Genomic DNA, 52,321 nt, shown 5'->3' with positions numbered 1-52,321 from the left:
TTCGCTGAAGCCCTTCGGGTCATCGAGGTCCTCGGCGGTGGGCAGCAGGTCCGGGTGCTGCCAGATGGCGTCCCGGCCCTCCACGCCGCGTTCCTCCTTCAACTGGGCCCACAGCGTCGCGGCCTCGCGCAGCCGGCGCGGCCGCAACTCCAGGCCCACCAGGGACGAGAAGGCGTGTTCGGCCGGTCCGCCGGTGGCACGGCGGCGGCGGACCGTCTCGCGCAGGGCCGCCGCAGAAGGCAGCAGCTTCTCGGTGGCGGCGGCGGTCAGCTCGTCCACCCACCCCTCCACCAGAGCGAGCGCGGTCTCGAGCTTCTCCAGTGCCTGGTCCTGGGCGGGGGTGCGCTGCGGCATGAAGACACCCTGGGAGAGGGCCTCCTGGATGCCTTCGGGGTTGCTGGGGTCCAGCTCCCGGGCGAGGTCCTCAATCTTGGAGGTGTCGATGTGGATGCCCCGGGCGTAGGCCTCGATGGCGCCCAGCAGGTGCCCGCGCAGCCAAGGGACCTGGACGAACAGCCGGGCGTGGGCGGCCTCGCGGACGGCCAGGAAGAGCCGGATGTCGTTCTCGGGAAGGCTGAGGCCCTCACCGAACTTGGCCACGTTGGCGGGGAGGAGCGCCATCTCCAGGTCGGCCAGCGGGACGCCGATGTCGGTGGAGCTGACCACCTCTGCGGAGAGTGCACCGATCGCCTGGCCCAGCTGCATGCCGAAGATCGCGCCGCCCATGTTCTGCAGCATCGAGGAGGCGCCGCCCATCATGGACTTCATTTCCTCGGGCATCTGTTCGGTCATCGCGGTGGAGAGTGCGTTGGCGATGCTGTTGGCCACCGGCTCGGTCAGCCGCTTCCAGGTGCCCAGGGTTTCCTCGACCCACTCGGCCCGGGACCAGGCACGGCCGATCAGCCCCGTGGAGGGAAGCTCGGTGACCTGGTCCAGCCACAGCTCAGCCAGCCGGAGCGCCTCGTCCACCTCGCGGGACTGGGCGGCGGTGACGGAGGGGTCGGAACCGCTGGCCGCGACCCGCCGGGCGTTCTCGTGCGCCAGCTGCCAGTTGACGGGCCCGTCGGAGGAGGCGCTCATCATGGCCTGGACCTGCGAAAACATCTGCGCCAGCAGGTTGGGGTCATCGGGCAGGCCCGCGGCTTTGGCCAGTTCGGCCGGATCGATGTTCCCCATGCCCTTGCCGCCCATCAGGTTCTGCAGCATTTCCGCCAGCGGATCCTTGGGCTCGTCGTCCCCGTTGGACGGTTGGTGTGGGTTAGAGGTCATGATCCCGCCGATCGTCGGTGTGACTGGTACTCAACTTCACGCTACCCCTCCCGCTCAGCGGCTGTCTTGCAGAAACCGGCGCCGTTCGCTGTCGGCAAAGCACTCCGGCACCCCGCGAGCGCGTAGTGTGGGGCTCTGGAATATTTGCATGGCTGACGCGCCGTTTCCGGGCGCCGGCCCAGCGTCCGGACCACCCCCGGCAGGGGTGCCGGACGCCGGCACGAGAGGTCCTTCAGTGACGTTTACGCAGGACGGGCAGCCCGGTAACGGCCCCGTGGCCGACAGTACCGCCAACGGCACGGTCGAAAGCCCCGCTACCGACGGCGACGGCGCCGACCACGCGGGCCTCTGGCCGCGCCGCGGAGCTCGCGCCGGCCGGCAGGGCGGCGCCGGGGGAGGAGGGCGCCGACCCTCGGCCATGGTGGTCTCCGGCCTGCTCTCGATCGGACTCGGCGTCGCAGCCCTCAGCCTGCCCGTTCCCTATGTGATCGAATCCCCGGGCCCCACCTTCAACACCCTGGGCACGGACAACGGCAAGCCGGTCATCACCGTCACCGGGCACGAGTCCTACCCGGCCAAGGGCAACCTGGACCTCACCACGGTGTACGTCGACGGCGGCCCCAACGGACCCGTGAGCGTCTTCGAGGCCCTCACCGCCTGGCTGAACCCCGCCAAGGCCGTCTACCCGCAGGAACTGATCTTCCCCAGCGGCGTCACCAAGGAACAGTCGCAGCAGGAAAGTGCCGTGGCCATGACCACCTCCCAGGAGAACGCCGTCGCGGCCGCCCTGAAGGAACTCGGCATCCCGTTCGGGCAGAAGCTCCAGGTGGCCAGCATCCCCGACGACTCCGCGTCCAAGGGCAAGATCCAGGAGGGCGACCTGCTGGTCTCCATCGGCGGCAAGCCGATCTCCGCGCTGAGCGTCATCCAGTCCGAGCTCGCCGCCGGCAACGGCAAACCGGTCCCCGTGGTGGTGGACCGCGGCGGCAGCCAGCAGACGCTGACCATCACGCCGGCCAAGTCCGAGAACGGCCGCTACCTCCTCGGCGTGGTGCTGCAGTACAAGTTCACCTTCCCCTTCGACGTAAAAATCTCCCTGGACAAGGTGGGTGGCCCGAGCGCCGGCATGATGTTCGCCCTCGGGATCGTGGACACGGTGACCCCGGGCGACCTTACCGGCGGCAAGCACATCGCGGGCACCGGAACCATCACCCCCGACGGCGCCGTCGGGCCCATCGGCGGCATCGACCAGAAGATGGTCGGCGCCCGCTCCGGCGGGGCCACCCTGTTCCTCGCGCCGGCGGCCAACTGCGACGAAGTCGTCGGCCACATCCCGGCCGGCCTGCAGGTGGTGAAGGTCGAGACCCTGGCCGACGCACGGCACGCCGTCGAGCTCTCAGCGTCAGGCGGCGACACGGCCGAGCTGCCCGCTTGCACCAGGAACTAGACTGACCCCGGAACTAAGCCTCCGTGCCGCTCGTGGCACAAGAGACAACTGAAAAAACAGCAGCACCGACGACCAGCTATGAGGTATCGAGTTTGTCCCGTCCCAGCACCGTCCCACCCGGAAGGCAACAGCAGCGGCGAGGCGCCCTAACGCCCACGCTGATTGTCGTGGCCCTGCTCGTCGTGGGCTTCATCTTCTTCGCCAATGTGTGGACGGACGTCCTCTGGTACCAGCAACTGGGCTACTTCGAAGTCTTCGTGACCGAGAACGTGTCCCGGATCCTGATCTTCCTGGCGGGCTTCGCGGTGATGTTCGCGGCCATGTTCTTCGCCATCCGCATCGCCTACACCGCCCGGCCCGTCTACGCCCCGGACTCCGAGATCCGGGACAACCTCAACCGCTACCAGGCCCAGCTCGAGCCGATCCGCCGCGTGGTCATGATCGGCCTGCCCGTCCTGTTCGGCCTCTTCGCCGGCAGCGCGGCCGCCAGCCAGTGGCAGAAGGTGCTGCTGTTCCTGCACCAGAAGCCGTTCGGCCAGAATGATCCGCAGTTCAACCTGGACATCAGCTTCTACATGATGACCCTGCCGTTCCTGGGCTTCGTCACCGGCTTCCTGATCAGCGTCGCCGTCGTCGCCGGCATCGCGGGGATCCTCACCCACTACCTCTACGGCAGCATCCGCCTGATGGAACGTGGCGTCTTCACCAGCCGCGCCGCCCAGATCCACCTGGCCGTCACCGGCGCGGCCTTCCTGCTGCTGCTGGGCGTCAACTTCTGGCTGGACCGCTACTCGGCCGTGCTGAACAACAGCGGCCGCTGGGCCGGCGCCCTCTACACGGACGTCAACGCCGTGATCCCCACCAAGGCGATCCTCGCCGTCGCCGCCGCGCTGGTGGCCGTGCTCTTCATTGTCGCGGCCGTGATCGGCAAGTGGCGCCTCCCCGTCATCGGCACCGCCATGCTGGTCATCACCTCCATCCTGGCCGGCGGCGTTTACCCGTGGGTCATCCAGCAGTTCCAGGTCCGCCCCTCCGAGCAGACCCTGGAAAAGACCTACATCGAGCGCAACATCGCCATGACCCGGGCTGCCTACGGCCTGGATAAGATCCAGGAAAAGCGCTATGAGGCCACGACCAACGCCACCACCGGCGCGCTGGCCCCGGACGCCCAGACGACGGCGAACATCCGCTTGCTGGACCCGAATCTGATCTCCGACGCGTTCTCGCAGCTTGAGCAATACCGGCCGTACTACCAGTTCCCCAGCACCCTGAACGTGGACCGGTATGAGGTCAACGGCAAGATCCAGGACACCGTGATCGCGGTCCGCGAGCTGAACCCCAGCGGCCTGGCCAGCAACCAGCAGTCCTGGCTGAACAAGCACGTCGTCTACACCCACGGCTACGGTGTCGTCGCTGCCAAGGGCAACAAGTTCACCGCCGACGGCAAGCCCGACTTCCTGCAGTCCGGCATCCCGTCGACCGGCGTCCTCGGCACCGACACCACGTACCAGCCGCGGATCTACTTCGGCGAAAACTCTCCGGACTACTCGATCGTCGGCGCCCCGGACGGCGCGCCGCACCGTGAGCAGGACCGCCCCGCCGCCAAGGAGGGCGACGCCGGCACGCAGTACACCTTCACCGGCAACGGCGGCCCGAACGTGGGCAGCTTCTTCAACAAGATCCTGTACGCGGTGAAGTTCCAGTCCTCCGACCTCCTGCTTTCCGACGGCGTCAACGCCGATTCGCAGATCCTCTACGACCGCAGCCCCAAGGACCGCGTGGAGAAGGTGGCCCCGTACCTGACGGTCGACGGCAATGCCTATCCCGCCGTCGTGGACGGCCGCGTGAAGTGGATCGTGGACGGCTACACCACCAGCCCGTACTTCCCGTACTCCCAGCAGGAGCAGCTCTCGGACGCCACCCGGGACTCGCAGACCTCCGCGGGCCGGACCGCCGCGCTGCCCAGCAGCTCGGTGAACTACATCCGGAACTCGGTCAAGGCCACCGTGGACGCCTACGACGGCTCCGTCACCCTCTACGCCTGGGATGACCAGGATCCGGTCCTGAAGGCCTGGCAGAGCATCTTCCCCTCCACGCTGAAGCCGTACTCGGAGATGTCGGGTGCGCTGATGAGCCACGTACGGTACCCGGAGGACCTCTTCAAGGTCCAGCGTGAGCTGCTGGGCCGGTACCACGTGACCAACCCGGACAACTTCTTCACCAACAACGACGCGTGGAGCGTCCCGAACGACCCCACGGTGAAGGACGACGGCGTCAAGCAGCCTCCGTTCTACATGTCGCTGCAGATGCCGGACCAGGACAAGCCGGCCTTCCAGCTCACCTCCTCGTTCATCCCGCAGGTGGTCAACGGCAACGCCCGAAACGTCCTCTACGGCTTCCTCGCCGCGGACTCCGACGCCGGTAACCAGAAGGGCGTGAAGGCGGACAGCTACGGCCAGCTACGGCTGCTGCAGATCCCGCCGGAGGCCAACGTCCCCGGCCCGGGCCAGGCGCAGAACAAGTTCAACTCGGACCCCACGGTGTCCCAGGCGTTGAACCTGCTCCGGCAGGGCGCGTCCGCGGTGCTCAACGGCAACCTGCTGACGCTGCCGGTGGGTGGCGGCCTGCTCTACGTCCAGCCGGTCTACCTGAAGTCGACGGGGGAGACCTCCTACCCGACGCTGCAGCGAGTGCTGGTGGCCTTCGGCGACAAGATCGGCTTCGCCCCGACCCTGGACGAGGCGCTGAACCAGCTCTTCGGCGGCAGCTCCGGCGCCACGGCGGGCGACGCGGCGAACAACGGCCAGACACCGGCGACGCCGGGCCCGGGCACCGGGACAACCCCGCCCACCGGCGGCTCGAACGCCAACGCGGACCTCAAGGCGGCACTCGATGACGCGAACAGCGCCATCAAGGCCGGCCAGGAGGCCCTGGCCAAGGGCGACTTCGCAGCCTACGGCGACCAGCAGAAGAAGCTCTCCGCCGCCCTGCAGCGGGCGATCGACGCCGAGGGGAAGCTGACGCCGCCGGCCAGCGGCGGCAGCCCCTCGCCCACGGCGTCGCCGACGGCGACAGCCTCGCCCTCGCCCACCAAGTAGCCGCGGGCCTCGTGGCCGGCCTCCCGTGACGGGGCGCCGGCCACCCCCGGGATCGGGGCGGTGCGATGCAGATCACGCCGCCCCGATTTGGCCCCGCGTTCACCGGCAGGTAATGTTGATGGTGCGACGCGGGGTGGAGCAGTTCGGTAGCTCGCTGGGCTCATAACCCAGAGGTCACAGGTTCAAATCCTGTCCCCGCAACAAAGGAAAGGCCCGGATCCATTGAGGATCCGGGCCTTTCGCGTTCCCGCGGCCCCGCGGCCAGGTGCGCTGTTCCGGGCCGGGGCCGGGCCAAACCCGCCCGGCCCGCGGGTTCGTTCAGCCGTCCTTGAGCTTCTGGTACGTCTCCAGCGCCCGGGCGCGGGACTCGGGCAGCCCCACCACCGGCTCCGGATAGTCCCCGGCGCCGTCCGCGGCCTTCCAGGGCTCGTGGATGGCCTTGTCGTCCAGGTCGGCCAGCTCGGGGAGGTAGGCGCGCAGGTAGCGTCCCGCGGCGTCGAATTTCTTGCTCTGCGTCACCGGATTGAAGATCCGGAAGTAGGGGGAGGCGTCCGCGCCGGAGCCGGCAACCCACTGCCAGTTGGCGGGGTTGGAGGCGGAATCGGCGTCCACCAGGGTGTCCCAGAACCATTCCTCGCCGGTGCGCCAGTCCGCCAGCAGGTTCTTAACCAGGAACGAGGCCGCCGCCATCCGGACGCGGTTGTGCATCCAGCCGGTCTGCCAGAGCTGCCGCATGCCGGCGTCCACCAACGGATACCCGGTCCGGCCCTGCTGCCAGGCCCGGAGGTCCGCCGCGGTGGGCTTTTCCCAGGCGAAGTCGTCGAACTCGGGCCGGAAGTTGCGGGTGGCCAGCTGGGGATTCTCGTACAGCAGCTGCCAGCAAAATTCCCGCCAGCCGATCTCGGAGCGGAACACGCCGACGTCGGCGGGGGCGTGGTGCGGGAAGCGGGAACGCAGGGCGTGCCAGATCCGGAACGGGCTGATCTCGCCGAAGCGCAGGTGCGGGGAGAGCCTGCTGGTGCCCTCGACGCCGGGCCGGTCGCGCCCGGTCCCGTACTCGGTCACGGGGCCGTCCAGGAAGGTCTCCAGCCGCTCGTGGGCGCCCGCCTCGCCGGGGGTCCATTCCTTGGCCAGACCCTGGCTCCAGTCCGGCCGCTGGGGGAGGAGCTCCCAGTCGGACAGGGTGTCGGTGGCCGGCAGCCGGCGCTCTCCGGTCTTGGCGGGGGCGGGGAGCTGCTGCGGGGCGTCCAGCGGCTGCCGGGGGTCCTGGGAGTCCAGGCAGGCCTTCCAGAACGGGGTGAAGACCTTGTAGGGGCCGCCGGAGCCGTTCCGGACGGTCCACGGCTCGAACAGGAGGTTGGCCTGGAAGCTCTCGGCCTCGAGGCCCTCCTTGGCGGCCCAGTCCTTGAGGCCCGCGTCGACGGCCCGCTCCGGGCCGCCGTAGCGGCGGTTCCACAGCACGCGGTCCGCGCCGGTTTCCTTGACCAGGTCGCGGATGATCCGGTCCGCCCGGCCGCGGCGCAGCACCAGCCGGTTGCCGGCCTCCTTGAGGTCCGCGGCCAGGGACTCCAGCGAGTGGTGCAGCCACCACTTCGTGGCGCCGCCCAGAGGCCTGATGCCGGGGGACTCTTCGTCCAGGACGTAGACCACCGTCATTGGCCCGTCGGCGGCGGCGCCCTCCGCCAGGGCCGGGTTGTCATCCAGGCGAAGATCGTCGCGAAGCCAAACCAAAGTCGAAGACATGGCTCAACGCTACTGGATGCCGCCCCGCAGAAAGCGCAGGGCCGGAAGCGCAAGTCAGGAAGCGCAGGGCAGAAAGCGCAGGGCCGGAAGTGCAGGGCAGGGGAACAGGACACAAGGTTCAGGAGGGGCAGGGCAGGAAACGCCCCGGGGACGGCGAGGGCCGGGTTCCGCAGCGGAACCCGGCCCTCGCCGTCGTCGTCCGGCGGCGCGTCACGCGCCGGCGTGGACCTTGATCAGAGCTTGTCGAAGTCGGCCTCGTCCACGGTGGAGCCGGTGTGGGAACCGTTGCCGGCGCCGAGGGCCTGCTGGCTGCCGCCGGACTTCAGCGCGGCCAGCCGGGCCTCGATCTCGGTCTGCTCGCCGAGGTCTTCGAGGGCGTTGAACTGGGCGTCCAGGCTGGAGGCGGCGAGTTCCTGCTGGCCGCGGACCTTGGCCTCCTCGCGGCGGATCTTCTCTTCGAAGCGGCCCACCTCGGAGGTCGGGTCCATGATGTCAATGCTCTTGAGCGCGTCGTGGACCTGGCTCTGCGCGGCGGCGGTCTTGGACCGGGCCACCAGTTCGTTGCGCTTGCTGGTCAGCTCGTTGAGCTTGTTCTTCATCTGGTCCAGGCCCTGCTTGAGCTTGTCCACCACCTCGGTCTGGGAGGCGATGCTCGGCTCGGCGGACTTGGCCTCGTTCTCCGCGGTGATCTGGCGCTGCAGCGCCACCTTGGCCAGGTTGTCGAACTTCTCGGCGTCCACGGAGTCGCCCTTGGCCCGGTATTCGTCGGCCTTGCGGGAGGCGGCGAGGGCCTTGTTGCCCCAGTCCTGGGCGTTCTTGAGGTCCTCGTTGTAGTCATCCTGCAGCATCCGCAGGTTGCCGATGGTCTGGGCGACGGCGGACTCCGCCTCGGCGATGTTGTTGGTGTAGTCGCGGACCATCTGGTCCAGCATCTTCTGCGGATCCTCGGCCTGGTCCAGCAGCGAGTTGATGTTCGCCTTCGCCAGCTGTGCCATGCGGCCGAAAATGGACTGCTTAACCATGGTGCTACCTCTCGTCCTCTCCAGTGGGGTCACTGGAATCGGTGATCTGTGGATGTACTGCCTCTACCCGCCGGCCGGACCGGGTCCGCCGGCGCTAGTCTCTGTGAGCGTGCTCCCGTCCGCTCAGAAGCTGCCGGAGTCGCCGCCGCCGAAATCGCCGCCGCCACCGAAGTCGCCGCCTCCGCCGCCACCCCAGCCTCCGCCGGAGTCACCGCCGCCCCAGCCGCCGCCTCCGCCACCCCAGCCGCCTCCGCCGCCGCCGTGCAGGATGGAGTTGATCAGGATGCCGCCGAGGATGGCGCCGCCCAGGCCGCCGCCTCCACCGCCGCCGCCAAACATGCCGCCCCGGCCGTAGCCCTGGTTGGCGTAGCCGCCGAACTGGTCGACGTCGGCCTGGGCCTGCTGGGCGGCCTGCGCCGCGAGGGCGTGGGCCTGCTGGGCGTACTGCAGGGCCGTGACCGCGTCCGTCCGGGAGATGGACAGGGCGTAGTCGAGGTTGCGCTGGGCCTCCGCCAGCCGGGTCCGCGCCTCGGTGCCGACGCCGCCGCGGCGGGCCGTGATGTAGTCCGACGTGGCGCTGATCTGGGCCTGGGCGGACATGATGCTCTGCTGCAGCGAGGCCTGGGCCCGGCGGGTCTGCTCCTGCTGGTCGCGGATGCCGGTCAGCGCACTGTCCAGGCTCTGGTGGGCGGCCTCGACCCGTTCCAGGGTGGCGATCGGATCGATCCTGCCGGCCTGGATCTCGGACTTGACCTGGGCCAGGGCCGCCTCGACCCCGGCCACGGGGCCGGCGAGTTCCGGGTGTGCGCCGGACTGGATCATGGCGCGGGCCTGGGCGAGGTCCTGGGAGGTGTCCACGACGGCGGTTTCCAGCCCGTTGCGGGCCTCGTCGAGGTTGGCGGCCACCTTGGTGATGGCGCCGAGCAGGACGTTGGTCTGGTGCAGGCTTTCCTCGGCGGCCCGGACCGCCACGGCGGCCATGCTGGTGTCGCCGGCGTCGAGCTTGTCCTGCGCCGTGGAGGAGGCGTTCTGGACGAAGGCCAGCCGCTCCTTCGCCTGGGTGATGTTGTCCGCCACGGCGGTGAGGGCGCTGTCCGCGTACCGGGCGCGCAGGTCCGTGAGGGACTGGTCGGCCGCGGCGATTTTCGTCTCGGCCTCGCGGGCCCCGGTTCCGACGGCGGCAAGGGCCTGGGGCGCGTTCTTCTCCAGCTCGCGCAGGGAGTCGAAGTCGGCTTTCTGCTCCTGCAGGGATGCCAGGGCCGCCTCCGAGCGGCGGATGATCTCGCCGTACCAGGAGCGTTGCTGTGCCTCGGTGTCGGGGATGTGGTCATCGAGCTGCTGCTGGAGCTTGAAGGACTCGGTCATGTGCGCCTTGGCGTCCTGCAGCGCCTTGGTGAAGTTGCCGACGGCGGCGTCGCCGTACTGGGCCTGGGCGAAGCCGAGTTCCTGTTCGCTGGACTTGATCGCGTCGTCGGCCTCGATCAGCAGCGAGCCGCTCTTGCGGCGCAGCTCGTCCACGCTGAGGCCGGCCAGGGGGTCGAGTTCGGCCTGCTGGCCCTCCCCGGCGCTACCTGCCGTGACGGCCTTCTTCCGGCGGTTGCGCAGGTAAAGGTAGGTTCCCGCGCCGCCGAGCGCGACGACGCCGACGCCCACGAGCACGCCGGAGCCGGCTCCCGCGCCGGAGGGCACGGTGCCGCTGCCGCCGCCGGCCGCGTCGCCCACGGCCGCCGCGGTGTCGATGGCCGCCTGGGCGAAGTCGCGCTTGCCGGCGCCGAGGTTGGCGGCGATGGCGTTCTGGGTGATCGTGCTCTTCTTGGAGTAGATGGCGCTGGCCGAGTTCGGCGAGAAGTAGTACTTGCCGTCGTCGGACATGGTGAGGATGACGTCCGCCCGGCCCATGCCCTTCTTCGTGGCAACCGCCTGCGCCCAACCCTCAGGGGAGGTGGGGTTTTCGAAGGTTTTCACGGTCACGACGTACAGGTTGTACTTGTGGTCCTTGAGCAGTTTCTGGACCGCGTCCTGGACTTCACCCTTGCGGCTGCCCAGCACGTTGGCGTTGTCCACGACGTTCTGGCCGGAGGGAATGGTCACCGGGTCCTCGGCCAGGGCCGGGGCGGCGGGAAGGACCAGCAGGCCGGCGACCCCAACCCCCGCGAGGAAACGTTTCATCATTGACCGCATCTGCAAACCCTTCAGCGCCTCGGTGGCCGGCACGGTCCGTGCCGGTCGTCCCAGAACTGCGGCAACGCCCCCACGCAGGTGTGAAGCCGCAGGTCGCTGTGGCAATTCCATTTGATTCTATGGTGCCCCCCGGGGGCAGTCCATCGCCGGGAATATGCCACCAGCGAAAAGCCGGGGCGTTCAGGAACCTCCCAGCGAATGTCCGCAGTTGTACCAGTCTGAGCGACCATAGTTAATGGCAGACACGGATGAAAGGAAGTTCCATGACTGAGAACCCACTGCAGGGCGGCTCGACGGATCCAGCACAGCCGGAGCGGGAGCCGGGCGAGGCCACGGACCGGCACGGCGCACCGGCGCAGGGTTCCGGCCAGGAGAACCCCACGATGCGGATTGACCAGCCGGGGCAGGACGCCCCGCGCCCGGTCTACCCGCAGCACCAGCCGGCCTACGGCCAGAACCCGTCAGCCCAGAACCCGTCCCCGCAGACGCAGCAGTTCGGCGCCCCGGGACAGCCGTCGGGCGCCTACGGAGAGCACCAGCAGGGCCAGCACCAGCACGGCCAGTACCCGAACCAGCAGGGCCACTTTGCCGGCTGGAACGGCCAGCAGGCCCACCAGGGCCAGGCCCAGCACGCTCCCGGTTCCTCGTTCAACCACCCCAACAACGCCCCGCGGCGCAAGGCCGCCTTCGGCGTCCCGGTCCTGATCGCCAGCATGCTGGCGGCCGGCCTGGTGGGTGGCGGCGTCGTGGCCGGCAGTAACGCCCTGATCGGCGGCCGGCAGGTCTCCTCCACGGGCAGCAGCACCCAGCCCGGCACGGTGATCGTCAATAACAAGGACGACGTCAACGCCATCACCGCCGCGGCGCAGAAGGCCTCGCCGAGCGTGGTGACCATCAAGGCCACCAGCGGCTCCGAGGGCGGCACCGGCTCCGGCATCATCCTCGACGGCGAGGGCCACATCCTCACCAACACCCACGTCGTCACCCTGGACGGCAAGACCGCCAAGGCCGCCGTCGAGGTCCGCCTCAACGACGGCAAGGTCTACAGCGCGAAGATCGTCGGCACGGATCCACTCTCGGACCTCGCCGTGATCAAGGTGGACAACGCCAGCGGCCTGGTACCGGCCAGCCTGGGTGACTCCAGCAAGCTGAACGTCGGCGACACGGCCGTCGCGATCGGCTCCCCGCTGGGCCTGACCGGAACCGTGACGGACGGCATCGTCTCCACCCTGAACCGCACCATCAGCGTCGCGTCTTCCGCCGCCCCCAAGGATGGCGCGGACAACTCCCAGGGCGGTGACCAGGGCTTCCAATTCGCCCCTCCGGGCGGCGGCCAGGCGCCCAGCACCAGCAACCAGGGCAGCATCTCGATCAACGTGATCCAGACGGACGCGGCCATCAACCCTGGCAACTCCGGCGGCGCCCTGGTCAACAGCAAGGGTGAGATCATCGGCGTCAATGTGGCCATCGCCTCGGCCGGCGGTGACTCCAGCAGCGGCAGCAGCAGCGGCAACATCGGCGTCGGCTTCAGCATCCCGATCAACAACGCCAAGCGCGTGGCCCAGGAGATCATCAGCAACGGCAAAGCCAGCCACGGCCAGCTGGGCGTCAGCGTCAAGGCCAAGCCCTCCGGCTCCTCCGCCTCCGGCTTCTCGGTGGGAGCGGACGTCGCGACGGTGGAGCCCGGTTCCGCCGCGGACAAGGCCGGCATCAAGGTCGGCGACGTCGTGACCAAGTTCCAGGACCTGGTCATCAGCGACCCCAACCAGCTCACCGCAGCCGTCCGCGAACAGGCCGCCGGCGCCACCGTTAAGGTCACCGTCCTCCGCGGCGGCCAGGAGAAGCAGGTGGACGTCACCCTGGGCGCAGCAGCAGACCAGTAACACTGGCAGACCAGTAACACTGGCAACAGCCCGGCCGCAGCGACGGCCGGGACCCGCACCAGGAAGGGGCCGTCCGGACCGCAAGGTACCGGGCGGCCCCTTCTGACATCCGGCTTAACCCCGGCCGGAATTGGCCGCCGCTATATGGTTAGCTAGGAAGACCCGGCGGCGCCGGGAACCGCTCCCAGGCCACCACCCACCCGGCTGGCTGCCCCCGCACGGAAGGCTGCTGTAGACACAGTGGAAGAACCCTTGAAGATCATTGTGCTGGTCAAGCACGTACCGGACGCCCAGTTCGACCGACACCTCGGCGGCCCGGACAACACCCTGGACCGGTCCGAAAGCATCCTTTCGGAGCTGGACGAGTACGCCCTCGAGGCGGCCCTGCAGCTGATCGAGGCCCGCGGCGGCGAGGCCGCCGGGAACAGAGTCATCGCGCTCAGCATGGGACCCGCGGGGGCCGTCAATGCCATCAAGAAATCCCTCCAGATCGGCGCCTCCGAGGGCGTGCACCTCTCCGACGACGCCCTCGCCGGCTCCGACGCGGCCGCCACCTCCCTGGCCCTCGCCGCTGCCGTCCGACACCTCGGCGCCGACGCGCCCGCGGACCTCGTCATCACCGGCATGGCCTCCACCGACGGGGAGACCTCGCTGGTCCCCGCGCAGCTGGCCGAACGGCTGGGACTGCCGCAGGTCACCTTCGCGGCCAGCCTGGAGATCGACGGCGGCACCCTCACCGCCCGCCGCGAGGGGGACACCTCCGCGCTCACTGTCGAGGCGGACCTTCCCGCCGTCGTCTCGGTCACGGACCAGATCAACGACCCCCGCTACCCCAACTTCAAGGGCATCATGGCGGCGAAGAAGAAGACCATCACCACCCTGTCCCTCGCGGACATCGGCGTCGACCCGGCACAGGTGGGACGCTCCGGCTCGTGGACCGCCGTCGAGACCGCCGAGGCCCGCCCGCCGCGCACCGCCGGGACCATCATCACCGACGAGGGCGACGCCGGCATCCGGCTGGTCGACTTCCTCGCCGCCCAGAAGCTGCTCTAAGGGGATCATCCATGGCACACGTACTGGTTTTCATTGACAACCCGGGCGAGGCGCTGAAGAAGTCCAGCCTGGAACTGCTCACCCTCGCCCGGAGCCTGGGCGAGGCCTCCGCCGCCGTCACCGGCGAGCTGCACGACGGCGCCGCCGCCACGCTCGGCGACTACGGCGTCCACGCCCTTTACCGGCCCTCCGCCGCGGACCTGGAGGACTACCTCGTCGCCCCGAAGGCCGCCTTCCTAGCCGCAGCGGTCCGGGAGAGCGGGGCCACCACCGTGGTGCTGGACAACACCGCCGAAAGCCGCGAGATCGCGGCCCGCGCCGGGATCAAGCTTGAGGCCGGGGTCATCACCGACGTCGTCGCCGTCGATCCGGACGGCACCGCCCACAAGCCGGTCCTCGCCGGGTCCTACACCACTACTGCCCGCGCCACCACCGCCGTGGCGCTGCTGACCGTCAAGGCCAACAGCATCACCGCCGAACCCGCCGCCGAGGCCACGGCGCCGCAGACCGCCACCGTCGAGGTACCGGCCGACGCCGGCGCTGCGGCCCGCGTGGTCGCCCGCAGCGCCAAGGCCGCCAGCGGCCGTCCCGACCTGACCGAGGCCCGGGTGGTCGTGGCCGGCGGCCGCGGCGTCGAGGGGAACTTCGGCCCGCTCGAGGACCTCGCGGACGCCCTGGGCGGCGCCGTCGGTGCCTCCCGCGCCGCCACGGACGCGGGCTGGATCGGCCACGACGCCCAGATCGGGCAGACCGGCAAGACCGTCTCCCCGCAGCTCTACATCTCCGCCGGGATCTCCGGCGCCATCCAGCAGAAGGCCGGCATGCAGACCGCCCAGGTGATCGTGGCGGTGAACAAGGACGCCGAATCGCCGGTGTTCGAGATCGCCGACTTCGGCATCATCGGAGACCTGTTCCAGGTCCTGCCACAGGCCACCGAAGAGATCAACAAACGCAAGGGCTAGGCATTTGAACACCACCGCCACATCGGCACAAAGCCCGTTCGACCCGGCGCAGCACCGGATCGGGCGGGTGCTTTGTTTCACCGCGCACCCGGACGACATCGACTTCGGCGCCGCCGGGACCATCGCGGCCTGGACCGCGGCCGGGGTCGAGGTCACCTACTGCATCATGACCGACGGCGACGCCGGCGGCTTCGACCCGGACACGCGCGAGGAGATCGTGCGGCAGCGGATCGAGGAGCAGCGGCACGCCGCCGGCCTCGTCGGGGTCACCGACATCCACTACCTGCACCAGCGCGACGGCTACCTCGAACCCACCCACGAGGTGATCCGGGACGTGGTCCGGCTGATCCGCACGATCCGGCCTGACGTCGTGCTCGCCATGCACCCGGAACGGAACTGGACCCGGATCCAGAAGAGCCACCCGGACCACCTGGCCGTGGGGGAGGCCGTCACCCGGGCGGTCTATCCGGCCGTGGAGAACCCGTTCGCCTACCCGGAGCTGGCCGCCGCCGGCCTGGAGGCCTACAAGCTGCCCTGGCTGTGGCTCTTCGCCGGTCCGGAGGAGCGGGAGAACCACTTCGTAGACGTCACCGGCCAGGTGGAGCAAAAGCTCGCCGCCATCCACGTCCACGTCAGCCAGCACCCCGACGTCGACGCCATGGACCGCACCGTCCGGGGGCTCCTGCGGTCCACCGCGCAGCGCGGCGGACTGCCGGCCGGCCGTAGCGCCGAGGCGTTCCACGTCGTGGCGGTCAACGGGCCGGAGACCATCGCCGGGTTCTAGTGTTTGTTTGCCCGCCCCCACTGCCATATGCTGACCATGTTTAAATCATATTTATGGAAGGCAGACTTTAATGGCGAAGACTGCGCAGCACCCCGTCCTTGTCATCATGGGCGTCTCCGGATCCGGTAAATCCACCGTCGCGGGCCTGCTGGCCGGGCGCCTCGGCTGGGATCTGGCCGAGGGCGATGACCTGCACCCGGAGTCCAACGTCGCCAAGATGCACTCGGGCCAGCCACTGACCGATGAGGACCGGTGGCCCTGGCTCGAACGCATCGCGGAATGGATCCGGGACCACACCGACTCCGGCCGGCCCGGCGTCGTGACCTGCTCGGCCCTGAAGAAGCGGTACCGCGACGTGCTCCGCGGGGAGGGCGTCACCTTCGTCTTCCTCGAGGGCAGCAAGGACCGCATCTCGGACCGGCTCGCCTCCCGGCACGGACACTTCATGCCGCCGGCGCTGCTGGACTCCCAGTTCGACGCGCTGGAAAAGCCCGCCGCGGACGAGAACGCCATCACCCTCTCGGTCGGCGCGACGCCCGCCGAAGAGGCGCAGGAAATCATCGACCGGCTCCACCTCGAGGCCGCCGGCACCGCCGCGCTCTGACCTTTCCGGCCACCCCCTCCCTTTAGGAATACCCTGTGAAATCACTTGCCCTGCAGGTTCCCGCTGCCGTCGAGGCCTGGTCCGGCCACGACACCCAACTCCTGGTGGTCGCCGCCGTGGGCATCGCGCTCATCGTCGTCCTGATCGCCAAATTCAAGCTCCACCCGTTCCTGGCCCTGGTCCTCGGCTCCGCGTTCGTGGGCCTGGCCTCCGGCGTCGAACTGGCCAAGATCATCAGCAACTTCGAGGACGGCGTTGGGGGCGTCCTCAAGGAAGTCGGCCTGCTGATCGCCCTCGGCGCCATGCTCGGCAAGCTGCTGGCCGACTCCGGCGGCGCCAACCGCGTGGTGGACACGCTGCTGGCCAAGGCCACCGGCAACCGCGTGGTCTGGTCCATCACCCTGGTGGCCGTCATCATCGGCCTGCCGATGTTCTTCGAAATCGGCCTGGTGCTGCTGCTGCCGGTGATCGTCCTGGTCACCCAGCGGTCCAAGATGCCGCTGATGCGCATCGCCATCCCCGCCCTGGCGGGCCTGTCCGTGCTGCACGGCCTCGTGCCGCCGCACCCCGGACCCCTGATCGCGATCAGCGCCGTCAAGGCCGAGCTGGGCACCACCCTGGCCCTGGGCCTGCTGGTGGCCGTCCCCACCGTCATCATCTGCGGCCCGCTGTTCGCCCGACTCGCCGCCCGCTGGGTGCCGGTGGGTGCCCCCGAGGTTGCCGGCGGCATCGACACCCGGCACGGGGCCGACCTGGAGGGCGTCAAGCGCCAGCCCAGCTTCCTGGTGACCCTGCTGACCATCATCTTCCCGGTGGTCCTGATGCTGCTCAAGGCCGTCGTGGACATCGTCTGGCCGGACCCCAAGACCGCCCCCGCGGTGCGGGTGTTCTTCGACTTCGTCGGCCAGCCGCTGGTCGCCATGACCCTGGCGGTGCTGCTCGCTATCGTGACCTTCGGCTACGCCGTCGGCTTCACCGGCAACAAGATCACCACCAAGATCGGCGCGAGCCTGGGCCCGATTGCCGCGATCCTGCTGATCGTCGGCGCCGGCGGCGGCTTCAAGCAGACCCTGATCGGCGCCGGCGTCGGCGACGCGGTCAAGAAGTGGGCCGAGGGCGCCAACATGTCCGTCCTGGTCCTGGGCTTCATCGTGGCCGTGGCGCTGCGCCTGGCCACCGGCTCCGCGACCGTGGCCACGGTGACCGCAGCCGGCATCGTGGGTCCGCTGGCCAGCTCGCTGACCCCCACCCACGCAGCCCTGCTGGCCCTGGCGATCGGTGCCGGCTCGCTGTTCCTCTCGCACGTCAACGACGCCGGCTTCTGGCTGGTCAAGGAACTGTTCGGCCTGAGCGTGGGGCAGACCTTCAAGACCTGGTCCGTGATGGAGACGCTGATCTCCGTGGTGGGCTTCGGCTTCGTGATGCTGCTCTCGCTGGTGATTTAGCGCCGTTCAACTGATACGAGAAAGCCGCGCCGGTCCCGGAATTCCGGGGTCGGCGCGGCTTTTGTCGTGGTAGAGATTGTTCGCGCGGCCGCTCAGGCGCCCAGCGAGGCCGCCGCCACCGTGGGCATGGTGGGTGTCTTGGACCCTCCCACCGGTTCCACCGTGATGCCCAGCGCCGCAGCGGAGCCGATGCCGGTGACCACGGCGGGCTTGGACAGCGCCTCGGCGTCCATCAGCCCCTTGGAGACCGGGGCCGACCCGTCCTTGGGGATCAGCCACATTTGGTAGACCTTGCCGGACGGGGGAGCGGGCACGCCGTTCATCTTGACCACGACGGCGTCCTTGGACGACGACAGCGTCAGCGACGCCGTGCCGCCGCCGATCACGTCGATGGTTTCCTTCTTCACGTCACCGGCCTGCAGCACCTGGGCCATCGGGTCGTTCTGGTTGGCGATGTAGGCACCCACGCCCACGCCGCCGACGGCGACGGCGGCCGCCGCTGCGACGCCGATCAGCCAGGTACGCATGCCCTGCGGCCGGCGGCGCTGCTCCCGGCGCTCCCGGGCCGCGGCGAGGTCGTCGGTGCCGGTTGCCTGGGCCGCGTCCCGGACGGGCCGGGCGACCACCGGGGCGGAGGCGCCCGGGAGGGCTACGACGGGTGCCCCGGACTCCGGGGTCCCCGATTCCGGGGTCGCAGGGGTCGACGCCGAAGCGGCCGTGGGCAGCGCGGCGGAGATCTTGTCGAACAGCCCGGCGGGTGGTTCCTCCTCGGCGGTGAAGCTCATGGCCAGGGTCTCCCGGGCCTGGCGCACGCGTTCCTCGAACTCGGCCCGCTCGGCGGCGGGGGCGGAGGATACATAGCGGTCGACGGCGTCGCGTTCGCCGTCGTCGAGGGCGTGCAGCGCGTACACTTCGGCCAAGTCGACGGCGCGGCCGGAGGCGAGATCGGTGGCGATGTCGGCGGAGAAACCGCCGGCGGGTCGCCCGCCGTTCAGCGGATTAATGTCGTTCATCTCAACTCACCCCCAGGCAGTTCTTCAGTCGGATCAGTCCGTCGCGGATGCGGGACTTGATGGTGGGTACGGCGGCGTTCAGTTTCTCCGCCACCTCACGATAGGTAAGCCCGCCGTAGTAGGCGAGCCTGACGGATTCCTGCTGCGTATCCGTCAGCGTTTCCAGACACCGGACCACCGCCTCAGCCTCGAGTCGGCCGCCGACCTCGTCGGACACGGAGTCGTGGTCGATGTCCTGGCTGCTGGCACCGTAGCGGGCCTCCCGGTCGCTGGCGGACTGGGTCGAGCGGACCTTGTCCACGGCGCGCCGGTGCGAGATGGTCATCAGCCAGGCCAGCGGGCTGCCGGCGGCGGCGTCGAACTTGGCCGCGTTCTGCCAGACCTGGAGGAAGACCTCCTGCGTGGTGTCCTCGCTGAGTTCGGGATCGATCAGGACACGGCGTGCCATGCCGAAGACACGGCGGGACGTGAGCTCGTAGAACTCGGCAAAGGCGGACTGACTGCCGCCGGCGATCTGGTCGAGCAGCACGCCGAGCCGGTGGTTCACATCGGTGGTGCTCGTCGGGGGAGCGGCCTCGCGGTTCGGGGCGTTCGGAGTTTCCATCACCTTCAAGCATAGGCCGCCGCCGCCCGTGCGGAGATCAGGCCGGGCGTGCGGGGAGTGCCCCGCCCGGTGCGGTCCGCCGGACCTGTGTACCTGGAGTGTGCTCACCGGCCGCTCCTCGCTCCTTTCCTTGGTTGGCATTTGTGGTGTCCATGAAGGATTCGGCGCCGCGCCGGAGTTGGATGGGAGGGACTTAAACGGGGCCGTTCAGAGCTTGGCGCCGGCGAAACCGTTCTGCCGCCACGCCTCGTAGACGGCGATCGAGGCGGCATTGGCCAGGTTCAGCGAACGAAGTGCCGGCAGCATGGGCAGCCGGACCCGTGCGGTGACGTGTGGGTCGTGTTTGGCCTCCTCGGAGAGGCCAACGGATTCCCTGCCGAACATCAGCACGTCCCCGGGGCGGTAGGCGATGTCCGTGTAGGAAGTGTCGCCGTCGGAGGTGAAGGCGAAGACCCGTTCGGGTTGCAGGGCCTCCCACGCCGTGTCCAGGTCCGGGTGCACCGTGACGACGGCGAGGTCGTGGTAGTCCAGGCCGGCGCGCCGGAGCTTGGCGTCGGAGAAATCGAAGCCCAGCGGCTCCACCAGGTGCAGCTGCGCCCCGGTGATGGCCGCGAGGCGGATTGCGTTGCCGGTATTACCGGGAATTTCTGGGCTGTCGAAGAGGATGCGGAACACGTTCCCATCCTAGCCAGCGGCCCCGGCCGCTAGTGCATCCCCCGCAGCAGCCGGGCCAGGACCGGCACCAGGACCGTGTTGGGGGCCGGACCCGAGCCGAGGAACTGTTTCAGTCCCCGGGCCAGGCCGGCGGCGTTGACCACCTGGACGGTCTCCAGGGCGTCCTCCCCGCCCCGCCGGCGTCCGGGCCGGTCGATCACCGGCTCGTGGAGGTTGCCGTCGGTGCTGTGCACCACGGTCCAGCCGGTGACGTTGAGTTCGGGGAAGATGTCCTGCATCCGCCGGACCACGTGGGCCAGTTGCGGCGGGGCGACCGAGCGGCCGCCGTGGTTCAGGGTGCGACCGTCCCAGGCGTACGCGCCCGGGGGCAGCAGCATGGACCCGATGATGGCCATCCGGTAGCCGGAGAGCAGCACGTGGTCGATGTGGCTGTTGTCCGCCGGGGACTGCAGCCCGTTGATCAGCCGGGCGGCCGGGATGCCGGGGAGGACCTGCCGGGAGAGCAGCTGCACCGTCCGCAGTTCGCGCTGGATCCGGGCCTCGGCACCGAAGATGCCCCGGCGGCGGGGCATCCCGTGGACCTGCTGGCCCGCCGTCGACGGCGGGATCAGCGGCACCTCGCCGGCCGCCGCCAGCTCCTCGAAGGAGGGGACGTACACCGGGGCGTCCGCGGCGGTGCTGCGCGGTGTGTTGGGCCGGCGCACGTGGGCCGAGGCGCGGCTGCCGGCGGCCGGGGCGTCGAAGTGCGCGCCCTCGTCCTCCGGGGGAATCCGGCTCGCGGCCGAGGTCCCGCTGCCGTAGGAACGGTCGTAGTCGGCCCTGCGGCGGGCGTCGATGAGGGTCTCGTAGGCAAGGGTGACGCGACGGAACGTGGCCGGGTCCCCGCCGTGGTCAGGGTGGGCGGTGCGTGCGGCCTTCCGGTACGCCACCTTGATGTCCTTCTCCGTCGCCGTGACCGGAATCCGAAGGACCTGGTAATGCGAACTGCTGCCCTGCGTCACGCACCGTTCCTTTGCCTCGAGGGGACTTCCCGCCGGCGGCTCCGGCGTCGCCAGTTTAACCGGCTTGAGGGGAACAACGAGCGCGGAGTCGTGGAAGGTTCCCCGGCGGCTGGCATAATTCAGGCCATGAAGATCGCCCTCGCCGTAAACCCCCGCGCCTCGTTCGGCCGCGGCCGGCACGCCGGCGGGGCAGCGGCGGAGTGTTTCCGGGCTGCCGGCGCGGAGGTGGAGCTGCTCTGCGAGGACAGCTATGCCGCCCTCGCCGCGCGGGTGGCGGAGGCCGTCGCTGGCGGAGTGGACGCCCTGGTGGTGGTCGGCGGCGACGGCATGGTCCACCTGGGCGTCAATGCGCTCGCCGCCGTGCCCGCCGTCGCCGGGGCCGACGGCGGCGCCCCCTCGGCCGGCGCCGGGACCGCCGCCGGGACCCCGCTGGGCATCATCCCCACCGGCACGGGCAACGACCTGGCCCGGATGCTGGAGTTGCCGCGGCATGACATTCCGGCCGCGGTGGGGCGCGTCCTCGCGGCCCTCGGCTCCGGCGGACGGCGGATCGACGCCGGCCGCGCGGTGTCTGCCGGCCGGACGCACTGGTTCGCCGGCGTCCTCTCCGCGGGCTTCGACGCCGCAGTCAACGAACGCGCCAACGCCTGGCGCTGGCCGCGGGGCCAGTCCCGCTACAACCTGGCCATGCTCCGCGAACTGGCCGGATTCACCGCCATCGACTACACCCTGACCATCGACGGCGAGCGCCGCCGGCAGGGCGCCATGCTGGTCTCGGTCGCCAACGGCCGCTCCATGGGCGGCGGCATGGCGATCGCTCCGGAGGCGAGCCTGGAGGACGGTCTCCTGGACCTGTTCGTGGTGCACCCGCTCTCCCGTGCCGCGCTCCTGGCGGTCTTTCCGAAGGTCTTCACCGGCCGGCACGTGGGCCATCCCGCCGTGGAACTGCGCCGGGTGCGCCGGGTGGTGCTGGAGGCCGACGGCGTCGTCGCCTATGCGGACGGCGAGCGGCTGGGACCGCTGCCCCTGACCATCGACGTGGTGCCCGGGGCCCTCCGGGTGCTGGCCTAGGAGCCCAATGCCCGTTTCCTCGTTCCGCCGCGCCCCGGCTGCGGCCCTGCCCTTACTGGGCGTCCTGCTGCTGGCCGTGTCCGGGTGCAGCGTCGGCGTCCCCGACCCGGCCGCCCCGGCGCCCGCCACCTCCACCTGGGTGCCGGCCCCCGCCACCCCGACTGTCACCCCGGGCCACGACGCGGACGCCGTCGCCGCCCGCGACCTGCCCTTCAGCGCGGGGGAGAGCCTCGCCGCCGGGGTCCCCGTCCAACTCTCCGACGGGCTCAAGGACGCCCCGGGCTGGTCCGCCGCGGGGCAGGGCACGGCCGGGGCCAGCATCTACAAGAAGGCCGACGGCTGCCAGGCGGCGGCCCGGGTCAGCACCAACCAGGGGCCGCTGGCGGTTCCCGGAAACGACAAGGCCTCCACCGAGGCGCTGTTCCACTACCTGGACCCGAGCATCCTGCCCGGCTACCTCGCCACCGACACCCTTCGCTGGGGCGGCGACGCGGACAAGACCGGCCCCCGCGTGGAGGTACTGGTGTACGACGGCGCCGCGGCCGGCACGCGGGCAGCGGTCAGCTACGCCCGGATGTTCGCGAAGGCAGGTTCGTCGGTCTACGTGTCCGTGGCGTGCCCGGACCGGGGCTCGCTGGCCGCGGCCCGCGCCGACGTCGCCGCGCGCCTGGCCGTGCTGCCGCCGTCGTCCTGACGGGCGGGGGACGCCGAAGAGGCCGTAGCCGGGGCTGCTGTGAGCGGCAGGGCCCGGGGCTGGCCCCTTAGCCCGGTCAGCAGCACCCCGGCGATGACTAGGACCCCGCCGAGGATCTGCACCACCGTCAGCGGCGTGCCCAGCGCCACGGTGATCGCGGCGGTGAACACCACCATCAGGTTCAGGTAGTTCCCGGCCGTCCCGGGCGGGGTGGTCCGGAGGGCCAGGTTCCAGAACAGGTAGGCGCCGAGCGAGGGGAACACGGCGATGTAGGCCAGCGACCAGGCCTCGGCAGGGGTGTCCGGCAGCCGGGCGTGGAAGGCTAGCGCCAGCGGGGCCAGGGTCACGGAGGCCATGGCCACCTGCACCGCCGTGGCTGCGATCGGCGGCAACGCCAGCCGGCGGGCGATGATCGTGTAGCAGCCCCAGACCGCGATCGCGCCGATCATCAGCAGCTCACCGGTGTTGATGGACAGGCTCAGGATCCGCTCCAGCTGGCCCTGGGTCAGGACCAGCAGCACCCCCAGCAGCCCCAGGCCGATGCCCAGCCAGCCCAGCCGGGTGGTGCGCTCGCCCAGGAACAGCACCGCCAGTACCACGATCAGGGCCGGGTTCGCCGCGGTGATGAGGGAGGCGTTCACCGCGGAGGTGAAGCCCAGTGCCCCGTACAGCAGGAGGGTGTAGCCGCTCATCCCCAACGCGCTGAGCAGGAGCAGCACCGGCCAGCGGCGCAGCACCGCGCGCCAGTCCGGCTTCTCCACGACGTGGGCCAGGGCCAGCAGCGGCAGCGCGGCCAGGGTCCAGCGCCAGAAGGTCAGATCCAGCGGCGACATGGACGCCACGGCGGCCTGCCCGACGACGAAGTTTCCGGACCAGAACAGGGTGGCCAGGACCAGGTACAGGGGCGCTTTCACCGCTCGAATGTACACCAGCGCGCCGGGACCGGACCGGCAACCGTTTCGACGTCGTTCCGCAGTGGATTCAGTAGCGGCCCCGCGGGCGGCCACCGACGGCGGGACAGGCCGCCGGTAGAATTGGAGGGTGCCTGCCTACCTCGACCATGCCGCCACCACCCCGCTCGCCGCGGAAGCGCTCGCCGCCCTGACCCGGGAGCTTGCCCGCACCGGCAACCCATCCTCGTTGCACGGCTCCGGCCGCCGGGCCCGCCGCGCCGTCGAGGACGCCCGCGAGGCGCTCGCCGCGGCCGCCGGGGCGCACCCCTCCGAGATCATCTTCACCTCGGGCGGCACGGAAGCGGACAACCTGGCCGTCAAGGGTCTCTACTGGGCCCGCCGAGCCCAGGATTCCCGCCGTACCCGGATCCTGTGCTCCACGATTGAACACCACGCCGTGCTGGACACCGTCGAGTGGCTGGAACGGCACGAGGGCGCCGAGGTGGCCTGGCTGCCCGTGGACTCCGACGGCGTGCTGGACCTGGCCGCGCTCGCGGCCGAACTTGAGCATGACCCGGAGTCGATCGCCCTGCTCACGCTCATGTGGGCCAACAACGAGGTCGGCAGCATCCAGCCCGTAGCCGAGGCCGTGCGGCTGGCCCACGCCGCCGGCGTGCCCGTCCACTCGGACGCCGTGCAGGCCTTCGGATCCCTGCTGGTGGACTTCCGCGCCAGCGGCCTGGACGCCATGTCCATCTCCGGCCACAAGATCGGCGGCCCGGTGGGGGTCGGGGCCCTGGTCCTGGGCCGCGCCGTCACCCTCACCCCGGTCCAGCACGGCGGCGGGCAGGAGCGTGACGTGCGCTCCGGCACGCTGGACACGGCCTCGATCGCGGCCTTCGCCGCCGCCGCGGAGGCGGCCACGGCCCGGCTGCGGGAGGAGACCGCCCGGATCACGGCGCTCCGGGACCGGCTGATCGACGGCGTCCGCGCCGCCGTGCCGGAGGCGGTGCTGCGCGGCGCCCCGGGGGAGGGCCGGTTGCCCGGCAACGCCCACTTCACCTTCCCCGGCTGCGAGGGCGACTCGCTGCTGTTCCTCCTGGACCTCGCCGGGGTGGAGTCCTCCACCGGCTCCGCCTGCACCGCCGGGGTCCCGCGTCCCTCCCACGTGCTGCTGGCCATGGGGCTGGACGAGGACACCGCCCGCGGCGCGCAGCGGTTCAGCCTGGGCCACGCCTCCACCGACGCCGACGTCGACGCGCTGCTGGCCGCGCTGCCCGGCGCGTACGCCCGGGCCCGGCAGGCCGGCATGGCCGGGCACGAATCCAGCATCCAGACCGCGGGCACCGTGGCCCGCCGCAACGCCCTGGGCTAGGCCTCCCGACGGCGCCGCCGGCCGGGCCGCCGCCGACGGCGCTCCGGGGCGGTTTTTGGGGCAGCCTCCGGCGCGGCGGTAGAATCGGGGCTGGGCGGTGTGTTATTCCGGCGCCCTTCTCCCACTCCCCAGAGAAAGCCAGTATGCGAGTTCTTGCAGCCATGAGCGGCGGCGTCGATTCGGCCGTCGCAGCAGCCCGCGCCGTCGAAGCCGGGCACGACGTCGTCGGGGTCCACCTGGCGCTCTCCCGCATGCCGGGAACGCTGCGCACCGGCAGCCGCGGCTGCTGCACCATCGAGGACTCCCGGGACGCGTGGCGGGCCTGCGACGTGCTGGGCATCCCGTACTACGTCTGGGACTTCTCCGAGCGGTTCAAGGAGGACGTGGTCCAGGACTTCATCGACGAATACGCCGCCGGCCGCACGCCCAACCCGTGCATGCGCTGCAACGAGCGGATCAAGTTCGCGGCGCTGCTGGAGAAGGCGATCGCCCTCGGCTTCGACGCCGTCTGCACCGGCCACTACGCCAAGGTCATCACCGACGCCGATGGCAACCCCGAGCTGCACCGTGCCGCTGACTGGGCCAAGGACCAGAGCTACGTCCTGGGCGTGCTCACCCACGAACAGCTCAAGCACTCGATGTTCCCGCTCGCGGACACCCCCTCCAAGGCCGAGGTCCGCGCCGAGGCCGAACGCCGCGGCCTGTCCGTGGCGAACAAGCCCGACAGCCACGACATCTGCTTCATCCCCGACGGCGACACCGCCGGCTGGCTCGCCGAGAAAATCGAGATGACCGGCGGCGACATCGTGGACGAGACCGGCGCCAAGGTAGGCGAACACCCCGGTGCGAACGCATTCACAGTCGGCCAGCGGCGGGGCCTCAAGCTCGGCACGCCCGCCGCCGACGGCAAGCCCCGCTTCGTCCTGGAGATCCGCCCGAAGGAGAACAAGGTGGTGGTGGGCCCCGAGGCGCTCCTGGCCATCGATGAGATCCGCGGCATCAAGGTTTCCTGGGCCGGCCTGCCGATCGCCGAGATCGCCACCGGCGCCGACTTCGACTGCTACGCCCAGGTCCGCGCCCACGGCGACCCCGTGCCCGCGTCGGCCCGGATGGAGCACGACGCCGGTTCCGGCGAGCTGGTGGTCACCCTCGCCGAGCCGCTGCGCGGAGTTGCCCCGGGCCAGACCGTGGTGCTCTACCAGGGCAGCCGGGTCCTCGGGCAGGCGACAATCGACGCCGCCCGCTCCCTGCAGAGGGCGGCCCTCTAACCGCTGCTGCCTTCCTTCCGGAGGGCCGGAAACCGGCCCGAAACCTGAAGGAAACGATGAGAAGCCCCGCGTGGTGTAAATTTTGTGTCTCAACTCACAAGATTTAGCGGTACACCCTGCGGTGTTCTGGTTGAATCAGAAAATCAGGACCGTGCGCCGCCCCGAGTCGAGCTTTTCGGCGGCCCACGAGCACTCATCGAACAGAAAGTTCACAGATGGCAATGAACAAAAAGGCCCTGCAGAGCGCCATCGCGCTGGCCGGGGTTTCCGCCTTTGCATTGACGGCCTGCACCGGCCCCTCCGGCGGCGGAACGTCCTCCGGTGGCTCGGCCTCCGGTGGCGCCATTACGTACGGCACCACCGACAAGGTGGTCACGCTCGACCCGGCAGGCTCCTATGACGCCGGTTCGTTCATGGTGATGAACCAGATCTACCCGTTCCTGCTCAACTCCAAGCCGGGCACGGCCGACTCCAGCCCGGACATTGCCGAGTCTGCCTCCTTCACCACCCCCACCGAGTACACTGTCAAGCTCAAGTCCGGGCTCAAGTTCGCCAACGGCCACGCCCTGACCTCCTCGGACGTGAAGTTCTCGATCGACCGCGTCGTGAAGATCAACGATGACAACGGCCCCGCATCGCTGCTGGGCAACCTGGACTCGGTCACCGCCAAGGACGACACCACCGTCGTCTTCAAGCTCAAGGAAGGCAACGACCAGGTCTTCCCGGGCGTGCTCGCCGCCAACGCCGGCCCGATCGTGGACGAAGAAGTCTTCCCGGCCGACAAACTGATGAGCGACGACGACATCGTCAAGGCCAAGCCCTTCGCCGGCCAGTACACGATCGAGAGCTACAAGAAGAACGAACTGATCAGCCTCAAGGCCAACCCCGACTACAAGGGCCTCCTGGGCAAGCCGGCGAACGACAGCGCCACCATCAAGTACTACGCCGACTCCAACAACCTCAAGCTCGATGTCCAGCAGGGCAACATCGACGTCGCCGGCCGCAGCCTGACCGCGACCGACGCCGCCGACCTCGAGAAGGACTCCAAGGTCAAGGTCCACAAGGGCCCGGGCGGCGAGCTGCGCTACATCGTCTTCAACTTCGACACCATGCCCTTCGGCGCCAAGACCCCCGAGGCCGACCCGAAGAAGGCCCTGGCCGTCCGTCAGGCCATGGCCGACATTGTCGACCGCGACGCGATCGCCACCCAGGTCTACAAGGGCACCTACCTGCCCGCATACTCCGTCGTTCCGGACGGCTTCGTCGGCGCCATCAAGCCGATGAAAGACATGTACGGCGACGGCAGTGGCAAGCCCAGCCTGGACAAGGCCAAGCAGGCCTTCAGCGACGCCGGCGTCACCGGCCCGGTCACGCTGAAGCTGCAGTACAACCCGGACCACTACGGCAAGTCCTCCGGCGACGAGTACGCCATGATCAAGGAGCAGCTGGAGAAGTCCGGCCTCTTCAAGGTCGACCTGCAGTCCACCGAGTGGGTCACCTACTCCAAGGACCGCACCAAGGACGTCTACCCCGTCTACCAGCTCGGCTGGTTCCCGGACTACTCCGACGCCGACAACTACCTGACCCCGTTCTTCATCCCGGGCAACTTCCTCAAGAACCACTACGAGAACCCGGCCGTGACGGACCTGATCAAGAAGCAGCTCACCACCGTTGACAAGGGTGAGCGCGAAAAGGTCCTCGGTGACGCCCAGACGGCCGTCGCCAAGGACCTGCCCTCCCTGCCGCTGCTCCAGGGCGCCCAGCTCATGGTTGCCGGCAAGGACGTCCAGGGCGTCGACAAGACCCTCGACGCATCCTTCAAGACCCGGCTTGGCGTAATTTCCAAGTAGGTCCCATCCCCATCCGGTCCTGACCAGCCACAGAGGCGGGGCGCCCGCGCGGCGTCCCGCCTCCGTGCTGAGGGCAGGACAACCGATTCCCAAGGCCCACGAAGCCGACGGAAACACACATTTAGGTACCAATGACAACACTTATCGAGGCACCGCCCAGCGATGCCGACGGCCTGATGCCGACCAAGAAGAAGTCGTCCGGCGGGGGACTGGGCCAATACATCCTGATCAGGTTCCTGCTGATCTTTCCGACCATCCTGATCCTCGTGACGCTCGTGTTCTTCCTGATGCGGATTACGGGCGATCCGATCACTGCGGCCCTCGGCGGCCGGCTCCCTCCCGAGCAGCTCGCCGAGCGGATCCACTCCGCCGGCTATGACCGGCCCATCTTCGTCCAGTACTTCGAGTACCTGGGCCAGCTGATCACCGGCAACTTCGGCACCACGCTCTCGGACAACCGCCAGGTCTCCGAGATGCTCACCACCTACGGCGCCGCGACCCTCGAGTTGTCCATCAACGCCCTTCTCGTGGCCCTGGTGGTAGGCATCCCGCTGGGCATGGTGGCCGCGCACCGCCGCGACAAGGCCCCCGACGCCGTGCTGCGCATCTTCGCGATCCTCTGCTACGCCACCCCGGTGTTCTTCGCCGGCATGCTGCTGAAGCTGACCTTCTCCGTGTGGCTGGGCTGGCTGCCGGTCGCCGGACGGGCGAAGACCTCCACCGAACTGGCCCTCACCGCGCTGTCCGCGCCGACCGGGATCTACTGGCTGGACTCGCTGCGCAGCGGCAACATGGCCGCGCTCGGCGACGTCACCGCGCACGCGGTGCTGCCCGCCGTCGCCCTCGGCCTGCTCACCGCCGGCATCTTCCTGCGCCTGGTGCGCACCAACGTCATCGGCACCCTCGGCAAGGACTACGTCGAGGCCGGGCGTTCCCGCGGCGTCAGCGAATACCGCCTGGTGACCAAGCACGCCTACAAGCCCGCGCTGATCCCGATCATCACGGTCATGGGCCTGCAGATCGCCGTCATGCTCGGCGGTGCCGTGCTGACCGAGACCACCTTCGAATGGAAAGGCCTGGGCTTCCAGCTCGCTACCTACCTGACGGCCCGCGACTTTGTGGCCGTCCAGGGCATCGTGGTGCTGCTGGCCGTAATCGTGGCCGTAACCAACTTCATCGTGGACATCGTCGCCGCGCTGATCGACCCCCGCGTGAGGTACTGACATGAGCACTGAATCCACTATCGCCGCGGAAAACCGCAGGGAACCGTGGTTCCGGCGCCTGCCGGTCGTGTCCCACTTCAACAAGAGCGTCGGCCTGCAGCGCGGCATGCTGGTCACGGGCCTCATCCTGACCGCCATCTTCCTCCTCACCGCCGTTTTCGCCCCGCTGATCGCGCCCTACGGCTTCGCCCAGATCTCCGACGCCGACGGCGGGTTCCCCGCCCAGCAGGCGCCGGGCGGCAAGCACCTGCTCGGCACCACAGTGGGCGGCTACGACGTGTTCTCCCGCGTCGTCTGGGGCGCCCAGACCGCCGCCATGGTGATCGTCGTCGCCGTCATCATGTCGATCTTCATCGGCGTGATCCTCGGCCTGGTCAGCGGCTACATCGGCGGCTGGCTGGACCGGATCCTGGTGGTCATCGCCGACGCCGTCTACGCCTTCCCGTCCCTGCTGGTGGCCATCGTCATGGCGATCGTGATCAGCGGCGGCCGGTCCAGCCTCTGGGGCGGCATCCTCGCCGCGGCGATCTCCATCACCGTGGTCTTCATCCCGCAGTACTTCCGGGTCATCCGCGCCGAGACCATCCGGCTCAAGGCCGAACCGTTCGTCGAGTCGGCCAAGGTGGTGGGCGCCTCCAACGTGCGCATCATGACCCGGCACATCTACCGCAACGCCACCCGGACCCTGCCGCTGATCTTCACGCTGAACGCCTCGGAGGCCATCCTGACCCTCGCGGGCCTGGGCTTCCTGGGCTTCGGCATCGAACCGACGTCGGCCGCCGAGTGGGGCTTCGACCTGAACAAGGCCCTCTCCGACACCACCTCCGGGATCTGGTGGACCGGCGTCTTCCCCGGCCTGGCCATCGTCCTGACCGTCGTCGGCCTGACCCTGGTGGGCGAGAGCATCAACGACCTCAACGACCCCCGGCTGCGCGGCCGCAAGAAGGCTTCCGGCAAGGCCGGAACCAACATTGCCGGATCCAATGCCGCCGGCCCCGGCCCGGCCACGGCAGCACCAACAGCAGAAGTGAGCACGTCATGACCACCAATATCGGCCACGCAGCCGACCAGCACGGCCGCGGCGCCGGCCCCGTGCTGGACATCGACCACCTCAAGGTCACCTTCGCCACGGACGCCGGGGACGTCTACGCCGTGAAGGACGTCAGCCTGGAGGTCAACCCGGGGGAGGTCGTCGCGATCGTCGGCGAATCCGGCTCCGGCAAGACCGTCACCGCCAAGACCATCCTGGGCCTGCTGCCGGAGACGGCCATCAGCTCCGGGGCGGTGCTGATCAACGGCAACAACGTCATCAGCGTCAGCGCCTCCAAGCTGCGGGAAATCCGCGGCCGGGACGTCGCCATGGTTTTCCAGGAACCCTCCACCGCACTGAACCCGGTGTTCACCGTGGGCTGGCAGATCGCCGAAGGCATCCGCGCCCACGCCGGCCGCAACGGCGGCAAGGTCAGCGCCAAGGACGCCAAGGCCCGCGCCGTCGAAGCCCTCCGCAAGGTGGGCATCCCGGACCCGGAGACGCGGGTCAACTACTACCCGCACCAGTTCTCCGGCGGCCAGAAGCAGCGCGTCGTCATCGCCGCCGCGCTGGCCCTGAACCCGGGACTGATCGTCGCGGACGAGCCGACCACCGCCCTGGACGTGACCGTGCAGGCGGAGATCCTCGAACTGCTCCGCGACCTCCGGGACCAGTACGGCACCTCGATCGTGCTGATAACCCACAACATGGGCGTCGTCGCCGACCTCGCCGACCGCGTCGTCGTGATGTACCAGGGCGACGTCGTCGAGGAGGCCACCTCCCGGGTGCTCTTCGCGGAGCCGAAGCAGGACTACACGAAGAAGCTCCTCGCCGCCGTCCCGCACCTGGGCCGCAACTCCGCGTCGGCGGGGATGACCGAACGCGCCCACCAGGGCGGGAAGGTGCTGGTCGAGGCCAGGGACCTCACCATCGAATACCCGGGCCGCCTCGGCAGCCCGGCGTTCAAGGCCGTCGACCGGGTGAATTTCACCCTCTCGGAGGGCGAGGTCTTTGGCCTGGTGGGCGAGTCCGGCTCCGGCAAGACCACCATCGGCCGGGCCATCGCGGGCCTGAACAAGACCACCGGCGGCAGCCTCAAGGTTCTCGACTACGAGATGCTCAACCTCAAGGAGCGCAGCTTCAAGCCGCTGCGCAAGCAGATCGGCTTCGTGTTCCAGGACCCGGCGGCGTCGTTCAACCCGCAGCTGACCATCGGGGAGTGCATCGCCGAACCCCTGGTCATCCACGGCAAGCCGACACCGGCGCAGGCCCGGCAGCGGACCCGCGAGCTGTTGGAGTCCGTGCAGCTGCCCGCGGCCTACGCGGACCGGTACCCGCACGAACTCTCCGGCGGCCAGCGGCAGCGCGCCTCCCTGGCCCGGGCCCTGATCCTGAACCCGAAGCTGCTGATCGCCGACGAACCGACGTCGGCGCTGGACGTGTCGGTGCAGGCCAAGGTCCTGGAGCTGTTCAAGGACATCCAGGCCGAGTTCGGCTTCGCCTGCCTGTTCATCAGCCACGACCTCGCCGTGGTGGACATCCTCTCGCACTGGGTGGGCGTCCTCTACAAGGGCCGGATGGTCGAGCAGGGGCTGGGCAGCCAGGTCATGGGCAACCCGCAGCACGACTACACGAAGAAGCTCATCGCCTCCCTCCCGGTCCCCGACCCGGAGGAGCAGGCCCGGCGCCGGGAGCAGTTCCGCGCCGTCCTGGGCAGCTGACGCCCAACGCCGGCACCCGCCACCGCAGCGCTGCCCGCCGTCCGCACCGGACGGCGGGCAGGTCCGCTTAACACCCGCTTCATCGGGCGCCCAGCCCCTAGACTGGAGCAATGAGCCACAGCCTCCACCACGACGCCGATGACGACTACGACCCCGCCGCCAGTTCCCTGGTCGGCCAGGTCGATCCCGCGGTGATGGCGGAGCTGCTCTCCATCCGTTCCAGCATCGACAACATCGACGCGACCCTGGTCTACCTCCTGGCCGAACGGTTCAAGGCCACGCAGAAGGTGGGCCACCTCAAGGCCAAGCACCAGTTGCCGGCGGGGGATCCGGGCCGCGAAACCGCCCAGATCGCCCGGCTCCGCCGGCTCGCCGCCGAGGCGCACCTTGATCCGGCCTTCGCGGAAAAGTTCCTGAACTTCATCATCGGCGAGGTCATCCGCCACCACGAGGCCATCGCCGAGGACCACCAGGCCGCGGGCCGGGCGGACGCCGCCGGGACCGCCGTCTCCGCCCAGGCGTGAGCGGCGCCGACACCGGGGCCGCCCAGGTCACCGCCACCGCCCACGGGCCCTGGCCGGGGACGGACCCGCTGGAAGCCGCCCGTATCATCCGCGGTGAACTCGGCGCCCCGCACCTGCCCTTCCTGGCCGAACTGCCCGTCCGCGGCGTCGGCTCGGACGCCTTGGGCCGGACCGCCGCTCTCCTGGAGGGCCTCGCCGTCGATGTGCAGCCGCACGGCTGGCGCCTGGTGGACCGCCCCGGCCGGGACGCCCGCCGCGCCCGGTCCGCACTGGCCACCGACATCAACGTCCTCGCGGACGTCGCCGGCACCGAGTCGGTGTCCGCCGACGCCCTGAAAATCCAGCTCCAAGGGCCGCTCAGCCTCGCCGCCGGCCTGCACCTGCACAGCGGGGAACGGGCACTGCTGGACCACGGCGCGCGGCGGGACCTCGCCGAGTCCCTCGCCGCCGGCGTCGGCGCCCACCTGCGGGCCGTGGCCGCCGCCGTGCCGGGCGCCCGGCTGGTTGTCCAGCTGGAGGAACCCGACGCCGCCGCCGTCCTGGCCGGGACGATTCCCACCGCCAGCGGCTACCGGACCCTGCGGGCCGTGGCCGGCTCCGAGGTCACCGAATCCTGGCGCCTGGTGGTGGACGCCCTGCACGCCGCCGGCGCGGAGGAGGTCGTCATCGCGGTCCCCGAGGTGGAAGCACCCATCGAGAGGATCCTCGGCGCCGGCGCCGATGGCATCGCCGTGCCGCTGCGTGCCCTGACCTCCCGCCAGTGGGAACACCTCGCCGGCGCGGTGGAGTCCGGGCGAAAGATCTGGGCCGGGGTGCTGCCGGTGGAGGACCCCGCGGCGGAACCGCCGTCCGCCCGGACCCTGGCCGAGGCGCTGTGGCGGCCCTGGCGCCAGCTCGGGTTGCCGGGCTCCTCGCTCGGCGCGGTCCGGCTCACCCCCGCCGGGGGACTGGCCGGCCACTCGCCGTCGTCGGCCACCAGGGTGCTGGCACGGCTGACCCACGCGGCCGATGCGCTGAACCAGATCGCCCTGGGCTAGCGCCCCGGAGCCGTCGCTTCAGACCCGGGATTCCCAGCGGTCGGGCCGGGCGTACGCGGGCAGGTAGCCGGCGGCCCCGGTGCCGTCCGGGTACGGCTCCAGCCGGTAGTCGAAGCGGCCGGCATAGACAAGCACCAGGCCGACCTGCGGCTGGATGGCCTTGACCTGGATCCGGTGCTTGCCCTCCGCGACGTCCCACCACTGTTCGGCGTAGGCCTTGGCGTCCAGTGGGCCCGGCAGCGGCAGCCGCAGCGGACCCAGCAGCAACCGGGATGCCTCCGAGACGCCGCGGAGCCGGCCCTCCGGGGTGACACTGAGGTTCAGGTCCGTGGCCAGCCGGCGGTACCGGCCCACGTAGTCCACCAGCCGGTGCCGGCCGCCGGTCGTGTCCCAGCTGGTGGTGTCGGAGAAGACCCGGGTGACGCCGGGGAAGAAGATCTCGCGCCGTGCCGTCAGGCTGGGCCGGCCGAAGGGGTCCAGGTGGGCGTGGTTTTCGATCCGGAACCGGATGCCCTCGCCGTACTCGGGGAAGAACGCCTGCTCCCCGGTGACGGCCCGCATGAAGGGGCGCAGCCAGCGCTGCCGGCAGCCCACGACGTCGAACACGCCCTCGCCCACCCCGTAGTGGCCGGAGCCCTGGACGAGGGAGAAGTAGTCCTGGAGTTCGGGCTGCAGCCGGGCGAAGTCCCCGCCCAGGCCCAGCCGGTAGATGGGGTCCACACGGTTCACGGCATCCTCCTCGGACTGCGGGCCGCCCGCCGGCCCTGGGACGAATCTACCTGCCCCGGCCGGCGGTCCGCGCCATGCCGGGAGCCGCACGAATACGACAAAGCCATTTCAATAAGGGAATATATAACGTATGAAGGCACGGATTTTGGTAGTGGACGACGACGAGGCCCTGGCCGAGATGATCGGCATTGTGCTGCGCAACGACGGCTTCGACCCCGTCTTCTGCGCGGACGGCGGGCAGGCCCTCGAGGTCTTCCGCTCCGCCAAGCCGGATCTGGTCCTGCTGGACCTGATGCTGCCGGGGATCGACGGGATCGAGGTCTGCCGCCAGATCCGCGCCGAATCCGACGTGCCGATCGTGATGCTCACCGCGAAGGCGGACACCTCGGACGTGGTCCGGGGCCTGGAATCCGGCGCCGACGACTACGTCCCCAAGCCGTTCAAGCCCGCCGAGCTCGTGGCCCGCGTCCGCGCCCGCCTCCGCCCGGGCGACCAGAAGGCACCCGAGACCCTCCGCATCGCCGACGTCACGATCGACGTCGCCGGCCACGTGGTCAGCCGCAACAGCGAGCGGATCTCGCTGACTCCGCTGGAATTCGACCTGCTGGTGGCCCTGGCCCGCAAGCCGTGGCAGGTCTTCACCCGGGAACTGCTGCTGGAGCAGGTCTGGGGTTACCGCCACGCGGCGGACACCCGCCTGGTGAACGTCCACGTCCAGCGGCTGCGCTCGAAGATCGAACGCGACCCCGAAGCCCCCGAAGTTGTCTTGACGGTCCGTGGTGTCGGCTACAAAGCAGGGTCCTGAGCCCGGCAGCGGCACCCCCGCACCGGCCGATCCCGCACCGGCCACTCCCGGGCCGGAGAGTACCGGGCCAGAGTCTTCCGGACGGGAGGCTCCCTCGCCGGTGACCACGGCGCCGGTGACCCCGTCGCCGGTGACCTCCGGGTCCACCCCGGAGCGGCCGGAGGATGAAGCCCTGACCACCCGCCGCGGCCGGACCGTGCTGTTCCGCGCCGGGATCTGGGCCCGCCGCGCCCGGATCGTCGCCGTCCGCGTGCTCCGCCTGGTGCTCATCGGCGCCTCCCGCACCCTGCCCGCCACCCGCTACCTGCTGCGCGCCCTGCAGCGCCGCTGGCGCCGGTCGCTGCAGTTCCGGACCGTGCTGACCACCCTGCTGCTGGCCATCGGGTCCTTCGCCGTCGTAGGCGCCTACCTCTCCAACCAGATCGCCAACAACCTTTTCCAGGAGCGGCTGGCGCAGGCCGAATCGGAGACCCGCTACAACGTCAAGCAGGTCCAGGACACCTTCGACGGCGCCCAGGTCACGGACCAGTCCAGCGTCATCACCCTGGTCTATGACACCCTGAACGCCGTCGAGGGCCGCGGCTCGGTCATCCAGCGCCGGTACGTTTTCGAGGCGATGCCGGAACAGACCAAGCCCCGCAACCGCTGGGTGGAATCCCGCGCCTCGGACCAGCTCACCATCGCCGTGATCCCGCCGGACCTGCGCAAGGCCGTGCAGCAGTCGGGCAAGGACCAGTTCTGGGCCTCCACCGAGTTCCCGGTGGGCACCGAGGACAGGCCCGGCATCGCCGTCGGCAACAAGGTGACCTTCAACGGCACCGTGTACGAGCTCTACCTCATCTACGACCTGAACACGGCGCAGAAGACCCTGGACGAGATCCAGAACGTCCTGCTGGTCGGCGCGGCCGTGCTGGTGCTGCTCATCGGCGCCGTCGCCTGGTACGTCACGCGCAACGTCGTCAGCCCGGTCAGCCACGCCGCCGTCGTCTCCGAAAAGCTCGCCGCCGGCCAGCTGCAGGAGCGCATGGTGGTCAAGGGCGAGGACGAGGTGGCCCGCCTGGGCGCCTCCTTCAACCACATGGCCGCCAGCCTCCAGGAACAGATCACCCAGCTGGCTACCCTGTCCCAGATGCAGCAGCGCTTCGTTTCGGACGTCTCGCACGAGCTTCGGACCCCGCTGACCACCGTCCGGATGGCCGCCGAGGTCCTCTACGACGCCCGCGAGGACTTCGACCCGATCAACAAGCGGTCCGCCGAGCTGCTCTACCACCAGGTGGAACGCTTCCAGTCGCTGTTGGCGGACCTGCTGGAGATCTCCCGCTTCGACGCCGGCGTGGCCATGCTCGACGCCGAACCCACGGACATCCTGCAGCTGGTGGACCACGTCCTCGAGGGCGTTGCCCCGGTGGCCGCCGAATACGGCTCCGAGGTGACCCTGCACGCGCCCGAAGGCAGCATCATCGTCGAGATGGACGACCGGCGGATCGACCGGATCCTGCGCAACCTCATCCTCAACGCGCTCGAACACGGCGAAGGCCGGCCCGTCAACGTCTCCGTCGCCGCGAACGACACCGCCGTCGCCGTCGCCGTCCGGGACCACGGCATCGGCATGACCCAGGCAGAGGCAGCCCGCGTCTTCGACCGGTTCTGGCGTGCCGACCCCGCTCGGGCCCGCACCACCGGCGGCAGCGGCCTGGGCCTGTCGATCGCCACCGAGGACACCAAGCTGCACAACGGCTGGCTGCAGGCCTGGGGCAAGAAGGGCAGCGGCTCCAACTTCCGGCTCACTCTCCCGCTGCGCCAGGGCGAGAGCATCGGGCGGTCGCCGCTGCAGCTCGAGCCGGCCGACGTCGGACTCGACGGCGGCGCCGGCAACCAGATGGTGCTGCTGAACCACTCCGCCCCGGGCGCCGTCCCCGGCACGGTACCCGGCTCGGTCCCTGTCCCGGGCACGGGCAGTGGTGCGGGCCCCGGCACGGGCGCGGACGCGTCATCAGGCGGCCCGGCGAACAGCCCCGCCGCAGGGGAGGACCAAGCATGAGGACCACTACGGGACGCACGGCCGGAAAGCGCGGCGGGAGGCTGGTCCGCTTCGCCGCGGCCCTGCTGGCAATGGTGCTGCTGCTGGGCGCCTGCGCGCAGATTCCGCGCTCCGGGCCGGTGGGCAAGAGCAGCGACGAGAGCGCCGGCAAGCCGAACAACGCCCCGGTGTTCTTCCCGGTTGCGCCTCGCCCCGGCGCCGGACCCGAATCCGTCATCGAGGACTTCTACCTGGCCGGCAGCGGCTACGAGGACGACTACGCGGTGGCGCGGCAGTACCTCACCCAGGCGTCCTCGGTGAAGTGGAAACCGGACCAGCGGGTCCTCGTCTACCGCTCGGCGCAGGTGGTGCCCACCGCCGTCGAGAACGTCTACAACTACCGGCTGGACCTGGCGTACACGGTCGACGCCGACGGGATCGCGACCCAGTTGCCGGAGGGCACCACCGAGAACGTCCCCGCGACGCTGACCAAGGTCGACGGCGAGTGGCGGATCGCGGACATCCCCGACGGCACCGCCATCCCGGAGGAGACCTTCAAGGTCATCTACGGCGCGTACCCGATCTACTTCTACGACCCGACATTCACGTACGCGGTCCCGGACGTGCGCTGGTTCATCAAGAAGAAGACCGTCAAGGCCATGACGAGCGCCCTGCTGGGCGGCCCCGCCCCATACCTGAAGGGCGCGGCGGTCAGCGCCTTCCCGGCCGGCATCAAACTGGCCCGCGAGTCCGTGCCCGTGGTCTCCGGCGCCGCCCAGGTGGACCTGACGGCCAAGGACCTCACCGACGCCTCCAACGAGGACCGGCTCAGGATGCAGACCCAGCTGGCCCTGACCTTCCGCAGTCAGCCCGACGTGATCAACGTCGAGCTGCGCGCCAACCAGGACCTGGTCCGGGTGGACGACAACGGCTCCGTCCTGCCCCCGATTCGCGACAAGGACGTGCCGGCGCGGCAGATCGCCGTCAGCAACAACGATCTGGTCCGGGTGGAGAACAACAAGATCGGACCGCTACCGGACATCGCGTCGGTCAGCGCCCTGGGCCCGCGGTTCCCCGCCGAGTCGCCGGCCAGCCAGGCCGCCGCGTTCCTGAACGCGGGCCGCACCACGCTGTACTCGATCATTCCAGGGCAGCCCGCCCGGGCCCTGGCGACCCGGGGCACGCTGTCCCGGCCCTCGTTCGACCGTTTCGACTGGGTCTGGAGCGCCGGTCCCGGGGCGAACGGTGCCACCGAGGTCGCCGCCTACCGCCCCACCGGGGTGGCCGGGGGCGCCACCGTGCCGACGGTGACGCTCACCGGCGCCTGGCTCGCCGGAGCCATTGTGAAGGAGTTCCGGGTGGCCCGGGACGGGACGCGGGCGATGGTGATTTCGTCGCTGAACGGCAAGACCCGCGTGCAGCTCACCGGCATCATCCGCAACGCGGACGGCACGCCCAAGGACCTCACCGCCCCGGTGACGCTGCTGACCGCTCATGACCCGGACCAGGGGGTGTGGGTCAACGACCTGACGGTGGCCGTGATGAAGGGGGCCGCGACGGAAAACGTCACCCCGGAGCTGCTGTCGATGACCGGCAGCGCCCCGCAGGAGCTGGCCCCGTGGGCCGGCCTCACCGGGCTGAGCGCCGGCAACGGCACGGCGGAGATCTACGGCCAGTCGGCGGACGGCATCTTCCAGCGGCTCGGCAACGGCTGGTCCCTGCAGCTCAAGGGCGCCATCGACCCGGCCTTCCCGGGGTAGGGCCCGTGGGCAGTCCCGGCCGGTTGTCCACATAGCCGTATCCTGACCCGGGCGCGGCCACGGAGACGGTGCAGGCTGGAGCCATGACCCAGCCTCCCACCGCGCACCCGCAGCCGCCGCGCCGCCGCCCGGCGCGGGGCACGGACCCGGACCTCCTCCCTGCTCCCGAGGCTGCCCGGCACCGCGGCGGCTACCGATCGTGGGCGGCCCGCCTGGCCGACTCCGTGGCGGGCGCCGTAGCCGAACTGCTTACGCTGGTCCTACCGGCGGAGTGTGCCTGTTGCGGGGCGGAGGACCGGGTCCTGTGCGCGGCCTGCGGCCGGAGGCTCCGGCAGCTGACCCGCAGGCCGTTCCGGGCCGAGTCGCGCGCCCCCGCCCTGATGGACATGGACGGTTCGGTCCTGCTGCCGGTGGTCGCGGCCGGGGTCTACCGCGCCGAGCTCGCCCAGGCCCTGCTGTCGTTCAAGAAACACGGCCAGCGGGCGGTGGCCGAGGACCTCGCCCGGTGTCTGGGCGCCGCGCTCGTGGCCGCCGGACCGCCCCCGGGAACCCTGCTCGTCCCGGTGCCCACGACGTCCGCTGCCTTCCGACGTCGGGGATTCAGCCCGGTGCACCTGGTTCTCTCCCGTGCCCGGGCCCGCGGGCGCCTGCCGCCCGGGACGGAAACCGCCGTCATCCTGCGCAAGACCCGAAGCCTGGCGGTTGCATGGAACGGGGCCAACCGGCAGAGCGGGACTGCTCAGAAAGGCGGGACGTCTCGGAAGTGCGGGACTTCTCAGAAGGGTTTGGACCGCGCCGGGCGCACCCGGAGGCTGCGCGGGTCGATGCGGATCCGCCGCGGGATGACCAGGCCGGTGCTGGCCGGACGCCCCTGCATCCTCATCGATGACGTCCTCACCACCGGCGCCACCCTGGCGGAAGCGGCCCGGGTTCTCCGCTTCGCGGGAGCCGACGTCAGGGGAGCGGTCGTGCTCGCCGCGACACGCCCGCCCGCCTCCCGTGTGTCGGAACCCGAGACCCGCGGCAGGACGCCGGACGGGTCGCAATGGAAAAAAATAAACCACAAAAGGGTGAAGAACAGGTGGCGATGAACTAACGTCGAACATGGGTACCAAGAACAGATGTACCTGTCGATAGCGGCTCGGAAAGGGGCTCGACTGTCCGTCAGATGAGCCCCCGAAGTGCCGCCGTCGTGTCACCGAAGTCATTTGGAGGGCACCATGGAGTTCATGATCAGCGGTCGCAATTTGACGGTCTCCGACCGGTTCCGCGAGTACGCCGAGGAGAAGATCTCGAAGATCAATTCCCTCGGCGACAAGGTCCAGAGGGTGGATGCAAAGGTCACCAAGGAAACCAAAGTACGGCAGATTGCAGAGCTGCTCACGGTTGAGCTGACAGTCCTGGGCCGCGGCCCAGTGATCCGTGCCGAAGCCAGCGCGGCGGACAAATTCGCCGCCTTCGATCTGGCCTACAACAAGCTTCTGGAGCGGCTGCGCCGGGCCAAGGACCGCAAGAAGGTCCATCACGGGCGGCACACCCCCAAATCCGTGACCGAGGCGACGGCCTCCCTGGAACCGGCGAGCACCCGCGAACCGATCTACGAGGAGGCGGCCCACTGGTCCGAGGCGAAGCCGGAGGAGAAATCACCCTACGAGGTGGAGAACGATCTCCCCGCCGGGGACTCGCCGGTCCTCATCCGCCGCAAGGTCTTCCCCGCGGCCTCCCTCACGCTCGACGAAGCCGTCGACAACATGGAACTGGTCGGCCACGATTTCTACCTGTTCGTTGACAAGGAAACGAAGGCTCCCTCCGTCGTGTACCGCCGCGAAGGCTGGACCTACGGCGTGATCAGCCTCGACCAGACCTGCGCCCCGGGCGAGGCTCCCCTGGAGGAAAAGATCATCGCCTATCGTTCTGAAGGAGAGCCCGCCACCGCATAGGCGGGGACAACCGACGAAGGGAAAGATGTGCCCGCGACGCTGAGCCTGAAGCAGGCACGGCGGATCGCACTGGCAGCCCAGGGATTGGACAAGGTCCGGCCCGCCGCCCCGGTAAGTTCACGGGCGGTGGGCCGGACCTTTGCCCGCCTGCAGCTGGTCCAGATCGATTCGGTCAACGTGCTGGCACGCAGCCACTACCTGCCGTTCTTCTCCCGGCTCGGGAACTACGACCGGAGCATCCTGGAACGCCTCTCCGGGGTGCACCCGCGCCGGATGATGGAGTACTGGGCGCACGAGGCCAGCTTCATCCGCCCAGAGCACTTCGAGGACCTGAGGCTGTGGCAGAACCGGAAGTGGGTCGGCGCCCATGCCATGGACCCGGAGGAACGCGGCGACGTTGCCGGCCGGATCCTGTCCGAGCTGGCTGCGGGGCCGCCGCTGACCGCCGCCGAACTCACCGCCCGGCTGGGTCACGTGGAAACCCGAAGCACGGACAACTGGGGCTGGAACTGGAACACCGTCAAACGGGTCCTCGAGCACCTCTTTGAGGAGGGGACGGTGACGGCGGCCTCGCGGACGGGCAGCTTCGAACGCCGCTACACCCTCACCTCCAGGGTCCTGCCGTCCACCGCAGTGGCCGCGGCCGCATCCGGGAGACCGGAAAGCACCGGACCGGAAAGCGGGGAGCCGGTCAGCACGCAACCGGAAAGCAAGGGACCGGAAAGCGGGGAGCAGGGCGGCGGCCGACCCGACGCCGGTGCGGCCATGCTCCGGCTGATCGACGCCGCGGCGCAGGCCCACGGGATCGGCACCCTGCGCTGCTTCGCCGACTACTTCCGCACCCCGCAGCGGGCCGCCGCGGAGGCGCTCGCCGAACTCGTCGACGCCGGACGGCTGGAACCGGTGACCGTCGCCGGCTGGGACCGGCCCGTATACCGGCACATGGAGGCGCGGCTGCCCCGCACCGCGGCCGGCCGGGCCCTGCTGAGCCCGTTCGACTCCCTGGTTTTCGAACGGCGGCGGCTTGAGGAACTCTTCGGCTTCCACTACCGGCTGGAGATTTATACGCCGGAGGCCAAGCGCCGCTTCGGCTACTACGTCCTGCCCTTCCTGCTCCGCGACGGCATCGTCGCCCGCGTCGACCTCAAAGCGGACCGTGCCGCCGGCAGCCTGCTGGTCCGCGGCAGTTTCGCGGAACCGGACGCGCCGGGGGACACCGCCGTCGAACTCGCGGCAGAACTGCAGCTCATGGCAGAGTGGTTGGAGCTGGACCGGATTATCGTGGCCCCCGTGGGCGATCTGGCGCCGGCGCTCGCACAGGCGGTGGCTGGCCTGCATCCGCTTTGAGGGAACAGGCGCGGTCCGCGCTGTGTCCCTCCCGTAGACTAAACACGCCGGAATTCGGCAGCTTGAGACTGGGAGCAATTTCACGTGGCATCACTGATCGAAAAACTTCTCCGCACGGGTGACAAAAAGACCCTGCGGCAACTTCGGAACTACGCCGACTCCATCAATGCCCTGGAAAGCTCCTTCCAGACCTTCACCGACGCCGAGCTGCGCGAAGAGACCGACCGGCTCCGTGCCCGGCACGCCAACGGCGAGAAGCTCGACGACCTGCTGCCCGAGGCCTTCGCCGCCGTCCGCGAGGCCTCCTCACGCACCCTCGGCATGCGCCACTTCGACGTCCAGCTGATGGGCGGCGCCGCCCTGCACCTGGGCAACATCGCCGAAATGAAGACCGGTGAAGGCAAGACCCTGGTGGCCACCGCTCCGGCCTACCTGAACGCCCTCGCCGGCAAGGGCGTCCACGTGGTCACGGTCAACGACTACCTCGCCGAGTACCAGTCCGACCTGATGGGCCGCGTGTACCGCTTCCTCGGCCTGACCAGCGGCTGCATCCTGGCCAACCAGGACCCCGCCCACCGGCGGGAGCAGTACGCCGCGGACATCACCTACGGCACGAACAACGAATTCGGCTTCGACTACCTGCGCGACAACATGGCCTGGGACAAATCCGAGCTGGTCCAGCGCGGCCACAACTTCGCGATCGTCGATGAGGTGGACTCCATCCTCATCGACGAGGCCCGTACCCCGCTGATCATCTCCGGCCCCGCCCAGGGCGACACGAACCGCTGGTACAGCGAGTTCGCCAAGGTTGTCCTGCGCCTCCAGCCCGACACCGACTACGAGGTCGACGAGAAGAAGCGCACCGTCGGTGTCCTTGAGGCCGGCATCGAAAAGGTTGAGGATTACCTCGGCATCCACAACCTCTACGAGTCCGCCAACACCCCGCTGATCGGCTTCCTGAACAACGCCATCAAGGCCAAGGAACTCTTCAAGCGTGACAAGGACTACGTCATCCTCGACGGCGAGGTGCTCATCGTCGACGAGCACACCGGCCGCATCCTCGCCGGCCGCCGCTACAACGAGGGCATGCACCAGGCGATCGAGGCCAAGGAAGGCGTCGAGATCAAGGCCGAGAACCAGACTCTCGCCACGGTCACGCTGCAGAACTACTTCCGCATGTACGACAAGCTCGCGGGCATGACCGGCACCGCCGAGACCGAAGCCGCCGAGTTCATGAGCACCTACAAGCTCGGCGTCGTCGCCATCCCCACCAACCGGGACATGCAGCGCATCGACCAGCCGGACCTCGTCTACAAGAACGAGACCGTGAAGTTCGACGCCGTCGTCAAGGACATCGCCGAGCGGCACGAGAAGGGCCAGCCGGTCCTGGTCGGCACCACCAGCGTCGAGAAGAGCGAGTACCTCTCCCGCCTCCTGGCCAAGGAGGGTGTCCGGCACGAGGTCCTCAACGCCAAGAACCACGCCCGTGAGGCGTCGATCGTCGCGCAGGCCGGCCGCAAGGGCGCCGTCACCGTGGCCACCAACATGGCCGGCCGCGGCACCGACATCATGCTCGGCGGCAACGCCGAATTCACCGCCGTCGCCGAGCTGGCCAAGCTCGGACTGGACCCGCAGGAGAACTCGGAGGAGTACGAGGCCGCCTGGCCCGCCGCCCTCGAGGCCGCCAAGCAGTCCGTCAAGGACGAGCACGAGGAGGTCCTGAACCTGGGCGGCCTCTACGTGCTCGGCACCGAGCGGCACGAATCCCGCCGCATCGACAACCAGCTCCGCGGCCGCTCCGGCCGCCAGGGCGACCCGGGCGAGTCCCGCTTCTACCTGTCGCTGACCGATGACCTGATGCGGCTCTTCAACTCCGGCGCCGCCGAGCGCCTGATGAGCAGCTCCGTCCCTGACGACGTCGCCCTCGAATCGAAGCTCGTCTCCCGCGCCATCGCCTCGGCCCAGGGCCAGGTGGAAGGCCGCAACGCCGAGCAGCGCAAGAACGTCCTCAAGTACGACGATGTCCTGAACCGCCAGCGCGAGGCCATCTACGGCGACCGCCGCCGCATCCTTGAGGGCGATGACCTGCACGAGAAGGTCCAGTACTTCATCGAGGACACGATCAACGCGTTCATCGACGCCGCCACGGCAGAGGGCACCGGCGACGACTGGGACTTCAACCTGCTCTGGTCCAACCTCAAGACCCTGTACCCGGTCAGCTTCACGCCCCGCGACGTCATCGACGAGGCCGGCGGGAAGTCCCGGATCACGGTCGAATTCCTCAAGGAGGAGATACTCTCCGACGCGCGCCTGGTCTACCAGGCCCGCGAGGAGCAGATCGGTTCCGAGAGCATGCGCGAACTCGAGCGCCGCGTGGTCCTCTCGGTGATCGGCCGCAAGTGGCAGGAACACCTCTACGAGATGGACTACCTCAAGGAGGGCATCGGCCTGCGGGCCATGGCCCAGCGCGACCCGCTCGTGGAGTACCAGCGCGAGGGCTTCACCATGTTCCAGGCCATGATGGAGGCCATCCGCGAGGAGAGCGTCGGCTTCCTCTACAACCTTGAGGTCGAGGTCACCCCGGCCCAGGACGTGGTGGTCGCCGACGAGTCGGGCCAGCACACCGAACACCAGGAACCGCACATCCACGCCGCCGGTCTGGAGGCTCCGGAGAAGCCGGCGCAGCTGCAGTACACGGCTCCGAGCGAGGACGGCACGGCTCAGACCCGCGTCGAGGCCAAGTCCTCCGGGCGCTCCGGCAACCCGGCGAAGGCCGCGGCCCAGGAGTCCCCGCGCCGCGCCAGCAAGAAGAAGCGCCGCTAGGCAAAGGGTCCAGCCACCTGCACCGCGGGTCCGGAACGCAATGTTCCGGACCCGCGGTGTTTTTTGTGCCGTCAGCCTGGGCTCCGGGTTCAGCCGATTTCGAGTACGGTGACCCGCCAGACGAGCCGGCTCCGCTCCAGCCGCAGGGCCACGGCCCGGACCCGGAGTTCGTCGGACACCACGGCGCTGGCCTCGTACACATCCTCGGAGATCCGGCAGGCGTGGACCGACCGCACGCACGGGTTGCGGTGCAGGCGACCCGCCGTCGGCGACGTGCCGGAGGAGACCCGGCGGGTCAGGGCGGCGCGGTGCTGGAGGGCGGTCAGGCACCGTTCGTCCAGCCGCCGGGCGAGCTGCTGCGCCGGCCGGGTGCCGGCCAGGACTTCGATGGCCGCCTGCACCGTGGAGCGGCAGAGCGCTTCGATGTCGCGGTCCGGGTCGACCGGGCGGAGTGCGGCGGGGGACTGCGGGGCGGCGTAGCCGGGACGGGGTTCAGCGAGCGGGCTCATGGGGTTCCTTCGTCGGACGGGGGGCTGGATGAAAGGGCGGGCGGGATGACCAGGACCTGGCCCGGCCGAAGCAGCCCTGGGTCGGGGCCGATGACGGATCGGTTGGTCCGGTAAAGCTCCGGCCATGCGGTCGCGATGTCGACGTCGGAGGCTAGGGGCCCGAGCTGCGCGGCGCAGAGACTCCAGAGCGAGTCCCCGGCTCTGACCGTCACCTGCCGTCCGCCGGCGTCCGGGTGCTCCGGTCTGAGTTGGGGCTGGAACAGGGCGCCCGGCGGGGCCGGGACGGGGGAGGGCAGCCACCGTGGGTCCGGCCGGGGTGGCGACGGGGCACGTGGGCCCACCGTTGCGGGGTTTCCTTGCGGCGCCCAGGCGGCCGCCACGGCCGCCGGCAGGGACGTGCCGGAGCCCCCGACGTCGGGGACGGTGGCCGCCCGGGCCAGGGGAGCGGTGACCAGCTGAAGACCGATGGCGGCCAGGGCCAGCCGGCGCATGAACGCCGGACTGAACTTCCCGGTGGCGGCGGCAGCCCGGGCACGGCCGCCGCGCTCCAGCAACGCCGAGCAAAAGGCGAGGAGGAACGAGAGCGCCCACCAGACGACCACGATCAGCCCGGCGGTGGTGGCCGTGACGCCCAGGCTGGTGTCGAAACCCACGGCCTGCCTGCGCACGGCGGCGGTCCGCAGGTGGGCGGCCAGGATCATTCCCAACCCCGTGAGCAGTCCGCCTGAGAGCAGGATGAGCGCCGCCACCACCGCATCGCCGGAGCGGCTGGTGGAGGTGCCGGCTGTTGGATGCTGCCGAATCGTCATCCCGGCCTCCTAGGGTTCTAAGTGAATGACCTATCATTTGATGCACTTTGATAGTGTTTGATGCACTTTTCATAGTGTGAACCCGTGTGCGATCGGGTGTCTAGAGCAAGCGACGGGTTGTGCATAACCTGCCGATGCCGCCCGGAGGCGGGCGAAAGCCTGCAAGGACACCCCATTGACCGAGTCCGGCGGACGCGCCTACGCTGGCCCGCATGCGGTGGGACTCCCTCTTCTCGGACCTCGAAGCGCAACTCGCCGCCGAACGACGGCTCGATTTAGATGCCGAGGTGGACGAACGCGCCCGGGTCGACGCCACCGGCGTGGAACTGGCCGACCGGCTTCGCGGCACGGTGGGTCAGGATATCGTGGTCCACCTCACAACGGGTGACATCTGCGAAGGGCGGCTCGAGCATGTGGGCCTGGGCTGGCTGGTGCTGGCGTCGGGCCGGCAGCAGGTGCTGATTCCGCACGCTGCCGCCATCAGCTACACCGGGTTGGCGCTCCAGGCGGTTCCGGCGGGGCCGCCGTCGGGCCGCCTTGGGCTGGCGAGTGCACTGCGGGAACTGGCCAGGGATCGATCGCGGCTGACTCTTCAGCTGATCGGAGCGGCGGGCTGCCCGGCCTTGCATGGGGTTATCGACCGGGTGGGAAGGGATTTTTTGGACCTGGCGGAGACGGAACCCGGTGAAGAGCGCCGCGCCGCCAACGTTCGGTCCGTGTCAACGGTGCCGTTCGGCGCCCTCGGCTCCATCCGGTCGGGGCGCGGAGGGACCTAAGTCGACGGGATCAGGAGCCTTTGGCCTTGGCTTCCTCGATCATGCGGCTGGCCTCGGCGTACCGCTCCTGGATGTATTGCTCCAGCATGGCTTCCTCCACCCGCCACTGCCCGCGGCCGCCGACCTGGATGGCCTTGAGCTGACCGCTCCGCACCAGCGCATAGGCGGCGGGGGAGTTGATCTGCAGCTGTTCGGCGACATCCGCGAGGGTGAGGAATCGGGGCATGCTCCCATTTTGCCACCGGGCGTCGACATTGATGCGGTTATCCACACTTTGCAGTTCCCGGGTTCCCGGTCTTCCCGCAGGGCCCACAATTCGTGACAATGGGGAAACCGGCGCCGGCGGCGCGGACGCACAGATGGGGGAACTGCGCATGGCGGTGACAGAGGGCGGCGGGGCCAGGCTGAAGAAGCCGTCGTGGAAAGACCCGAGGCTGCTGGTCGGCGTCCTGCTCGTGCTGGCGTCAACGGCCGGGGTCGTGTCGTTGGTCGCTGCCGCGGATCGGACCACCGAGGCCTTCGCGGCCAGTGAGCCGATCGCCGTCGGGGAGAAGCTGACGCCGGAGAAGCTGCGCCGGGTCAACGTCCGCCTCGGAGACGTCGAGGGGAACTACCTGACCCCCGAGGCGGGACTCGCCGAGGGCCTGGTCGCCATCCAGCGGATCGGCAAGGACCAGCTGTTGCCGCGGGAGAGCTTCGGCCAGCCCGATGCGCTGGCCCGCAAACCCGTGGCCGTCACCGTGGACGAGGCCCTGCCGCCGCAGGCCGTGGCCGGCTCCCGCGTCGACGTGTGGGTCGCCCTGCCGGACAACCGCAACGGCTTCAGCGAGCCCGCCCTGCTGCTGCGTGGGGCCGAGATCGCGCAACTGACCCCGGGCAGCAACGCCCTCGGCGCGCAGCGCTCCACCGTCGTGATGGTGCTGGTCCCTGACGGCCAGATGCCCAAGCTGCTGGGCGCCCAGGCCAACAAGGCCAGGATCTCGGTGGTGTGGAATCCGGGCGGAACCGGCCAATGAGCATTCCCGTCGTCACGGTCGGGCACGGCACCGAGCCCCTGGTCGGCAGCCTGGAGCGACTCCATGGCCCCGTCTCGGTGGTCCGGCGCTGCGAGGAACTGGCCGAACTCCTCGCCGCCTGCCAGAGCGGCCTCGCCCGGGCCGCCGTCGTCGCCGGGGAGGCGGGGGAGCTCACAGCCTCGCTGGTGGACCGGCTCTCCGCCGTCGGGGTGGCCGTCGTCGCCCTGACCGACAGCCCGGACGAGGCGGCGCGGCTGCGCGGCATCGGAGTGACGGCGCGCCCCATCGATGTGGCGGCCGAAGAACTCGCGGCGGTCATTGCCGCCGCGGTGGCCGGACTCTCCGCGGCCGCGCCGGAGGCCGGCAGTGACGCCTTTACCGTCGCCGCCGCGCCGCGTACTCCGGGGCACGTGGCAGGTTCCGACGGCGGGGAGCCCTCCTGGACGCAGCCGGGCACCGGAGAGATCATCGCAGTCTGGGGGCCGGCGGGGGCACCCGGGAGGACCACGCTCGCGGTCAACATGGCGGGCGAACTGGCGGCGGCCGGCCGGTCGGTCCTGCTGGTCGACGCAGACAGCTACGGGGCCAGCGTCGCCGCGGCGCTGGGCCTGCTCGACGAGGCGGCCGGCCTCGCCCAGGCGTGCCGTCTCGCGGACCAGGGTTCCCTCGATGCGGATGCCCTCCACCGTCTGGCCCTGCCGGTGGCCACGAAGGCGGGAAACTTCCGGGTCCTCACCGGGATCACCCGCGCGGACCGCTGGACCGAACTCCGCGCCGCGGCCCTGGCCCTGGTGTACAGCCGCGTGCGCGAGATCGCCGATGTCACCGTCATCGACACCGGGTTCTGCCTCGAGGCCGACGAGGAGCTGAGCTTCGACTCGATGGCACCGCGCCGCAACGCCGCCACCCTGCGCAGCCTGCAGCTGGCCGACACCGTCTACGCCGTCGGCTCCGCAGACCCCGTCGGTGTTCCGAGGCTGGTCCGCGGCCTGGCGGAGCTCTCGGCCGCCGTACCCGAGGCGCTGCCGCGGGTCATCCTCAACAAGGTCCGCCCCGCCGCCGTCGGGCGGGCGCCGGAGCGGCAACTGAAGGAGGCGTGGGCCCGCTACGGGCCGGCGGCGCCGATCAGCGCCTTCCTGCCATCCGACGCCGCGGCCTGTGACTCAGCGCTGCTGGCCGGCTCGCTGCTGCATGAGACGGCCCCCGACTCGCCTCTCCGCAGGGCCATCGCGCACTTGGTTTGTGCACCTGCCCAGCGAAAATCGAAAAGCTCTGTCTTTTCTTCCACAGCAAGCCGGTGGGCTAAAGACTAGGCTCCTGATGAGGGCTGCAACGGTGCGGCCGCGAACTTTCTTAATGGAGGCGTTTGTCGATGTCGTCAGGGTCCAGCGTGGAGGATCAACCCGTTTCGATCGGAGCCGATGAGAGGTTCTTCGCGGACTACTACGAGCACCTCGCCGAGGAGGATGCCAAGGGCTACGGCCAGGAAACGCTCTCGGCCCGCGCGCAGGCCCACCTGCGGACCGCCGGCGCCCGGCAGCCCGGCCACGCCAACATCGAGATCATCGATGAGGCGGATGCCAGCGTCGTCTACATCGTCACCGACGACATGCCCTTCCTCGTCGACTCGGTCAACGCCGAACTGGTCCGGCAGAAGTCCCCGATCCACCTGGTGATGCACCCGCTCTTCGTCGTCACCCGCAACCGGGAAACCGGCCGGCTGGTCAAGGTGGCACGGGTCCCCTCCCACCTCGGCATCTCCAGCGGCGACACGGCTGCGATGCCCAACCTCTCGCACCTCATCGCCCAGGGCGACAACGCCTCCCACATGGAATCCTGGATCGCCGTCGAAATCGACCGCGTCGACGACGCCCGCCGGGCGGAACTGATTGAGGGCCTGAACCGGGTGCTCGGCGACGTGCGCGCCGCCGTCGAGGACTGGCCGAAGATGCGCAACAAGGCCCACGAGGTCTCCGACGGCCTCGAAAAGGTCACCAACGCCGCCGACGTGGCCGGCTTGCGGCAGGCGCAGGAACTCCTGCGCTGGCTCGACGACGGCAACTTCACCTTCCTGGGCTACCGCGAATACGACCTGCGGAACGAATCCGGCGAGGACGTCCTCGAACTGCGCGAGGAGAGCGGCCTCGGGCTGCTGCGCGACAGCAGCGACACCCGCCACCAGATCCAGCACCTGACCGAAACCGGCCGCAAAAAGGCCCGCGAGAAGAGCGCCCTGGTCATCACCAAGGCGAACTCCCGCTCCACCGTGCACCGGTCGGCCTACCTGGACTACATCGGCGTCAAGAGCTTCGACGCCGCCGGCAACGTCGACGGCGAACGCCGCTTCATCGGCTTGTTCGCCACCACCGCCTACGCAGGCTCCGTCCGCGACATCCCGGTGGTGCGGGAAAAGGTCGACGCCGTCCTGCGCGACGCCGGCTTCCCGCCGGACTCGCACTCCGGCAAGGATCTGCTCGGCATCCTCGAGACCTACCCGCGTGACGAGCTGTTCCAGATCGAGATCCCGGACCTCGCCGCCATCGCCACCGGCATCCAGCGGCTGCAGGAACGCCGCCGGACGCGGTTGTTCCTCCGCCCGGACGTGTACGGCCGCTTCATGTCGGCGCTGGTCTACCTGCCCCGCGACCGCTACACCACCAACGTCCGCCTGCGGATCGAGAAGGAACTGCGCGAAACCTTCGACGCCGTCTCCATCGACTACGAGGCCCGGATGACCGAGTCGGCACTGGCGCGGTTGTTCTTCCGGATCCGGCTCCCCAAGGACGCCGACACCGCCAACGTGAACACCGAGGAACTGGAGAAGCGGCTGGTGCTCGCAGCACGGTCCTGGAGCGAAGGTATCTCCGAGGTCCTCCGCGCCCGGGCAGAGGCCGACGGCGACAACGGTTCCAAGGAACTCGCCACGGTCTGGGCCGAGGCCTTCCCGGCCAGTTACCGGGTCGACTACGAGGTCGAGGACGCGCTCGAGGACATCGCCCGGTTCGAGAAGTACGGTGCCGCCGCCGAACGCGAGGGCGGCCACGCCGCTGAGCAGCCCGGCGTCCACGTGTACCTGCCCGAGGGCGCCGGAGCAATCCTGGAGGAGGACGCCCGCGTCAAGCTGTACATGCTCGAGCCCAAGAGCCTCAGCCAGATCCTGCCGTTCTTCCACAACCTCGGCCTCGAGGTCCTGGACGAACGCCCCTTCGAAATCGAGACCGCGGACCACCGCGACTTCTTCCTCTACGACCTCGGCCTGAAGTACCCGGCCGGTGTCGACCCCGTGACGACCGGCACCCTGCTCGCGGAATCCTTCGGCGCCGCCGTCTCCGGCGCCGTCGAATCGGACAGCTTCGACCGGCTGGTGCTCCGCGAGGGAATGCACCCCCGCCAGGTCGTGGTGCTGCGCGCCTACGCCAAGTACATGCGCCAGATGGGCAACACCAACTCCTTCGAGTTCATGGCCGACACCCTCCTGGCCAACCCGGAGGTCGCCCGCGGCCTGAACGCCCTCTTCGCCGCCAGGTTCGATCCGGCCGTAAACGACGGCGACCGCGAGGCCCGGCAGGCCGAGGTCCGCGCTGCGCTCGACACGGCGATCGAACAGGTCGCCACCCTCGACGCCGACCGCGTGCTCCGCACCTTCACCAACCTGATCCAGGCCACGCTGCGGACCAACTTCTACCAAAACAAGACCCACGTCAGCTTCAAGCTCGACCCGGCCGGGATCGACGGACTGCCGTTCCCGCGCCCGATGTTCGAGATCTGGGTGTACTCACCCCGCGTCGAAGGCGTCCACCTGCGGTTCGGCAAGGTCGCCCGCGGCGGCCTGCGCTGGTCCGACCGCCGCGAGGACTTCCGCACCGAGATCCTGGGCCTGGTCAAGGCGCAGACGGTCAAGAACGCCGTCATCGTGCCCACCGGCGCCAAGGGCGGCTTCTACGCCAAGCAGCTCCCGGATCCGGCCGCCGACCGTGGCGCCTGGATGGCCGAGGGGATCGAGAGCTACAAGACGTTCATCCGCGGCCTGCTCGACATCACCGACAACGTCTTGACCACCCCCGAGGGAGAGGCCCTCGTGCCGCCGGCCGACGTCGTCCGGCACGACGGCGACGACTCCTACCTTGTCGTCGCGGCGGACAAGGGCACCGCGTCCTTCTCCGACATCGCCAACGGCCTCGCCGCCGAGTACGGCTTCTGGCTCGGCGACGCCTTCGCCTCCGGCGGCTCGGTGGGCTACGACCACAAGGCCATGGGCATCACCGCCCGCGGCGCCTGGGAGTCGGTGAAGCGCCACTTCAGTGAGCTCGACCTGGA

The 52,321-nt window shown here is 69.8% G+C and carries 42 protein-coding genes and 1 tRNA gene; 30 read left to right on the top strand and 13 right to left on the bottom strand.

Going from position 1 to position 52,321, the window contains the following annotated elements; genetic code table 11:
* A partial coding sequence (locus AB0305_RS11325) for a zinc-dependent metalloprotease (protein WP_366172976.1) occupies positions 1–1,269 on the bottom strand: 1,269 nt, incomplete at its 3' end.
* 418 nt (positions 1,270–1,687) lie between these two features.
* Between AB0305_RS11325 and AB0305_RS11320 the strand changes: the two genes are divergently transcribed.
* The 3 genes from AB0305_RS11320 to AB0305_RS11310 all read left to right on the top strand — a co-directional run bounded on the left by AB0305_RS11320 (position 1,688) and on the right by AB0305_RS11310 (position 6,015).
* Positions 1,688–2,716: a S16 family serine protease gene (locus AB0305_RS11320; RefSeq protein ID WP_290256459.1), complete on the top strand. Its 1,029-nt coding sequence runs from the start codon at positions 1,688–1,690 to the stop codon at positions 2,714–2,716.
* Positions 2,717–2,808: 92 nt separating this feature from the next.
* Entirely contained in the window at positions 2,809–5,814 is a 3,006-nt protein-coding gene (locus AB0305_RS11315) for a UPF0182 family protein (RefSeq protein ID WP_364132939.1), read from the top strand.
* A 127-nt stretch (positions 5,815–5,941) separates the two neighbouring features.
* Positions 5,942–6,015 (top strand) — tRNA-Met (locus AB0305_RS11310).
* Positions 6,016–6,132: 117 nt separating this feature from the next.
* On the opposite strand, the gene AB0305_RS11305 is transcribed toward AB0305_RS11310, so the two are convergent.
* The 3 genes from AB0305_RS11305 to AB0305_RS11295 all read right to left on the bottom strand — a co-directional run bounded on the left by AB0305_RS11305 (position 6,133) and on the right by AB0305_RS11295 (position 10,760).
* A complete protein-coding gene (locus AB0305_RS11305) occupies positions 6,133–7,557 on the bottom strand; it encodes a deoxyribodipyrimidine photo-lyase (protein WP_364132937.1) in 1,425 nt (474 codons plus the stop codon).
* A gap of 233 nt (positions 7,558–7,790) precedes the next feature.
* Positions 7,791–8,579, bottom strand: a complete 789-nt coding sequence (locus tag AB0305_RS11300; RefSeq protein ID WP_290255714.1) for a PspA/IM30 family protein — start codon at positions 8,577–8,579, stop codon at positions 7,791–7,793.
* Positions 8,580–8,702: 123 nt separating this feature from the next.
* On the bottom strand, positions 8,703–10,760 hold the full coding sequence (locus tag AB0305_RS11295) for a TPM domain-containing protein (protein WP_364132933.1): 2,058 nt from the start codon (positions 10,758–10,760) through the stop codon (positions 8,703–8,705).
* A 263-nt stretch (positions 10,761–11,023) separates the two neighbouring features.
* On the opposite strand from AB0305_RS11295, the gene AB0305_RS11290 reads away from it, so the two are divergent.
* From AB0305_RS11290 to AB0305_RS11265, 6 genes are all read left to right on the top strand, one after another.
* Positions 11,024–12,643, top strand: a complete 1,620-nt coding sequence (locus tag AB0305_RS11290) for a trypsin-like peptidase domain-containing protein (protein WP_364132930.1) — start codon at positions 11,024–11,026, stop codon at positions 12,641–12,643.
* Between the two features lie 252 nt (positions 12,644–12,895).
* Positions 12,896–13,696, top strand: coding sequence for an electron transfer flavoprotein subunit beta/FixA family protein (locus AB0305_RS11285; protein WP_364132927.1), 801 nt, complete (start codon positions 12,896–12,898; stop codon positions 13,694–13,696).
* 11 nt (positions 13,697–13,707) lie between these two features.
* Complete coding sequence (locus tag AB0305_RS11280) at positions 13,708–14,658, top strand: electron transfer flavoprotein subunit alpha/FixB family protein (protein ID WP_364132925.1); 951 nt, start codon at positions 13,708–13,710, stop codon at positions 14,656–14,658.
* A gap of 4 nt (positions 14,659–14,662) precedes the next feature.
* The gene (locus tag AB0305_RS11275; RefSeq protein WP_364132922.1) at positions 14,663–15,442 is read left to right on the top strand and encodes a PIG-L deacetylase family protein; all 780 of its coding nucleotides are present in this window, start codon (positions 14,663–14,665) and stop codon (positions 15,440–15,442) included.
* A 70-nt stretch (positions 15,443–15,512) separates the two neighbouring features.
* A complete protein-coding gene (locus tag AB0305_RS11270; protein ID WP_290255708.1) occupies positions 15,513–16,046 on the top strand; it encodes a gluconokinase in 534 nt (177 codons plus the stop codon).
* Between the two features lie 35 nt (positions 16,047–16,081).
* Complete coding sequence (locus AB0305_RS11265; protein ID WP_364132919.1) at positions 16,082–17,491, top strand: gluconate:H+ symporter; 1,410 nt, start codon at positions 16,082–16,084, stop codon at positions 17,489–17,491.
* Positions 17,492–17,583: 92 nt separating this feature from the next.
* Here the strand turns inward: AB0305_RS11265 and AB0305_RS11260 are convergent, their stop codons facing one another.
* The 4 genes from AB0305_RS11260 to AB0305_RS11245 form a co-directional block, all read right to left on the bottom strand.
* The gene (locus AB0305_RS11260; RefSeq protein ID WP_364132916.1) at positions 17,584–18,504 is read right to left on the bottom strand and encodes an anti-sigma factor; all 921 of its coding nucleotides are present in this window, start codon (positions 18,502–18,504) and stop codon (positions 17,584–17,586) included.
* A gap of 1 nt (position 18,505) precedes the next feature.
* A complete protein-coding gene (locus tag AB0305_RS11255) occupies positions 18,506–19,108 on the bottom strand; it encodes a sigma-70 family RNA polymerase sigma factor (protein ID WP_364132913.1) in 603 nt (200 codons plus the stop codon).
* 207 nt (positions 19,109–19,315) lie between these two features.
* A complete protein-coding gene (locus AB0305_RS11250; RefSeq protein ID WP_364132910.1) occupies positions 19,316–19,783 on the bottom strand; it encodes a tRNA (cytidine(34)-2'-O)-methyltransferase in 468 nt (155 codons plus the stop codon).
* A 29-nt stretch (positions 19,784–19,812) separates the two neighbouring features.
* Positions 19,813–20,784 carry a DnaJ domain-containing protein gene (locus tag AB0305_RS11245; RefSeq protein WP_364132907.1) on the bottom strand — a complete coding sequence of 324 codons (972 nt, stop codon included), beginning with the start codon at positions 20,782–20,784 and terminating at the stop codon, positions 19,813–19,815.
* 126 nt (positions 20,785–20,910) lie between these two features.
* Between AB0305_RS11245 and AB0305_RS11240 the strand changes: the two genes are divergently transcribed.
* Positions 20,911–21,855, top strand: coding sequence for a diacylglycerol kinase family protein (locus AB0305_RS11240; protein WP_364132904.1), 945 nt, complete (start codon positions 20,911–20,913; stop codon positions 21,853–21,855).
* Between the two features lie 7 nt (positions 21,856–21,862).
* Entirely contained in the window at positions 21,863–22,549 is a 687-nt protein-coding gene (locus AB0305_RS11235) for a hypothetical protein (RefSeq protein ID WP_364132901.1), read from the top strand.
* On the opposite strand, the gene AB0305_RS11230 is transcribed toward AB0305_RS11235, so the two are convergent.
* On the bottom strand, positions 22,456–23,463 hold the full coding sequence (locus AB0305_RS11230; protein ID WP_364132898.1) for a DMT family transporter: 1,008 nt from the start codon (positions 23,461–23,463) through the stop codon (positions 22,456–22,458). The two genes, AB0305_RS11235 and AB0305_RS11230, sit on opposite strands and share 94 nt — an antisense overlap.
* A gap of 127 nt (positions 23,464–23,590) precedes the next feature.
* Here AB0305_RS11230 and AB0305_RS11225 point away from each other — a divergent pair, with 127 nt between their 5' ends.
* The 8 genes from AB0305_RS11225 to AB0305_RS11190 all read left to right on the top strand — a co-directional run bounded on the left by AB0305_RS11225 (position 23,591) and on the right by AB0305_RS11190 (position 33,470).
* Positions 23,591–24,817 (top strand): cysteine desulfurase family protein, encoded by a 1,227-nt coding sequence (locus AB0305_RS11225; protein ID WP_364132895.1) that lies wholly within the window; start codon positions 23,591–23,593, stop codon positions 24,815–24,817.
* A gap of 143 nt (positions 24,818–24,960) precedes the next feature.
* On the top strand, positions 24,961–26,085 hold the full coding sequence (mnmA, locus tag AB0305_RS11220) for a tRNA 2-thiouridine(34) synthase MnmA (RefSeq protein WP_364132892.1): 1,125 nt from the start codon (positions 24,961–24,963) through the stop codon (positions 26,083–26,085).
* Between the two features lie 215 nt (positions 26,086–26,300).
* Complete coding sequence (locus AB0305_RS11215) at positions 26,301–27,935, top strand: ABC transporter substrate-binding protein (RefSeq protein ID WP_290255697.1); 1,635 nt, start codon at positions 26,301–26,303, stop codon at positions 27,933–27,935.
* A 131-nt stretch (positions 27,936–28,066) separates the two neighbouring features.
* Positions 28,067–29,158 (top strand): ABC transporter permease, encoded by a 1,092-nt coding sequence (locus AB0305_RS11210; RefSeq protein ID WP_290255696.1) that lies wholly within the window; start codon positions 28,067–28,069, stop codon positions 29,156–29,158.
* Between the two features lies 1 nt (position 29,159).
* Positions 29,160–30,200 (top strand): ABC transporter permease, encoded by a 1,041-nt coding sequence (locus AB0305_RS11205; protein WP_364132888.1) that lies wholly within the window; start codon positions 29,160–29,162, stop codon positions 30,198–30,200.
* Positions 30,197–31,909 carry an ABC transporter ATP-binding protein gene (locus AB0305_RS11200; protein ID WP_364132885.1) on the top strand — a complete coding sequence of 571 codons (1,713 nt, stop codon included), beginning with the start codon at positions 30,197–30,199 and terminating at the stop codon, positions 31,907–31,909. The genes AB0305_RS11205 and AB0305_RS11200 overlap by 4 nt, the downstream gene beginning before the upstream one ends.
* A gap of 110 nt (positions 31,910–32,019) precedes the next feature.
* Positions 32,020–32,433 (top strand): chorismate mutase, encoded by a 414-nt coding sequence (locus AB0305_RS11195; RefSeq protein WP_364132882.1) that lies wholly within the window; start codon positions 32,020–32,022, stop codon positions 32,431–32,433.
* Positions 32,430–33,470, top strand: a complete 1,041-nt coding sequence (locus AB0305_RS11190) for a hypothetical protein (RefSeq protein WP_364132879.1) — start codon at positions 32,430–32,432, stop codon at positions 33,468–33,470. The genes AB0305_RS11195 and AB0305_RS11190 overlap by 4 nt, the downstream gene beginning before the upstream one ends.
* Before the next feature lie 18 nt (positions 33,471–33,488).
* Here the strand turns inward: AB0305_RS11190 and AB0305_RS11185 are convergent, their stop codons facing one another.
* Positions 33,489–34,199, bottom strand: coding sequence for a DUF4166 domain-containing protein (locus tag AB0305_RS11185; RefSeq protein WP_364132876.1), 711 nt, complete (start codon positions 34,197–34,199; stop codon positions 33,489–33,491).
* A 130-nt stretch (positions 34,200–34,329) separates the two neighbouring features.
* On the opposite strand from AB0305_RS11185, the gene mtrA reads away from it, so the two are divergent.
* The 7 genes from mtrA to secA all read left to right on the top strand — a co-directional run bounded on the left by mtrA (position 34,330) and on the right by secA (position 44,894).
* Entirely contained in the window at positions 34,330–35,004 is a 675-nt protein-coding gene (mtrA, locus tag AB0305_RS11180) for an MtrAB system response regulator MtrA (RefSeq protein ID WP_290255690.1), read from the top strand.
* A 172-nt stretch (positions 35,005–35,176) separates the two neighbouring features.
* Positions 35,177–37,045 carry an MtrAB system histidine kinase MtrB gene (gene mtrB / locus AB0305_RS11175; protein ID WP_364134610.1) on the top strand — a complete coding sequence of 623 codons (1,869 nt, stop codon included), beginning with the start codon at positions 35,177–35,179 and terminating at the stop codon, positions 37,043–37,045.
* The gene (locus AB0305_RS11170; protein ID WP_364132872.1) at positions 37,042–38,784 is read left to right on the top strand and encodes an LpqB family beta-propeller domain-containing protein; all 1,743 of its coding nucleotides are present in this window, start codon (positions 37,042–37,044) and stop codon (positions 38,782–38,784) included. The genes mtrB and AB0305_RS11170 overlap by 4 nt, the downstream gene beginning before the upstream one ends.
* Before the next feature lie 83 nt (positions 38,785–38,867).
* Complete coding sequence (locus AB0305_RS11165; protein ID WP_364132869.1) at positions 38,868–39,875, top strand: phosphoribosyltransferase family protein; 1,008 nt, start codon at positions 38,868–38,870, stop codon at positions 39,873–39,875.
* 129 nt (positions 39,876–40,004) lie between these two features.
* Positions 40,005–40,724 carry a ribosome-associated translation inhibitor RaiA gene (gene raiA / locus AB0305_RS11160; protein WP_290255687.1) on the top strand — a complete coding sequence of 240 codons (720 nt, stop codon included), beginning with the start codon at positions 40,005–40,007 and terminating at the stop codon, positions 40,722–40,724.
* A gap of 27 nt (positions 40,725–40,751) precedes the next feature.
* Positions 40,752–42,071 carry a crosslink repair DNA glycosylase YcaQ family protein gene (locus AB0305_RS11155; protein WP_364132865.1) on the top strand — a complete coding sequence of 440 codons (1,320 nt, stop codon included), beginning with the start codon at positions 40,752–40,754 and terminating at the stop codon, positions 42,069–42,071.
* An 84-nt stretch (positions 42,072–42,155) separates the two neighbouring features.
* On the top strand, positions 42,156–44,894 hold the full coding sequence (secA, locus tag AB0305_RS11150) for a preprotein translocase subunit SecA (RefSeq protein ID WP_366172960.1): 2,739 nt from the start codon (positions 42,156–42,158) through the stop codon (positions 44,892–44,894).
* 89 nt (positions 44,895–44,983) lie between these two features.
* Here secA and AB0305_RS11145 read toward each other — a convergent pair whose 3' ends face one another.
* Entirely contained in the window at positions 44,984–45,403 is a 420-nt protein-coding gene (locus AB0305_RS11145; RefSeq protein ID WP_364132860.1) for an Rv3235 family protein, read from the bottom strand.
* Positions 45,400–46,212 carry a LysM domain-containing protein gene (locus tag AB0305_RS11140; protein ID WP_364132858.1) on the bottom strand — a complete coding sequence of 271 codons (813 nt, stop codon included), beginning with the start codon at positions 46,210–46,212 and terminating at the stop codon, positions 45,400–45,402. The genes AB0305_RS11145 and AB0305_RS11140 overlap by 4 nt, the downstream gene beginning before the upstream one ends.
* 212 nt (positions 46,213–46,424) lie before the next feature.
* On the opposite strand from AB0305_RS11140, the gene AB0305_RS11135 reads away from it, so the two are divergent.
* On the top strand, positions 46,425–46,988 hold the full coding sequence (locus AB0305_RS11135) for a hypothetical protein (protein WP_364132855.1): 564 nt from the start codon (positions 46,425–46,427) through the stop codon (positions 46,986–46,988).
* Positions 46,989–46,998: 10 nt separating this feature from the next.
* On the opposite strand, the gene AB0305_RS11130 is transcribed toward AB0305_RS11135, so the two are convergent.
* Positions 46,999–47,214 carry a helix-turn-helix domain-containing protein gene (locus AB0305_RS11130; protein WP_290255681.1) on the bottom strand — a complete coding sequence of 72 codons (216 nt, stop codon included), beginning with the start codon at positions 47,212–47,214 and terminating at the stop codon, positions 46,999–47,001.
* Positions 47,215–47,362: 148 nt separating this feature from the next.
* Here AB0305_RS11130 and AB0305_RS11125 point away from each other — a divergent pair, with 148 nt between their 5' ends.
* The 3 genes from AB0305_RS11125 to AB0305_RS11115 all read left to right on the top strand — a co-directional run.
* Positions 47,363–48,004 (top strand): hypothetical protein, encoded by a 642-nt coding sequence (locus AB0305_RS11125; protein ID WP_364132852.1) that lies wholly within the window; start codon positions 47,363–47,365, stop codon positions 48,002–48,004.
* Complete coding sequence (locus AB0305_RS11120) at positions 48,001–49,317, top strand: chromosome partitioning protein (RefSeq protein ID WP_364132850.1); 1,317 nt, start codon at positions 48,001–48,003, stop codon at positions 49,315–49,317. Before AB0305_RS11125 ends, AB0305_RS11120 begins: the two co-directional genes overlap by 4 nt.
* Before the next feature lie 59 nt (positions 49,318–49,376).
* Positions 49,377–52,321, top strand: a 2,945-nt coding sequence (locus tag AB0305_RS11115) for an NAD-glutamate dehydrogenase domain-containing protein (RefSeq protein WP_366172956.1), incomplete at its 3' end; no start/stop codon positions are given.

Source organism: Arthrobacter sp. NPDC080086, from assembly GCF_040702285.1.
The sequence above is the reverse complement of the archived record's forward strand: the minus strand, read 5'-3'. Positions and strand labels throughout refer to the sequence as shown.

Excerpts from the sequence above, each read along its gene's own strand:
- AB0305_RS11120 (WP_364132850.1), top strand. The coding sequence starts at position 48,001 with ATGAGCATTCCCGTCGTCACGGTCGGGCACGGCACCGAGCCCCTGGTC.
- AB0305_RS11125 (WP_364132852.1), top strand. The coding sequence starts at position 47,363 with ATGGCGGTGACAGAGGGCGGCGGGGCCAGGCTGAAGAAGCCGTCGTGG.
- AB0305_RS11255 (WP_364132913.1), bottom strand. The coding sequence starts at position 19,108 with ATGGAAACTCCGAACGCCCCGAACCGCGAGGCCGCTCCCCCGACGAGC.
- AB0305_RS11210 (WP_290255696.1), top strand. The coding sequence starts at position 28,067 with ATGACAACACTTATCGAGGCACCGCCCAGCGATGCCGACGGCCTGATG.
- AB0305_RS11240 (WP_364132904.1), top strand. The coding sequence starts at position 20,911 with ATGAAGATCGCCCTCGCCGTAAACCCCCGCGCCTCGTTCGGCCGCGGC.
- AB0305_RS11295 (WP_364132933.1), bottom strand. The coding sequence starts at position 10,760 with ATGCGGTCAATGATGAAACGTTTCCTCGCGGGGGTTGGGGTCGCCGGC.
- raiA (WP_290255687.1), top strand. The coding sequence starts at position 40,005 with ATGGAGTTCATGATCAGCGGTCGCAATTTGACGGTCTCCGACCGGTTC.
- AB0305_RS11130 (WP_290255681.1), bottom strand. The coding sequence starts at position 47,214 with ATGCCCCGATTCCTCACCCTCGCGGATGTCGCCGAACAGCTGCAGATC.
- AB0305_RS11215 (WP_290255697.1), top strand. The coding sequence starts at position 26,301 with ATGGCAATGAACAAAAAGGCCCTGCAGAGCGCCATCGCGCTGGCCGGG.
- AB0305_RS11260 (WP_364132916.1), bottom strand. The coding sequence starts at position 18,504 with ATGAACGACATTAATCCGCTGAACGGCGGGCGACCCGCCGGCGGTTTC.
- AB0305_RS11145 (WP_364132860.1), bottom strand. The coding sequence starts at position 45,403 with ATGAGCCCGCTCGCTGAACCCCGTCCCGGCTACGCCGCCCCGCAGTCC.
- AB0305_RS11300 (WP_290255714.1), bottom strand. The coding sequence starts at position 8,579 with ATGGTTAAGCAGTCCATTTTCGGCCGCATGGCACAGCTGGCGAAGGCG.
- AB0305_RS11195 (WP_364132882.1), top strand. The coding sequence starts at position 32,020 with ATGAGCCACAGCCTCCACCACGACGCCGATGACGACTACGACCCCGCC.
- AB0305_RS11200 (WP_364132885.1), top strand. The coding sequence starts at position 30,197 with ATGACCACCAATATCGGCCACGCAGCCGACCAGCACGGCCGCGGCGCC.
- AB0305_RS11205 (WP_364132888.1), top strand. The coding sequence starts at position 29,160 with ATGAGCACTGAATCCACTATCGCCGCGGAAAACCGCAGGGAACCGTGG.
- AB0305_RS11170 (WP_364132872.1), top strand. The coding sequence starts at position 37,042 with ATGAGGACCACTACGGGACGCACGGCCGGAAAGCGCGGCGGGAGGCTG.
- mtrA (WP_290255690.1), top strand. The coding sequence starts at position 34,330 with ATGAAGGCACGGATTTTGGTAGTGGACGACGACGAGGCCCTGGCCGAG.
- AB0305_RS11320 (WP_290256459.1), top strand. The coding sequence starts at position 1,688 with ATGGTGGTCTCCGGCCTGCTCTCGATCGGACTCGGCGTCGCAGCCCTC.
- AB0305_RS11280 (WP_364132925.1), top strand. The coding sequence starts at position 13,708 with ATGGCACACGTACTGGTTTTCATTGACAACCCGGGCGAGGCGCTGAAG.
- mnmA (WP_364132892.1), top strand. The coding sequence starts at position 24,961 with ATGCGAGTTCTTGCAGCCATGAGCGGCGGCGTCGATTCGGCCGTCGCA.
- AB0305_RS11270 (WP_290255708.1), top strand. The coding sequence starts at position 15,513 with ATGGCGAAGACTGCGCAGCACCCCGTCCTTGTCATCATGGGCGTCTCC.
- AB0305_RS11235 (WP_364132901.1), top strand. The coding sequence starts at position 21,863 with ATGCCCGTTTCCTCGTTCCGCCGCGCCCCGGCTGCGGCCCTGCCCTTA.
- AB0305_RS11305 (WP_364132937.1), bottom strand. The coding sequence starts at position 7,557 with ATGTCTTCGACTTTGGTTTGGCTTCGCGACGATCTTCGCCTGGATGAC.
- AB0305_RS11290 (WP_364132930.1), top strand. The coding sequence starts at position 11,024 with ATGACTGAGAACCCACTGCAGGGCGGCTCGACGGATCCAGCACAGCCG.
- AB0305_RS11135 (WP_364132855.1), top strand. The coding sequence starts at position 46,425 with ATGCGGTGGGACTCCCTCTTCTCGGACCTCGAAGCGCAACTCGCCGCC.
- AB0305_RS11165 (WP_364132869.1), top strand. The coding sequence starts at position 38,868 with ATGACCCAGCCTCCCACCGCGCACCCGCAGCCGCCGCGCCGCCGCCCG.
- AB0305_RS11140 (WP_364132858.1), bottom strand. The coding sequence starts at position 46,212 with ATGACGATTCGGCAGCATCCAACAGCCGGCACCTCCACCAGCCGCTCC.